General features: G+C 58.2%; 54 protein-coding genes, 2 tRNA genes and 1 pseudogene (2 of these 57 only partly in view). 40 read left to right on the top strand and 17 right to left on the bottom strand.

Features of this window, described 5'->3' with window-relative positions; genetic code table 11:
* Both purN and purM read right to left on the bottom strand, forming a co-directional pair.
* Positions 1 to 97: the 5' end (the start) of a phosphoribosylglycinamide formyltransferase gene (gene purN, locus RT21_RS05520; RefSeq protein WP_046161943.1), read on the bottom strand. The gene continues 554 nt to the left of window position 1, outside the view; only the first 97 of its 651 coding nucleotides appear in the window; it begins with the start codon at positions 95 to 97; the stop codon falls past the left edge of the window.
* Positions 97 to 1155 (bottom strand): phosphoribosylformylglycinamidine cyclo-ligase, encoded by a 1059-nt coding sequence (purM, locus tag RT21_RS05515; RefSeq protein ID WP_046161942.1) that lies wholly within the window; start codon positions 1153 to 1155, stop codon positions 97 to 99. Before purM ends, purN begins: the two co-directional genes overlap by 1 nt.
* Positions 1156 to 1482: 327 nt before the next feature.
* Here purM and RT21_RS05510 point away from each other — a divergent pair, with 327 nt between their 5' ends.
* The 3 genes from RT21_RS05510 to hda all read left to right on the top strand — a co-directional run bounded on the left by RT21_RS05510 (position 1483) and on the right by hda (position 4533).
* Positions 1483 to 2619, top strand: coding sequence for a DUF2066 domain-containing protein (locus RT21_RS05510; RefSeq protein WP_046161941.1), 1137 nt, complete (start codon positions 1483 to 1485; stop codon positions 2617 to 2619).
* Between the two features lie 124 nt (positions 2620 to 2743).
* A complete protein-coding gene (locus RT21_RS05505) occupies positions 2744 to 3832 on the top strand; it encodes an AI-2E family transporter (RefSeq protein WP_046161940.1) in 1089 nt (362 codons plus the stop codon).
* On the top strand, positions 3829 to 4533 hold the full coding sequence (gene hda, locus RT21_RS05500; RefSeq protein ID WP_046161939.1) for a DnaA regulatory inactivator Hda: 705 nt from the start codon (positions 3829 to 3831) through the stop codon (positions 4531 to 4533). The genes RT21_RS05505 and hda overlap by 4 nt, the downstream gene beginning before the upstream one ends.
* A 192-nt stretch (positions 4534 to 4725) precedes the next feature.
* Here the strand turns inward: hda and RT21_RS05495 are convergent, their stop codons facing one another.
* From RT21_RS05495 to arsC, 3 genes are read right to left on the bottom strand one after another with little or no spacing between them, the layout of a single operon-like run.
* Positions 4726 to 5136, bottom strand: coding sequence for a DUF2069 domain-containing protein (locus tag RT21_RS05495; protein ID WP_046161938.1), 411 nt, complete (start codon positions 5134 to 5136; stop codon positions 4726 to 4728).
* On the bottom strand, positions 5129 to 5734 hold the full coding sequence (gene wrbA / locus RT21_RS05490; RefSeq protein ID WP_046161937.1) for an NAD(P)H:quinone oxidoreductase: 606 nt from the start codon (positions 5732 to 5734) through the stop codon (positions 5129 to 5131). Before wrbA ends, RT21_RS05495 begins: the two co-directional genes overlap by 8 nt.
* Positions 5731 to 6084: an arsenate reductase (glutaredoxin) gene (gene arsC / locus RT21_RS05485; protein ID WP_046161936.1), complete on the bottom strand. Its 354-nt coding sequence runs from the start codon at positions 6082 to 6084 to the stop codon at positions 5731 to 5733. The genes wrbA and arsC overlap by 4 nt, the downstream gene beginning before the upstream one ends.
* Positions 6085 to 6245: 161 nt before the next feature.
* Here arsC and RT21_RS05480 point away from each other — a divergent pair, with 161 nt between their 5' ends.
* The gene (locus RT21_RS05480) at positions 6246 to 7466 is read left to right on the top strand and encodes a virulence factor BrkB family protein (protein WP_045428756.1); all 1221 of its coding nucleotides are present in this window, start codon (positions 6246 to 6248) and stop codon (positions 7464 to 7466) included.
* Positions 7467 to 7501: 35 nt separating this feature from the next.
* Complete coding sequence (locus RT21_RS05475) at positions 7502 to 7963, top strand: TlpA family protein disulfide reductase (protein ID WP_046161935.1); 462 nt, start codon at positions 7502 to 7504, stop codon at positions 7961 to 7963.
* A gap of 27 nt (positions 7964 to 7990) precedes the next feature.
* Here RT21_RS05475 and RT21_RS05470 read toward each other — a convergent pair whose 3' ends face one another.
* The 4 genes and pseudogenes from RT21_RS05470 to RT21_RS05455 all read right to left on the bottom strand — a co-directional run bounded on the left by RT21_RS05470 (position 7991) and on the right by RT21_RS05455 (position 12696).
* Positions 7991 to 8563, bottom strand: a complete 573-nt coding sequence (locus RT21_RS05470; RefSeq protein ID WP_045428751.1) for a lytic transglycosylase domain-containing protein — start codon at positions 8561 to 8563, stop codon at positions 7991 to 7993.
* 8 nt (positions 8564 to 8571) lie between these two features.
* On the bottom strand, positions 8572 to 9519 hold the full coding sequence (locus RT21_RS05465; protein ID WP_046161934.1) for a hypothetical protein: 948 nt from the start codon (positions 9517 to 9519) through the stop codon (positions 8572 to 8574).
* Positions 9520 to 9527: 8 nt separating this feature from the next.
* On the bottom strand, positions 9528 to 11243 hold the full coding sequence (locus RT21_RS05460) for a proline--tRNA ligase (RefSeq protein ID WP_046161933.1): 1716 nt from the start codon (positions 11241 to 11243) through the stop codon (positions 9528 to 9530).
* A gap of 164 nt (positions 11244 to 11407) precedes the next feature.
* A pseudogene (locus RT21_RS05455) lies at positions 11408 to 12696 on the bottom strand (OprD family porin).
* A gap of 458 nt (positions 12697 to 13154) precedes the next feature.
* Here RT21_RS05455 and RT21_RS05450 point away from each other — a divergent pair.
* The gene (locus tag RT21_RS05450) at positions 13155 to 13583 is read left to right on the top strand and encodes an HIT family protein (RefSeq protein WP_046161932.1); all 429 of its coding nucleotides are present in this window, start codon (positions 13155 to 13157) and stop codon (positions 13581 to 13583) included.
* Positions 13583 to 13789, top strand: a complete 207-nt coding sequence (locus tag RT21_RS05445; RefSeq protein WP_045428743.1) for a SlyX family protein — start codon at positions 13583 to 13585, stop codon at positions 13787 to 13789. The genes RT21_RS05450 and RT21_RS05445 overlap by 1 nt, the downstream gene beginning before the upstream one ends.
* 52 nt (positions 13790 to 13841) lie before the next feature.
* Here RT21_RS05445 and RT21_RS24285 read toward each other — a convergent pair whose 3' ends face one another.
* Together RT21_RS24285 and RT21_RS05435 are read right to left on the bottom strand one after the other, a co-directional pair.
* A complete protein-coding gene (locus RT21_RS24285; protein WP_046161931.1) occupies positions 13842 to 14480 on the bottom strand; it encodes a cold-shock protein in 639 nt (212 codons plus the stop codon).
* Between the two features lie 289 nt (positions 14481 to 14769).
* Positions 14770 to 15240 carry a Dps family protein gene (locus RT21_RS05435; protein WP_045428739.1) on the bottom strand — a complete coding sequence of 157 codons (471 nt, stop codon included), beginning with the start codon at positions 15238 to 15240 and terminating at the stop codon, positions 14770 to 14772.
* A 371-nt stretch (positions 15241 to 15611) separates the two neighbouring features.
* Here RT21_RS05435 and aspS point away from each other — a divergent pair, with 371 nt between their 5' ends.
* From aspS to nadA, 17 genes are all read left to right on the top strand, one after another.
* Positions 15612 to 17387 carry an aspartate--tRNA ligase gene (gene aspS, locus RT21_RS05430; protein ID WP_046162122.1) on the top strand — a complete coding sequence of 592 codons (1776 nt, stop codon included), beginning with the start codon at positions 15612 to 15614 and terminating at the stop codon, positions 17385 to 17387.
* 75 nt (positions 17388 to 17462) lie between these two features.
* Positions 17463 to 18209: a YebC/PmpR family DNA-binding transcriptional regulator gene (locus RT21_RS05425; RefSeq protein WP_045428737.1), complete on the top strand. Its 747-nt coding sequence runs from the start codon at positions 17463 to 17465 to the stop codon at positions 18207 to 18209.
* Between the two features lie 147 nt (positions 18210 to 18356).
* A complete protein-coding gene (gene ruvC, locus RT21_RS05420; RefSeq protein WP_045428734.1) occupies positions 18357 to 18881 on the top strand; it encodes a crossover junction endodeoxyribonuclease RuvC in 525 nt (174 codons plus the stop codon).
* A gap of 77 nt (positions 18882 to 18958) precedes the next feature.
* A complete protein-coding gene (gene ruvA, locus RT21_RS05415) occupies positions 18959 to 19564 on the top strand; it encodes a Holliday junction branch migration protein RuvA (RefSeq protein ID WP_046161930.1) in 606 nt (201 codons plus the stop codon).
* Positions 19565 to 19720: 156 nt separating this feature from the next.
* On the top strand, positions 19721 to 20773 hold the full coding sequence (gene ruvB / locus RT21_RS05410) for a Holliday junction branch migration DNA helicase RuvB (RefSeq protein ID WP_046161929.1): 1053 nt from the start codon (positions 19721 to 19723) through the stop codon (positions 20771 to 20773).
* Between the two features lie 51 nt (positions 20774 to 20824).
* Positions 20825 to 21268, top strand: a complete 444-nt coding sequence (ybgC, locus tag RT21_RS05405; protein ID WP_046161928.1) for a tol-pal system-associated acyl-CoA thioesterase — start codon at positions 20825 to 20827, stop codon at positions 21266 to 21268.
* 2 nt (positions 21269 to 21270) lie between these two features.
* Positions 21271 to 21963, top strand: coding sequence for a protein TolQ (gene tolQ / locus RT21_RS05400; RefSeq protein ID WP_046161927.1), 693 nt, complete (start codon positions 21271 to 21273; stop codon positions 21961 to 21963).
* 12 nt (positions 21964 to 21975) lie between these two features.
* Positions 21976 to 22428 carry a protein TolR gene (tolR, locus tag RT21_RS05395; RefSeq protein WP_045428725.1) on the top strand — a complete coding sequence of 151 codons (453 nt, stop codon included), beginning with the start codon at positions 21976 to 21978 and terminating at the stop codon, positions 22426 to 22428.
* Positions 22428 to 23432, top strand: a complete 1005-nt coding sequence (gene tolA / locus RT21_RS05390) for a cell envelope integrity protein TolA (RefSeq protein ID WP_046161926.1) — start codon at positions 22428 to 22430, stop codon at positions 23430 to 23432. The genes tolR and tolA overlap by 1 nt, the downstream gene beginning before the upstream one ends.
* A 20-nt stretch (positions 23433 to 23452) precedes the next feature.
* A complete protein-coding gene (gene tolB, locus RT21_RS05385; RefSeq protein ID WP_256203881.1) occupies positions 23453 to 24730 on the top strand; it encodes a Tol-Pal system beta propeller repeat protein TolB in 1278 nt (425 codons plus the stop codon).
* Between the two features lie 49 nt (positions 24731 to 24779).
* The gene (gene pal, locus RT21_RS05380) at positions 24780 to 25283 is read left to right on the top strand and encodes a peptidoglycan-associated lipoprotein Pal (RefSeq protein WP_045428720.1); all 504 of its coding nucleotides are present in this window, start codon (positions 24780 to 24782) and stop codon (positions 25281 to 25283) included.
* Between the two features lie 6 nt (positions 25284 to 25289).
* Positions 25290 to 26117, top strand: coding sequence for a tol-pal system protein YbgF (gene ybgF / locus RT21_RS05375; protein WP_046161924.1), 828 nt, complete (start codon positions 25290 to 25292; stop codon positions 26115 to 26117).
* 116 nt (positions 26118 to 26233) lie between these two features.
* Positions 26234 to 26881 carry a 7-carboxy-7-deazaguanine synthase QueE gene (queE, locus tag RT21_RS05370; protein WP_046162121.1) on the top strand — a complete coding sequence of 216 codons (648 nt, stop codon included), beginning with the start codon at positions 26234 to 26236 and terminating at the stop codon, positions 26879 to 26881.
* A gap of 32 nt (positions 26882 to 26913) precedes the next feature.
* The gene (gene queC / locus RT21_RS05365) at positions 26914 to 27588 is read left to right on the top strand and encodes a 7-cyano-7-deazaguanine synthase QueC (RefSeq protein ID WP_046161923.1); all 675 of its coding nucleotides are present in this window, start codon (positions 26914 to 26916) and stop codon (positions 27586 to 27588) included.
* A gap of 52 nt (positions 27589 to 27640) precedes the next feature.
* A tRNA-Lys gene (locus tag RT21_RS05360) sits at positions 27641 to 27716 on the top strand.
* Between the two features lie 195 nt (positions 27717 to 27911).
* Positions 27912 to 29408 carry an acetyl-CoA hydrolase/transferase family protein gene (locus RT21_RS05355; RefSeq protein ID WP_046161922.1) on the top strand — a complete coding sequence of 499 codons (1497 nt, stop codon included), beginning with the start codon at positions 27912 to 27914 and terminating at the stop codon, positions 29406 to 29408.
* Between the two features lie 240 nt (positions 29409 to 29648).
* A complete protein-coding gene (nadA, locus tag RT21_RS05350; protein WP_046161921.1) occupies positions 29649 to 30707 on the top strand; it encodes a quinolinate synthase NadA in 1059 nt (352 codons plus the stop codon).
* A 60-nt stretch (positions 30708 to 30767) separates the two neighbouring features.
* On the opposite strand, the gene RT21_RS05345 is transcribed toward nadA, so the two are convergent.
* Positions 30768 to 32198 carry a M48 family metalloprotease gene (locus RT21_RS05345; RefSeq protein ID WP_045428710.1) on the bottom strand — a complete coding sequence of 477 codons (1431 nt, stop codon included), beginning with the start codon at positions 32196 to 32198 and terminating at the stop codon, positions 30768 to 30770.
* 106 nt (positions 32199 to 32304) lie between these two features.
* Here RT21_RS05345 and RT21_RS05340 point away from each other — a divergent pair, with 106 nt between their 5' ends.
* Both RT21_RS05340 and RT21_RS05335 read left to right on the top strand, forming a co-directional pair.
* Positions 32305 to 32556 (top strand): sulfurtransferase TusA family protein, encoded by a 252-nt coding sequence (locus tag RT21_RS05340; protein ID WP_045428708.1) that lies wholly within the window; start codon positions 32305 to 32307, stop codon positions 32554 to 32556.
* 19 nt (positions 32557 to 32575) lie between these two features.
* Positions 32576 to 33655: an AI-2E family transporter gene (locus tag RT21_RS05335; RefSeq protein ID WP_046161920.1), complete on the top strand. Its 1080-nt coding sequence runs from the start codon at positions 32576 to 32578 to the stop codon at positions 33653 to 33655.
* A gap of 124 nt (positions 33656 to 33779) precedes the next feature.
* Here RT21_RS05335 and RT21_RS05330 read toward each other — a convergent pair whose 3' ends face one another.
* Positions 33780 to 34253 carry a peroxiredoxin gene (locus tag RT21_RS05330; protein WP_046161919.1) on the bottom strand — a complete coding sequence of 158 codons (474 nt, stop codon included), beginning with the start codon at positions 34251 to 34253 and terminating at the stop codon, positions 33780 to 33782.
* Positions 34254 to 34269: 16 nt separating this feature from the next.
* The gene (locus tag RT21_RS05325; RefSeq protein ID WP_045428702.1) at positions 34270 to 34830 is read right to left on the bottom strand and encodes a glycine cleavage system transcriptional repressor; all 561 of its coding nucleotides are present in this window, start codon (positions 34828 to 34830) and stop codon (positions 34270 to 34272) included.
* Between the two features lie 217 nt (positions 34831 to 35047).
* Between RT21_RS05325 and dapA the strand changes: the two genes are divergently transcribed.
* From dapA to RT21_RS05305, 4 genes are all read left to right on the top strand, one after another.
* On the top strand, positions 35048 to 35926 hold the full coding sequence (dapA, locus tag RT21_RS05320; protein ID WP_045428700.1) for a 4-hydroxy-tetrahydrodipicolinate synthase: 879 nt from the start codon (positions 35048 to 35050) through the stop codon (positions 35924 to 35926).
* A gap of 39 nt (positions 35927 to 35965) precedes the next feature.
* Complete coding sequence (gene bamC, locus RT21_RS05315) at positions 35966 to 37066, top strand: outer membrane protein assembly factor BamC (RefSeq protein WP_046161918.1); 1101 nt, start codon at positions 35966 to 35968, stop codon at positions 37064 to 37066.
* 135 nt (positions 37067 to 37201) lie between these two features.
* Positions 37202 to 38071: a phosphoribosylaminoimidazolesuccinocarboxamide synthase gene (locus RT21_RS05310; RefSeq protein ID WP_046161917.1), complete on the top strand. Its 870-nt coding sequence runs from the start codon at positions 37202 to 37204 to the stop codon at positions 38069 to 38071.
* Between the two features lie 122 nt (positions 38072 to 38193).
* Positions 38194 to 38283 (top strand) — tRNA-Ser (locus RT21_RS05305).
* A gap of 471 nt (positions 38284 to 38754) precedes the next feature.
* Here RT21_RS05305 and RT21_RS05300 read toward each other — a convergent pair.
* Entirely contained in the window at positions 38755 to 39894 is a 1140-nt protein-coding gene (locus RT21_RS05300) for a tetratricopeptide repeat protein (RefSeq protein ID WP_046161916.1), read from the bottom strand.
* A gap of 238 nt (positions 39895 to 40132) precedes the next feature.
* On the opposite strand from RT21_RS05300, the gene RT21_RS22990 reads away from it, so the two are divergent.
* A complete protein-coding gene (locus tag RT21_RS22990) occupies positions 40133 to 41065 on the top strand; it encodes a YadA-like family protein (protein WP_052724723.1) in 933 nt (310 codons plus the stop codon).
* Positions 41066 to 41167: 102 nt separating this feature from the next.
* A complete protein-coding gene (locus RT21_RS24280; RefSeq protein WP_046161915.1) occupies positions 41168 to 46411 on the top strand; it encodes a VCBS domain-containing protein in 5244 nt (1747 codons plus the stop codon).
* 113 nt (positions 46412 to 46524) lie between these two features.
* On the opposite strand, the gene RT21_RS05285 is transcribed toward RT21_RS24280, so the two are convergent.
* Entirely contained in the window at positions 46525 to 46710 is a 186-nt protein-coding gene (locus RT21_RS05285) for an Arc family DNA-binding protein (protein ID WP_052724722.1), read from the bottom strand.
* A gap of 643 nt (positions 46711 to 47353) precedes the next feature.
* Between RT21_RS05285 and RT21_RS05280 the strand changes: the two genes are divergently transcribed.
* The 5 genes from RT21_RS05280 to RT21_RS05260 all read left to right on the top strand — a co-directional run bounded on the left by RT21_RS05280 (position 47354) and on the right by RT21_RS05260 (position 53508).
* Complete coding sequence (locus RT21_RS05280; RefSeq protein ID WP_046161914.1) at positions 47354 to 49060, top strand: type I secretion system permease/ATPase; 1707 nt, start codon at positions 47354 to 47356, stop codon at positions 49058 to 49060.
* A gap of 9 nt (positions 49061 to 49069) precedes the next feature.
* Complete coding sequence (locus tag RT21_RS05275) at positions 49070 to 50398, top strand: HlyD family type I secretion periplasmic adaptor subunit (protein ID WP_046161913.1); 1329 nt, start codon at positions 49070 to 49072, stop codon at positions 50396 to 50398.
* 2 nt (positions 50399 to 50400) lie between these two features.
* Positions 50401 to 51807 (top strand): TolC family outer membrane protein, encoded by a 1407-nt coding sequence (locus tag RT21_RS05270; RefSeq protein WP_082082114.1) that lies wholly within the window; start codon positions 50401 to 50403, stop codon positions 51805 to 51807.
* A gap of 497 nt (positions 51808 to 52304) precedes the next feature.
* A complete protein-coding gene (locus tag RT21_RS05265; protein WP_046161911.1) occupies positions 52305 to 52736 on the top strand; it encodes an OsmC family protein in 432 nt (143 codons plus the stop codon).
* Positions 52737 to 52962: 226 nt separating this feature from the next.
* Positions 52963 to 53508: a Tll0287-like domain-containing protein gene (locus tag RT21_RS05260; RefSeq protein WP_046161910.1), complete on the top strand. Its 546-nt coding sequence runs from the start codon at positions 52963 to 52965 to the stop codon at positions 53506 to 53508.
* A 239-nt stretch (positions 53509 to 53747) separates the two neighbouring features.
* Here RT21_RS05260 and RT21_RS05255 read toward each other — a convergent pair whose 3' ends face one another.
* A complete protein-coding gene (locus tag RT21_RS05255) occupies positions 53748 to 54008 on the bottom strand; it encodes a hypothetical protein (protein ID WP_046161909.1) in 261 nt (86 codons plus the stop codon).
* A gap of 170 nt (positions 54009 to 54178) precedes the next feature.
* Here RT21_RS05255 and RT21_RS05250 point away from each other — a divergent pair, with 170 nt between their 5' ends.
* From RT21_RS05250 to RT21_RS05240, 3 genes are all read left to right on the top strand, one after another.
* Positions 54179 to 54826: a hypothetical protein gene (locus RT21_RS05250; RefSeq protein ID WP_045428673.1), complete on the top strand. Its 648-nt coding sequence runs from the start codon at positions 54179 to 54181 to the stop codon at positions 54824 to 54826.
* Between the two features lie 196 nt (positions 54827 to 55022).
* On the top strand, positions 55023 to 56474 hold the full coding sequence (locus RT21_RS05245) for a GMC oxidoreductase (protein WP_046161908.1): 1452 nt from the start codon (positions 55023 to 55025) through the stop codon (positions 56472 to 56474).
* A gap of 9 nt (positions 56475 to 56483) precedes the next feature.
* On the top strand, positions 56484 to 56782 hold the 5' portion of the coding sequence (locus tag RT21_RS05240; RefSeq protein WP_045428669.1) for a hypothetical protein. It continues 121 nt past the right edge of the window; only the first 299 of its 420 coding nucleotides appear in the window; its start codon is at positions 56484 to 56486; its stop codon lies beyond the right edge, outside the window.

The following is a 56782-nucleotide window of genomic DNA, read 5'->3' as shown; positions in this document are numbered from 1 at the left end:
GCGCGGGGCTGTTGTCTTCGTCGAGGCTGTCGATCAGAGCCTGGAGATTGCTGCCAGACCCAGAGATCAGCACGACGACATTACAAGGTGCGTGCATTACTGGGTTTTCAGGTTGTTCAGCAGGACGCGTTCAGCACCTTCGTCAGCTGTTCCAATTTCGCCGATGACCCAGGGGTTTTCGCCGGAGGTGCGTAGATTGGCGAGCACGGCTTCGACCTGATCCTGGGCGACACAGATCACCATGCCGACGCCACAGTTCAGCACGCGATGCATTTCATGCTCATCGACATTACCTTGCTGCTGCAGCCAATTGAAAACAGCCGGACGCTGCCAGCTGGCGACATCTATTACCGCCTGGCTGCCTTCGGGCAGAACGCGTGGGATGTTGTCCAGCAGACCGCCACCGGTGATGTGCGCCATCGCTTTCACCGCACCGGTTTCCTTGATCAGCTTGAGTAGTGGCTTCACGTAGATACGTGTCGGCGCCATCAACAATTCGGTGAGCGGCTTGCCGTCGAGTTGTGTGGTTTCGATATCGGTGCCGGCTACCTCGATGATCTTGCGGATCAGCGAATAGCCGTTGGAATGGGGGCCGGACGACGGAAGGGCAATCAGAGCATCGCCGGCGGCTACTTGTGAGCCGTCGATAATTTCGCTTTTTTCCACGACGCCGACACAAAAACCGGCCAGGTCGTAATCTTCGCCTTCGTACATGCCGGGCATCTCGGCGGTTTCGCCGCCCACCAGCGAGCAACCGGCCAGTTCGCAGCCTGCCCCGATACCCGTTACAACCGTTGCGGCGATGTCGACGTTGAGCTTGCCGGTAGCGTAATAGTCAAGAAAGAACAATGGCTCGGCACCGCAGACCACCAGGTCGTTGACGCACATGGCGACCAGATCCTGGCCAATGCTGTCGTGCTGGTTGAGGTTCAATGCCAAGCGCAGCTTGGTGCCGACGCCGTCGGTGCCCGAAACCAGAACGGGCTGCTTGTAACCGGCCGGAATTTCACAGAGCGCGCCAAAGCCGCCCAGGCCACCCATGACCTCAGGACGGGCGGTGCGCTTGGCCACGCCTTTGATGCGTTCGACCAGCGCTTCGCCTGCATCGATGTCGACACCGGCGTCCTTGTAGCTGATGGAGGGTTGCTTGCTCATAAGAATCCGGACCTGTGAAGGGAAGTGCGGGGGCGACCGGGTCAGAATCAGGTTTCTGTCGCGACGCTGCGAGGGCGCCGGACCGGTCTGCGGAAAGCGCGCGATTTTATCAGGCTTGCCGCACAGCGACCATCCCGTGATCGGTGATGTCGATTAGGTTTGCCAGGGACACGCGAGATTTTCCGCGGCGCGATACGCAGGCTGTCACTGCTGCGGTTGCCCCGAGTTAGGTGCCTGTTTAAGGTATAACGCTTGATCATTCCGAACCCGGTCGCCGCAAGGGGCCGGCAGGCCCTCATGACTGGTTAGCCAGCGAGTTTCTAAAATATGCGCGTAACTTCCCGTCTTCTCGCACTGTGCTGCGCAGTTGTGTCCGCACATGGCATGGCGGCACCCGTCAGCGATCTCTACAAAGTGCGTGAGCCGGTTGCCAGCCAACAACCAGCCGAGCGCGAAGAGGCGCTACGAAACGCCTTCGATACGCTGGTGCTGCGTCTGACCGGCGACACCAGCACTGATCAAAACTCCGTTGCGCAATTGCGCAACGATCCGCAGCAATTGGTGAGCCGCTATGCCTATGAGGGCGACGCAGTCATCGTTAACTTCGATCCGGTGACTACCGAGCGTGCGCTGCGGTCAGCGGGGCTTTCATTATGGGGCGCTGAGCGCCCGAGCATCCTGACCTGGTGGCTGGGCGAGTCGGCTAACGGCTCGCAGCTCGTTGGCGATGCGCAGGAGGGCTCATCCGACTTACGGGCGGCCGCCCAGCATCGTGGCCTGCCGTTGCGTTTGCCGTTGGCCGATCTGAGTGAGCAGCTCGTGGCCACCCCCGAGACCGTCACAACGAAGGATCCACAGGCGCTTCGCGATGTGTCGGAGCGGTACGATGCAGATGGGCTGCTAACCGTCATGGCTAATCAGTCCGGCGAAACCTGGCAAGCCAACTGGCGTCTCTGGGTTGGCGACAAACAGACGCAGGGCAAGGCGAGTGGCGACACCCGATCCGCGCTGGCCGATGAGGTCATGCTTGCCGTAAGCACATTCCTGGCGCCGCAGTACCGCGTTAAGCCCGGCGACAGAACGGAGATCACGCTAGAGGTGCTTGGGGCTGACGTGGAGCGTTTCGCCGAGCTAGATCGCCTGCTTGAACCCTTCGGCGCACGCTTGCAGCGGGTCGAAAGCGATCGGCTGGTGTATCGCCTCAGCGCTAGTCCAGAGCAACTGCGGGCTCAGCTAGCCTTGGCGCGGCTGCAGGAAGTCGCTCCCGATGAAATTGGCATGCAAGCGATAGACGCCGCTGGCGCCGATGCTGACGTCGAGCCTATCGGCGACAGTAACGTGTCGGCCGGCGACGCTGAAGCGCAGCCAAGCAATGCCCAATCTCCTCTCGACGAGCCGGGCGCACCGGCAAGCGAGCAATCCGAGCCGGCAGATCAGGGTACGTTGCTGCGCTACCGTTGGTAGCGTTTATCCGCCCGACAGTAAGTCGGAGTGGGCTTTGCGACCCATGGCATTCATCGATTCACGGTTTCCCCTTTCGCCTGCTGTAGCCAGCGGCCTCTGATCACCCAAACAAGACGTTTAGAACATGACCATCACCCACAACAACCGCTGGCTATGGCTGGTGGCGCTGTTTTTGATTGGCTGGTTGATCTATCAGCTATCACCCATCCTTTCGCCTTTTCTGGTCGGCATCCTGCTGGCTTATCTGGGCGACCCACTGGTAGACCGGCTGGAGCGTTGGAAGCTGTCCCGAACCTGGGGTGTGATTCTGGTTTTCTCACTGTTCACACTGCTGTGTCTGTTGCTGCTGCTGGTGTTGGTTCCGATGCTCGGCAAGCAGCTGATGCATCTCTACGAGCTTGCACCGCTGGGCCTGGACTGGCTGCAGCTGACGGCGCTGCCCTGGGTGCAAGCGCGGTTTGGCCTCGACGACGATTTCTGGCGCGTCGATCAGCTCAAGAGCGCGTTTTCCGCCAATCTCGGCAGCACCAAGGACGTGGTAGCGATCATCCTCAGTCAGGCTACGGCGTCGAGCATCGCCTTGCTGGCCTGGTTGGCGAATCTCCTGCTGGTGCCGGTGGTGTGTTTCTATTTACTGCGGGATTGGGACCTGATCATGGCCAAACTGCGCACGCTTCTACCGCGGCGGCGCGAGGATACTGTCATGGCGCTGATGCGCGAATGCCACGAGGTCATCGGCGCGTTTCTGCGTGGTCAGCTGCTGGTTATGTTGGCGCTGGCTGTCGTCTATTCCGCTGGTCTCATGTTGGTCGGTGTCGAATTGGGGCTGTTGATCGGAGTCTTGGCTGGCCTCGCCAGCATCGTGCCGTACATGGGGTTCGTGGTGGGCATAGGCGCAGCAGTGATTGCCGTGCTGTTCCAGTTTGGTCTGGAGCTCTATCCCCTGCTGGGCGTCGCGGCGGTGTTCACAGTAGGGCAGATGATGGAAGGCATGCTGCTAACCCCGCTGTTGGTGGGTGACCGTATCGGCCTACACCCCGTTGCGGTGATCTTCGCGGTGCTGGCTGGGGGGCAACTGTTTGGTTTTACCGGCGTGCTCCTGGCATTGCCAGTTGCGGCGGTGATCATGGTCCTGCTGCGCCATGTGCATGATCTCTATAAACTCTCGGATCTTTATGCAGAGCCGCCGGCCGACCCACCCCGCCAACCATGAAACCCATTCAGCTACCCCTGGGCATTCGTCTTCGTGACGATGCCACCTTTGCCAACTTCTACCCGGGCGCCAATGCGGCCGCGCTTGGCTATGTCGAGCGAGTCTGTTCGCCTGCGGCTGGTTGGTCCGATGAATTGATCTATCTGTGGGGCGGTACTGGCGTCGGGCGCAGTCATTTGCTTCAGGCCGCCTGCTTGCGCGTCGAGCAACGTGGTGAACTGGCCGTGTATCTGCCGTTGGCGGAAGTGGCGGAATACGGCCCGGCGCTTCTGGATGATCTGGAACAGAGCGAGCTGGTCTGTCTGGATGATCTGGATGCCATAGCGGGCGATCCGGTCTGGGAAGAAGCCTTGTTCCATCTGTTCAATCGGCTTCGCGACAGTGGTCGACGCCTGTTGCTCGCCGCCGATGCCTCTCCGCGAGAAATCGCTGTACGGCTTCCAGACCTCAAGTCCCGTTTGAGTCTATCGCTGGTGTTTCAACTTCAGGAACTCTCGGATGAGGACAAGCTGCGCGCCTTGCAGCTTCGAGCATCGCGCCGCGGTCTGAACCTGCCGGACGATGTAGGCCGCTTCATCCTCACTCGCGGTGCCCGCAGCATGAGCGCATTGTTCGAGTTGCTCGACCGGCTCGATCAGGCCTCCCTCCAGGCGCAACGCAAACTGACCATCCCGTTTCTCAAGGAAACGCTTGGCTGGTAGGAACGCTGGCAGCAGGCTGTTGAGTTCGGCCCGGCTTTGCAGGTCAGCACGGCCAAGCTGAACCGAAACGTCGTCATGCGGCTCACCCGAGAGTAGGTTGAACTGCTGGAGTAGGGTGGGCTTCAGCCCACCGACGCTGTCCAACGTTACCTGAGAACCTGGCACCTCGCCTCGCTGTGCCTCCTGCTCGTCTCAGCTTTCGCCAGCCGCTTTGCGACCGTACTGATAAGCCCAACGGGTATAGAGCAGGGCGCTTATGAAGAGCGTCAGGCTGATGATTGCTTCCAGCCAGCCGTAAACCATCCGGGTCGGGTTGATCGCGGCAAGCACGCCTTGAATGAAGTAGAGGTTGACGATAAAACAGGTCCAGGCATGGGCGCGCGGGCTTCCGGAGATCATGCCAGGGGCCACCAGAAGGAGTGGAATCAGCTGAATGCTGACCACCACCCAGGTGCGCGCGCCGTGCAGGTCGGCAAATGCCAGATTCCAGACGACCAATAGCACGGCCAGTCCAATGAAACTGGCCAGGCTGATCGCACGGCTGAGTTTTACCCGTGGCGTCAGCCATTCGAGCGACGGCAGGGGTTTCGGCTTTCTAGCCACGGTTATTCTCCAGACGCTTGGCGGTTTCCGCGAGGCGTTGGCCTAGTGCGCGGCAAAGACTGATTTCATGCTCATCTAATGCACGCTTGCCATCTGCTCCGGCATGGTGACTGGGGCCGTAGGGGGTGCCGCCGCCACGAGTTTCAAGCAAGGCGTTTTGGCTGTACGGCAGGCCGAGCAGCAACATGCCGTGGTGCAGTAGGGGTAACAGCATGGACAGCAACGTGGTCTCCTGACCGCCATGCAAGCTGGAGGTCGAGGTGAACACGCCAGCAGGTTTACCGACCAGTTCGCCGGTCAGCCAGAGTCCGCTGGTGCCGTCGAGGAAGTATTTCAGCGGGGCGGCCATGTTGCCAAAGCGGGTCGGGCTACCGAGAGCGAGGCCGGAGCAATGCTTCAGGTCATCCAGCGTTGCGTAAATGGCGCCATGCTCGGGAATCGCAGGCGCAACCGTCTCGCATTCGGCGGACACGGCCGGTACGGTGCGCAATCGTGCCTCATGCCCTGCCTGTTCGACGCCTCGGGCAATTTGCCGGGCCATTTCCGCAGTGGCGCCGTGACGGCTGTAATACAGCACAAGGACGTACGGTGCACTCATGGCAGGATCTCCAGTACCTTTTCCGGCTGTCGACCAATCACCGCCACATCACCGGCTACCAGTATCGGCCGTTCGATAAGTTTCGGGTGAGCGACCATGGCGTCGATGATCTGCCCATCAGTGAGCGTCGGGTCGGCGAGGTTCAGGGTTTTGTACTCTTCCTCGCCGCTGCGCAGCAGCTGGCGTGGGCTGATGCCCAGCCTGGCAAGTATCTGCTGGAGCTCAGAAGCCGACGGAGGCGTTTCGAGATACCGGATGACGGAAGGGGAGAGGCCGCGTTGTACGAGCAGTTCCAGGGCACTTCGTGATTTCGAACAGCGTGGGTTGTGGTAAAGGATCAATTCGGTCATTTGGGTTGCTTCGCGCCAATTTAGTTGGCCATTCTAACCCTCAAAGCTGTGGCGCTTGAAACGGTGGTCGCGGAGGGCTGTCTGCCAAGGTAGGCTTTTACTTGCTACAGGCCCGCGGGTAACCGGGTTTCGGCGATCGCGACTGACACCGAGGGGATTGAATGCAACAGCGGATCAAGGATTTTGTGGAGTTCGGTCGTTTCTTGGTGCAGCGCTTCCTCGCGGATCGCGGCCCACACAGCGCAGCCGCATTGACCTATACCACCCTGTTCGCGGTGGTGCCGATGATGACGGTGACATTCGCCATGCTTTCCGCCATTCCTGCGTTTCAGGGGATCGGTGAGCAAATCCAGATATATATCTTCAGCAACTTCATTCCTTCCACGGGCGCTACCATTCAGGACTATCTGGTCGCCTTCACTGATCAGGCGAGGCAGCTGACCTGGTTCGGCGTTGGGTTTCTGATGGCAACCGCGCTGATGATGCTTTTGACCATCGAAAAGGCGTTCAACGTGATCTGGCGGGTGCGCCAACCGCGCCGCGGGATCTCAAGCTTTCTGCTGTACTGGGCGATCCTTAGCCTCGGCCCGTTGCTGCTGGGTGCGGGGTTTGCCATGAGCACCTATATCACCTCGTTGTCGCTGATATCGGGCCCGCATGCGCTGATTGGCGCGCGCACCGTTTTAAAAGCGATGCCCCTGTTGCTCAGTGTCGCGGCTTTCACATTGATCTATGCAGCTGTGCCGAACACTCGAGTGCCGCTGCGGCATGCATTGGTAGGTGGGACGTTTACCGCTGTGCTTTTCGAAACGGCGAAGCAATTGTTCGGCTTGTATGTCAGCTATTTCCCCAGCTATCAGCTGATCTACGGGGCGTTTGCCGCAGTGCCGCTGTTTCTGTTGTGGGTCTATCTATCCTGGATGATCGTATTGTTCGGGGCGGAACTGGTCTGCGGGTTGTCATCGTCACAGCAATGGCGACGCCGCTCGGTACCGCGGCTGCTGGTCATGCTCGGGTTGTTGCGCGTGCTTTACGAAAGTCAGCAGGCCGGGCGAGAGGTGCGTTTACGCGATGCTCACCGAAGCGGCTGGAAGCTGCCGGAGGACGAGTGGGATGAGATCCTCGAGTTCTTCGAGCGGGAGCAGCTTGTTTGTCGGACCGGCTCTTCCGGTTGGGTGCTCTGTCGCGATCTCAACAGCTACAGCTTCGATCAGCTGTTGCGTTCCAACCCGTGGCCTCTCTCGGGTAAGCAGGCGCTACCGGAGCATCTGGATGAGCCCTGGTACCCAACGCTGCGTCAATCCATGGAGCTGCTTCAGCGCGAGCAGGCCAGCCTGTTTGGTGGTAGCGTCGCGGATTGGCTGCAGTCGCAGCGCGTCTGAACGAGCCGATACTCAGCAGCGCAAGGAAAACGAACATGAACAGAGGACTCAGCGGATTGCTTGGTGCCTTCGCCTGCTTGATGCTGGTGGGCTGTGGTGAGGATTGGGGGGCGGACCAGCACGGCGCTAATGTCACTGCGCAGCAGCTCGACGGGCAGTGGCTGCTGATCAATTACTGGGCCGAATGGTGCGGCCCTTGCCGAACCGAAATTCCCGAACTGAACGCATTGGACCAGTCGCGGGACGACATCACGGTACTGGGCGTGAATTTCGACGGGCTGCAAGGCGACGAGCTGTTCGCTGCGGCCAAGCAGTTGAACATCAAATTCAGAGTGCTCAGCGTCGATCCGGCGGAGCGGTTGGGCCTGCCACGCAGTGCAGTGCTGCCGGTCACCTATATTGTCGACGCGGGCGGGGAAGTTCGCGAGAGTCTGGTGGGTGAGCAAACGGCGGAAGGGCTGCTCGCCAGGCTGGATAAACTACGGAACGAGGGGTAGTGGCTATTCGGGCGCTGGCGCCCGTCGTCAAGGCTTGACGTACCAGAAATCCTGCCAGAAGCCGATGACCTTCGCTGGATAGTGATGCTTGCCAAGGCTTCCGTTATAGCGTGCCAGCGCTCGGTTGATGTCACCATTTTCTTTCTTCAGGTAATAGCTGAGGATGGTGCAGCCGTAGCGGAGGTTGGTGGCGTTGTCGGTCAGATTGTCTTGCGGTCGTCCTAGCTCGGCTTTCCAGAAGGGCATCACCTGCATCATGCCCTGCGCGCCGACGCTGGAAATGGCGAAACGGTCGAAGTGGCTTTCAGCATGGATCAGTGCCAGAACGATATCTGGTTTGAGCCCCGCCTTGCTGGCCTCCTGATGCACCAACCGAAGCAAAGTCAGACGCTCCTGCGGATCACGAACGTAGCGCTTCAGGCGAGTCGACATATCGAGCAGCCAGACTTCCGCATCAAAACGATCCTGAAAGCTCTCAGCTTCTGCCACGGTGCGCTGCATCAGTTCGCGAAGCTCCGGTTCGGGTGCCTGGCGAACAGTCGCAGAGACTGGCCAGGCAACCACCAGCATTAACAGCCACAGGAGTCGGAGCGGCTTCATGACGCGACCTAGTCGCCTTCGCCTGGATCGTGTGCCTGGCGACCAGCATCCTGCATCAGGCTCCGGAGAAACTCCTGCTGCAAATCTGGATCGTTGCGGGTCAGCTCAATCAAGCTCTGTTCAAGCTCGCTGGCTTCCTCCTCGAGACCAAGCTCTGAAAGCCGCTTGACGCGATGCACCCATTGATTGACATCGTCACCTTCGAGGTCGTCGAAGATCAGATCGTGCGCTTCGAGAAGCTTGCCACGCAGGGCGCGACTGACAAGAAGCGTGGCGTCAGCTCGGGTACCGTCCTGCGGGTCTTCGACCCGTAGCTGAAGCTTGCCTACCTGGCTGATGTCCTGATCGGCGAAGGGGCCATCAAGTAGATTCAGGCGCAGCACGCCGTTGCGATCAGTGCTCAGTTCGTGTGTCTCGTTGGCCGCAACGACCTCCACCGGGCGCTCAGCCCAAGGCAGGCTGGAGTACTCGAGCCGGGCGTCGCGTCGCTGCTCGTCAAGGCTTGCAAGGTTCTGCTGCGAACGGCCGTTGGACTCAACATTGACGAACGGATTGAGGCCCGCAAAACCGTAGCTGATCCAGTCGCGAGTGGCGCTTTCCGGTAGGTTGCCGAGCAACACGACGTTGAGCACATTGGCGCCAATACCTGCGACCACCGCAACAGCGCCAAGCGGAATCTCGTATAGCTCGCGCCAGGGTTGATAAGGTGTATAGCGATCATAGCGGCGTGTCACCTCGAAGTCGGTGACTTCGAAGGTCTTCTGGTCGAGTATGCGGATACGTCGCTGTGGCAGCTCGAGCAATGGCGCGCCCACCTCAATGCGCAGACTGTGGTCGAGCAGTCTGCGTTCGGTACGGGCTTCTTGTTCGCTACGTTGAGGCAGCTGATTGGCGCAGCCACCCACAAAAAGCGCCATGCAGAGCAGGGCGCAAGTTGAAGCACTTCGGTTGAGCATGATTTCCGTCAGCGGCTGGCGCGGGAATTGATGAATTCGAGGATGTCGGCAGTAGGGATGGCCTGGCTTTCGGCATCGCGGCGATGCTTGTATTCCAGAGTGCCATCGGCAAGCCCGCGGTCGCCTACAACGATGCGATGCGGTATTCCCACCAACTCCATATCGGCAAATTTGACGCCTGGACTGGTCTTTTTGTCACGGTCGTCGAGGAGAACGTCGTAGCCAGCAGCGGTGAGTTCCGCGTAGAGCTTATCGGTTGCTTCGCGGACGGCCTGGTTTTCGTACTTCATCGGGACCAGCGCGATCTGGAACGGGGCGAGGGCCTCGGGCCAGATAATGCCGCGCTCATCGTAGTTCTGCTCGATGGCGGCCGCGACGACACGAGACACGCCGATGCCATAGCAGCCCATGGTCAAGATAACAGGCTTGCCGTTTTCACCCATCACGCTGCAATTCATCGCCTGGCTGTACTTGGTACCCAGCTGGAAGATGTGCCCGACTTCGATGCCGCGCTTGATGATAAGCGTGCCGACGCCATCGGGGCTTGGGTCGCCGGCGACTACGTTGCGCAGGTCCGCCACCTCAGGTAGCGGCAGGTCACGCTCCCAATTGACGCCGAAGTAGTGCTTTTCCTCCTGGTTGGCTCCCGCCACGAAATCGCTCATCAGCGCCACAGAACGATCAATGACGCAGCTGATCGGCAAGTTCAACGGGCCTAGCGAGCCAGGACCGGCACCCATGGTGGCGCGGATTTCCGCTTCGGTCGCGAATACCAGCGGTTGTGCGACCTGAGGCAGATTCGCCGCCTTGATCTCGTTCAATTCATGGTCGCCACGAACGATCAGTGCAACCAGCTGGTCCTTCTCGATGCTCCGTACAAGCAGGGTTTTGATCGTTTTTTCAATAGGCAGTTGGAACTGCTCTACCAGTGCAGCGATCGTCTTGCAGTTTGGGGTATCTACCAGGCGGAGCTCTTCAATTGCAGAGCCGCGCTCAGTCTCGCGAGGGATCGCCTCGGCCTTCTCGATGTTGGCTGCGTAATCGGAGCTGTCGCTGAATGCGATATCGTCTTCGCCGGACTCGGCCAGAACATGAAACTCATGCGAGCCCGTGCCGCCAATAGAGCCGGTATCCGCCTGGACAGGACGGAAATTCAATCCCAGGCGCGTGAAAATCTTGCAGTACGCCTCATGCATCCGGTCATACGTTTCCTGCAGTGACTGTTGGTCAGCGTGGAACGAATAGGCGTCCTTCATGATGAATTCGCGCCCGCGCATCAGGCCGAAGCGAGGACGGATTTCATCGCGAAACTTGGTCTGTATTTGGTAGAAGTTGATCGGCAGTTGCTTGTAGCTGTTCAGCTCGTTGCGCGCCAAGTCGGTGATGATCTCTTCATGAGTCGGGCCAACACAGAATTCGCGGTCATGACGGTCTTTCAGACGCAGCAGCTCAGGGCCGTACTGCTCCCAACGCCCGGACTCTTGCCACAGCTCGGCAGGTTGGATGGCGGGCATCAGTACTTCCAGCGCGCCGGCCTTGTTCATCTCGTCGCGAACGATGGCTTCGGCCTTGCGCAATGCACGCAACCCCATCGGCATCCAGGTATAGAGCCCCGAGGCCAGCTTACGAATCATGCCGGCACGCAGCATCAGCTGATGGCTGATAACAACCGCGTCGGAAGGGGTTTCTTTAAGGGTCGAGAGCAGGAACTGACTGGTGCGCATGTGGGCCGTTGTGTCCTTGCAGAGCGGAGAATTTGGCTCGGCATTGTACGGTGGCGATACTCTGGCGTACAGAATCGTTCCGATGGCGTGCGTCTGCAAGAATGAAGAAGCCCGGCGAGTGCCGGGCTTCTTGTTTAGTTCGAGTTACAGCTGATGGGCCTGTATTACAGGATGCTCAGCGGGTACTCGACGATCAGACGCAGGTCGGTCAGGTCTGTGCCGTTATAGGCGCGTAGTCGCTGTCGGACCAGTACTTGGCGTGACGCAAGCGCAGCGAAAGGTCTTTCGCTGCACCATCCTGTACAACGTACTTGGCTTCTACGTCCCACTCGCGCTCCTTGCCTTCGCCAGTAGCTGTGGAGATGTCCCAGCCTTGCGCGTAACGGGTCATGAAGCTCAGGCCCGGGACACCATAACTAGCCATGTTCAGGTCGTAGCGAGCTTGCCAGGATTTCTCGTCTTCGCCGTTGAAGTCGGAATACTGAATCGAGTTAGCCAGCCAGACGGTACCGCCGCCGTCATCGCCATAGATGTAGCCGACACCGTCAACACCGCCATGCGACTGCTGGTATGCAACGGTTAACTTATGCGCATCGAACGCATAGGTCCCAGCAAGGCTCCAGATAGTGTTGTCTTCGTCATTGGCAGTGCCGACGTACTCCGACTCGTACTCGCTTTGGTAAATATTAAAATCGAAGGCCAGCGACTGTTCGCCGCCCAGATCCATGTTGTAGTTGACGTTGCCGTAGTATTTCTCGAAAGCGTCTTGCAGGTCGGAGTAATACAGCGAAGTGCTTAGGTTGTCGCCGAACGCGTAAGTACCACCGACGAAGATGATCTCGTCTAGTCCCAGTGCGTCATGGCTGGATTCGCGCTGAGCGCTCAGCGCGGTGAAGCGACCTGCATTCAGCTCCAAACCTTCGATTTCACTGCTGGAAATGAGGCCGCCCTCGGCTGTTTCAGGAAGCAGGCGGCTGTCGTCTGTCGAGAAAACAGGCACGGCGACAAACTGCGTGCCGTATTTCAGTACGGTATTGGATACGCGGAATTTCACGGCCGCGCCAGCTTGGGAATAGTCATCGGCAACGTGCTCGTCGCCTTGTACTGCTGGGAATATGCCGTTGCCCTGACGGCCACGGCCGGTGTCCAGTTTAACGCCGAGCAGACCGATCGCATCGACACCTACACCTACGGTGCCTTGGGTGAAGCCGGATTCGAAGGTGCCGATGAAGCCGTGGCCCCACTCTTCGCGATAGCTCTGACCATTGACTGCAGGAGTACCACCGGCACCGTTGTCACGGAAGTCACGGTTCATATACAGGTTGCGGTTCAGGATGGTCAGACTGCTGCCTTCCACAAAACCTTCCGATTCGGACTGGCTGGACGCCAGCGCCATTTGCGACGTGCCGGCCGCAACGGCCATAGCGATAACGCTCCACTTCATCACTTTCATCGTGATTGCTCCTTTGGTTTCAAATTGGTGCTTGCTTTCCTGCGTGCGCCGGAAAGAGGCATCTTTATTTTCGGTATACAAGCTCAATTGAGTCCTTCGTTTGCCTAGCTGGTCGTGACCTGCAGCAAGTCTGGAATGTATTTCCGAGAATTACTGTGTAGCTGGGTAAACTGGCGCGAGCAAGCTTAACTCAGCTATCCGCGTTTTTCTTCCCCCGTTCAAGCAGCTTTTTTGTTCAAAGCAATAACCGTGCACAAAATTCATTCACTGATTTTTGGCGCCGATTCGAGCCGAGGCATGTTGCCGCTTGCGCTAAAGCAGGGCTGGTTTCTGACCTGATTGCACCTCGCTGGGGCGTGTTGCCTTGCTGATCGCTTTCGAGCGCTGGAGTATCCTGCCGCAAACGACCAGACAAAGCTTAGCTGGCGCCGACATCTAATTAGGCAAAGGAGACCGTTATGTTCGTTCTCGATGAACGCTTGCAGCAGGACTCGGTGACGCTGGGTGATTTTCCGTTATGCAGGTTGCTGTTAATGAATGATGCCAGTTATCCATGGTTCATCCTGGTGCCCCGTCGGGAGGAGGTTAGTGAGCTGTTCCAGCTGGATCCGGCCGATCAGCAACTGTTGTGGCGAGAGGCGACGGCCCTGGCGGAAATAGTCAAAGACACCTTTGGCGCGGACAAGATGAATGTGGCAACACTGGGCAATGTCGTGAGCCAGTTGCATGTGCATGTGATCGCTCGGCGTCGGGGCGACACGGCCTGGCCGGCTCCGGTCTGGGGCTTTCAGGCCGCCAAGCCTTACAGCGAAGCGCAGCTAGCCGCAATCAAGCAGAAGTTGAAGCTCGTGCTCACCGATGGCTTCCAGTTCGAGGGGGGTAACTAATGGACCTGGAGCAACGCATCACCGATTTGGAAGCGCGCCTGGCTTTTCAGGACGACACTATCCAGACTCTCAATGATGTGCTTGTCGCACAACAGCGCACAGTCGACAGACTGCAGGCGCAGCTAGGTATGCTCGCAAGGCGGCAGGAAGATCTGCAAAGCAGGATGGAAGGCGAGGGAGATGAGGCGCCCCCGCCGCATTATTGATAAGGCGGCGGGGTGTAATGACGGCAGGGTGGCTTAGCACCCTGCGCTGGGATCAGTGGCTGAGCGGGTCGGCGACTACGTCTTCGGCCTGGAGGCCTTTATCACGCATCATGATCGTAAATTCGACGCGTTGGCCTTCAGCCAGCACCCGATGACCTTCCCCTCGAATCGCCCGGAAGTGGACAAATACATCGTCGCCACTGTCACGGGAAATGAAGCCGAAACCCTTTGAGGTGTTGAACCACTTGACGGTGCCAGTTTCGCGTCCGGCGGTTGGAGCCGCAGTGTGATTGGGTTGGACCTTACGGGCCTTGCTAGCGCCACGGTGGGCGCCGGCGCTTGTGCTTTTCGTTTGGCTTGTTGCCAGTTGCAGCAGTACGGCAATGAAAGCGAGCATGAGACTGGCAAGGGTCGCCGGCTGGCCAGCGAAGCTGGCGACAGGAATCAACACAATGGCCGCCTGGACGGCGACTGCGGCGATCAGCAGCGCGGACGCGCCGAATAGAATCGGGCGACCGTGACCGTGGGTGTTCAGTTGGGTGGAGGCGGCGAACTGCACGTTCAGCAGTCCTAGGAGCAGCAGACATAAGGCTGCAGGCTGGACCAGCAGAGGCATGGCGCCGGTTAGGCTGGGTACGAACGACAATATCAGGGCAGCTACGCCCGTTAGCACATGAAGGATCTTAAGCATTCTTATGACTCACAGTTAAATAGCACGACAGAATGCGGCAGGCTGTAGGGCAAATGGAGACGCTGAGTGTGGGTGAAGCGATCACTCGTATTTGATGGTGCCTTGCCTGCGGCGCGCGCGAATTTAACAGCAAAGCGTGGCCTCGCTCAATTCGCTGCGGTTTAGGTGAGGGGCTGGGCGGGGTGAGGTTAGTCAGGTCTAGCTTGTCAGGGTCCAGTTTGCGCCGGATAGAACGACGGGATAGCCGCGAATACAGTTATCCCGTTCGTAAGCGAGGACGCTAGCGCGGTCAGGCAGCCAGCAGGCTGCGCAGCATCCAAGCGGTCTTCTCATGGATCTGCATGCGCTGAGTCAACAGGTCAGCTGTGGGCTCATCGCTGACTTTTTCCAGCAGCGGGAAAATGCCACGTGCTGTACGGACTACGGCTTCCTGACCTTCGACCAGAAGTTTAATCATCTCTTCAGCGGCCGGAATTCCCTCCTGCTCCTTGATCGACGAAAGCTTGGAGTACGCCGCATAGGTACCTGGCGCCGGAAAGCCCAATGCGCGGATCCGCTCGGCAATGTCATCCACAGCCAGTGCCAGCTCGGTGTACTGAGTCTCGAACATCGTGTGGAGGGTATTGAACATCGGCCCTGTCACGTTCCAGTGGAAGTTGTGGGTCTTCAGGTACAGCGTGTAGGTGTCGGCCAGCAGGCGGGACAAACCCTCCGCAATAGCGGCGCGATCCTGTTCGGCAATACCAATGTCGATTTCCATGGTTTTCTCCCGTTTGGTGAATTCGCTGACATTTATGCCAGAAAAAGAGTGTCTTTGGTGAAGTGCTGCGATGGCAGCGGCGGTGTATGGGTTCGAAGGCTCAAAGACGGCTTCGGTTCAAATTGGATGGTTATTGGCATGATTGCTTGACCCTATCGGCAGCCGGCTGCGTTGAGATGATTATGCAGATATAATCCCGCGCTTGTGTCGGGCGGCTCGTTTTGCCGTGCGAGGAGGCGCTGCGGTGCTGGTGCTTGATCCTCCATTGCCGACAATTGATATTCCGGGCGGGGCGCCAGTAAGCAGCCGTCTGCACAGTCGCGATTCAAGCGACCCAACGAATTTCCAAGATGCGAGAAGCGAACCTCACCATGATGCGCAGCCACTATTGCGGCCAGTTGAACGAAAGCCTGGACGGCCAGGAAATCACTCTTTGCGGCTGGGTGCACCGTCGCCGTGACCACGGCGGGGTCATCTTCCTCGATGTGCGTGACCGTGAGGGCCTGGCTCAGGTCGTGTTCGATCCCGACCGTGCCGAAACTTTCGCCGCCGCAGACAAGGTGCGCAGCGAATACGTGATCAGGATTACCGGCAAGGTGCGCCTGCGCCCGGCCGGTGCGGTCAACCCGAACATGAAGTCCGGCGCCATCGAAGTACTGGGTTATGAGCTCGAAGTTCTGAACGAGGCGGAAACCCCGCCGTTCCCCCTCAATGAATACAGCGACGTCGGCGAGGAAACGCGCCTGCGCTATCGCTTCATCGACCTCCGTCGTCCGGAAATGGCCGAGAAGCTCAAGCTGCGCTCGAGAATCACCGCCAGCATCCGCCGCTATCTCGATGAGAATGGTTTTCTCGACGTTGAAACGCCTATTCTCGGGCGCCCGACACCTGAGGGTGCACGTGATTACCTGGTGCCTAGCCGTACCCATGCCGGTAACTTCTTCGCGCTGCCCCAGTCGCCACAGCTCTTCAAGCAGCTGTTGATGGTTGCGGGTTTTGACCGTTACTACCAGATCGCCAAGTGTTTCCGTGACGAGGACCTTCGCGCCGATCGTCAGCCGGAATTCACCCAGATCGACATTGAAACCAGCTTCCTCGATGAGTCCGACATCATCGGAATCACCGAGGGAATGGTGCGCAAACTGTTCAAGGAAATACTGGACGTCGAGTTCGGTGAGTTCCCGCATATGTCGTTCGAAGAAGCCATGCGTCGTTATGGCTCCGACAAGCCGGACTTGCGTATTCCGCTGGAACTGGTCGACGTTGCCGATCAGCTGCAGCAGGTCGAATTCAAGGTATTCAGCGGGCCGGCGAACGATCCTAAGTGCCGTGTTGCCGCGCTGCGGGTCCCGGGCGGTGCAAGCATGCCGCGCAAGCAGATCGACGACTACACCAAGTTCGTCGGCATCTACGGTGCCAAGGGGCTGGCGTACATTAAGGTTAATGAGCGCGCTAAAGGCGTTGAGGGATTGCAGTCTCCGATCGTGAAGAACATTCCGGAAGACAAGCTAAACGTGATCCTTGATCGCGTTGGTGCCGTTGACGGGGACATCGTCTTCTTTGGTGCGGATAAGGCCAAGATCGTATCCGAGGCGCTGGGTGCACTGCGCATCAAGCTTGGCCATGACCTGAAGCTGTTGACCTGTGAATGGGCGCCGATGTGGGTCGTCGACTTCCCGATGTTCGAGGAGAACGATGACGGCTCGCTCAGCGCGCTGCATCATCCGTTCACCGCACCCAAGTGCACGCCGCAGGAGCTAGAAGCCAACCCGGCGGGTGCGCTGTCGCGCGCGTATGACATGGTTCTTAACGGAACCGAGTTGGGTGGTGGTTCGATCCGTATTCACCGCAAGGAAATGCAGCAGACCGTGTTCCGCATTCTGGGTATCGACGAGGCAGAGCAGGACGAAAAGTTTGGCTTCCTGCTCGATGCGCTCAAATTCGGCGCGCCGCCGCATGGCGGCCTGGCGTTCGGCCTCGATCGCCTGGTGATGCTGATGACCGGTGCGCAGTCGATTCGTGAAGTCATAGCTTTCCCGAAAACACAGAGCGCCGCAGACGTTATGACCCAGGCACCGGGTGCGGTGGATGGCAAGGCGTTGCGTGAGTTGCACATTCGCCTGCGTGAGCAGCCGAAAGCCGAATGACGGCACAAGAGCCCAGGGAAACCTGGGCTCTTGGTTTCAGCAAGATGAAAAGTTGATCGGAAAGGGAGGCAGTTAATGGCTGGTCATTCCAAATGGGCCAACATCAAGCACCGCAAGGGGCGTCAGGACGCCAAGCGCGGCAAGATCTTCACCAAGCTTATTCGCGAGCTGACGGTTGCCGCAAAGAGCGGGCCTATTCCTGCAGACAATCCACGCCTGCGTTTGGCAGTGGATAAAGCCTTGGTGGCGAATATGTCGCGGGACGTCATCGACCGTGCCATTGCGCGCGGCGCTGGCAACAACGAGGCCGACAACGTCGTCGAGTTGACCTATGAAGGCTATGCGCCTAGCGGGGTCGCCATCATTGTCGAGGCCATGACTGATAACCGTAACCGTACAGCTGCAGAAGTGCGTCATGCCTTCAGCAAGCATGGCGGCAATCTCGGTACGGATGGCTCGGTCGCCTACATGTTCGACCGCAAAGGGCAAATCAGCTTTGCGGCGGGTATAGAGGAGGATGCTCTGATGGAGGCCGCACTCGAAGCCGGCGCCGATGACGTGGAAATGGGCGACGACGGCTCAGCTCTAGTATCAACCAGTTTCACGGATTTTCATGCCGTCAATGAGGCACTGGGTGCCGCCGGCTTCAAGGGTGAGGAGGCGGATATTGCGATGATCCCCTCGATCTCCGCGCCGCTCACTGACCTGGAGACCGCTCAGAAGGTGCTGCGCCTGATCGATGCGCTGGAGGATCTCGATGACGTGCAGAACGTCTACCATAACGCCGAAATTCCAGATGAAATCATGGAACAGCTGGACTGATCCGTTGCGTTGAGCAGAGAGCCGGAAGTCACTGAGTGCTTCCGGCTTTTTTGTTGGTGCCGAGCCTGGCGTCCCGTTATGTCGCTGGTCGCCGCGACGGGGCGTCCTTATACTGGTGGCTGGATAAATAGACAGTATGGCGACTGCATGACGCTTATTCTGGGGATTGACCCCGGTTCACGGATCACCGGCTACGGCGTAGTGCGGGATAACGGTCGCAGCTGCGAATATGTAGCGTCGGGCTGCATTCGGACCGGCAGCGGTGAGCTTTCGGCGCGTTTGCAGGCGGTATTCTGCGGCGTCAGCGAAGTCATTAGGCTCCATGGTCCTGTGACGATGGGCATCGAGCAGGTGTTCATGGCGCGCAACGCCGACTCCGCATTGAAGCTGGGGCAGGCGCGAGGGGCTGCAATCGTAGCGGCCGCTGAGCAGGGGCTAGAGATATCGGAGTACACCGCCACGCAGGTTAAACAGGCAATTGCAGGAACTGGCGGGGCGGATAAGCAGCAGGTGCAGATGATGGTGATGCATCTGCTGAAATTGACGCAGAAGCCGCAAATCGACGCCTCTGACGCTCTGGCCATTGCTTTGTGTCATGCACATCATCGTCAGAGCCTGATTCCACACGGTCTTGCCGGCGCTAAGCGAAGAGGCGGACGCCTGCGGCTGTAGCTGAGTTCACCGGTGTTGTTTGAAGTTGTATGAGCAATCCGATCGGCTAAAGATCGATCGAACGAGGATGTATCAACGTGATTGGACGCTTGCGCGGTACCTTGGCGGAAAAGCAGCCGCCTCATCTGATTCTCGATGTCAACGGCATCGGCTACGAGCTCGAAGTGCCCATGACTACACTGTATCGCCTGCCTTCGGTGGGTGAGCCAGTCACGCTTCACACCCATCTGGTGGTGCGTGAAGATGCGCATCTGCTCTACGGTTTTGCCGAAAAGCGCGATCGCGAACTGTTTCGGGAGCTGATTCGGCTGAATGGTGTCGGGCCTAAGCTTGCCTTGGCCCTTATGTCCGGCCTTGAGGTGGATGAGCTGGTGCGTTGTGTCCAGGCGCAGGACACCTCGGTGCTGGTCAAAATCCCCGGTGTTGGCAAGAAGACCGCCGAGCGGCTGTTGGTCGAGCTGAAGGATCGCTTCAAGGCCTGGGAGACCATGCCGTCCATCGCTACCTTGGTGGCGGAACCTCGGGGGGCTGTGGCAGTCTCAAGCGCCGAGAGTGATGCCGTCAGCGCGCTCATCTCCCTTGGCTTCAAGCCCCAAGAGGCGAGCCGTGCCGTAGCCGCCGTACAGGAAGACGATTTGAGCAGTGAAGACCTAATCCGCCGTGCACTGAAGGGAATGGTCTAACGTGGTTGCTCGAGCTTTTTTTGCTGGGTTGCTCGCCACGTTGGGGGCGCAGCGTTATTCGCTTCCCTGCGACCGCGGCGATTTGCCCGTGTGGTGTCTGATCTCGCAATCCATCTGCGCTCTGCCTGATTCGGAGTGCAGCAAGGGTGAGCGGTTATGATCGAAGCTGATCGTCTGATAACTGCGACCGGTCGGGACCGCGAGGAGCAGTTCGACCGCGCCATCCGCCCGCTGAGTCTTGCTGAATATATTGGTCAGCCGGTGGTGCGTGAGCAGATGGATCTCTTCATCCGTGCGGCGCGTGGGCGCAAAGAATCGCTGGATCACACGCTGATCTTTGGTCCGCCAGGGCTGGGTAAGACCACGCTGGCCAACATCATCGCCCAGGAAATGGGTGTCTCGATCAAAAGCACCTCAGGCCCTGTGCTTGAGCGGCCGGGTGATCTTGCGGCGTTGCTGACGAACCTGGAAGAGGGTGATGTCCTGTTCGTCGACGAGATTCATCGACTGTCGCCGATCGTGGAGGAAGTGCTTTATCCCGCGATGGAGGATTTTCAGCTCGATATCATGATCGGTGAGGGCCCCGCGGCACGCTCGATCAAACTCGATTTACCACCGTTCACCCTGGTTGGCGCGACAACGCGGGCCGGCATGCTCACCAATCCTCTACGCGATCGTTTCGGTATCGTCCAACGTCTCGAGTTCTACTCGACGGCTGACCTGGCAACGATCGTAACTCGATCAGCCGGAATCCTCGGTCTAATTATCGAGGCGGAAGGGGCTGTTGAAATCGCCCGTCGCGCCCGTGGTACGCCGCGTATTGCCAATCGCCTGCTCCGTCGGGTGCGTGACTTCGCCGAAGTGCGTGGTAATGGCGAAATCAGCCGCAGTACTGCAGACCTCGCGCTGAACATGCTCGATGTCGATGAGCGCGGTCTGGATCACCAGGATCGCCGTTTGCTGCTGACGCTGATCGAGAAGTTCGATGGCGGTCCGGTTGGCATCGACAGCCTTGCAGCTGCTATCAGCGAGGAACGTCACACCATCGAGGATGTGCTTGAGCCCTATCTGATCCAGCAGGGTTACATCATGCGCACCCCGAGGGGGCGCGTCGTCACGCGTCACGCCTATCTGCATTTTGGTTTGAATTTGCCAAAACGCTTGGGCGATACACCGACTCCCGACCTTTTCAGTGGCGACACAGAGTGACGAAAATTTCTTTGTTTTACCCGATTGGCAATTGCAGGGCCTGGCACTAGTATGCGCGCGGAATCACAAGCTCAATTGTTCTCCCATCGGTGTCGCGTGTATTACGAAGATACCGATGCGGGTGGCATCGTTTACTACGTCAATTACCTAAAGTTCATGGAGCGGGCCCGTACCGAGCGGTTGCGTAGCCTGGGTTTTGCCCAGTCGCAGCTGGTTGGTGAAGACCTGCTTTTCGTCGTGCATTCGAGTGAAGCGCGTTACCACGCTCCGGCGCGTCTGGACGATGAGTTGCTGGTAACAGCCGAAGTGGTCGAGGTGAAGCGTGCAAGCCTGCGTTTTAAGCAGCAGGTGCGGCGAGCTGAAGATGATGTACTGCTCTGTGAAGGGCAGTTCGTGGTGGCCTGTGTGCGCACCGAGAGTTTGAAACCCCGTCCCATTCCCGAGCTGCTTCGTGTCGCTTTCGTCGGGTCGGGTCTACCCCCAGCAGGAGAGTAAGCGTGGAATCCAACGTCGATCATATGTCCATGTGGAGCCTGATCAGCAACGCCAGCTTTGTGGTTCAGCTGGTCATGCTGATCCTGGTAGGCGCCTCGGTGACTTCATGGATCTTGATTTTTCAGCGCGGCAATATGATCCGAGCTGCCAAGCGTGCGCTGGACGCTTTTGAGGAGCGTTTCTGGTCGGGTATCGACCTGTCCAAGCTCTACCGGCAGGCCGGAAGCAATCCGGACCCGGACTCGGGCGTCGAACAGATTTTTCGGGCAGGTTTCAAAGAGTTTTCCCGCCTGCGTCAGCAGCAGGGCGTCGATCCGGACGCGGTTATGGATGGTGTGAATCGTGCGATGCGAGTGGCCATCTCTCGCGAAGAAGAAAAGCTCGACCAGGGCCTGCCGTTCCTCGCAACCGTTGGTTCGACCAGCCCTTATATCGGCCTGTTCGGTACCGTGTGGGGCATCATGAACTCCTTCCGCGGGCTGGCGCAGGTTCAGCAAGCTACCCTAGCCACCGTTGCGCCAGGTATCGCCGAAGCATTGATTGCCACGGCAATCGGGCTTTTTGCGGCAATTCCAGCGGTCATCGCTTACAACCGCTTCGCGGCGCGTAGCGAGATGCTTATCGGTCGTTACTACACCTTTGCCGACGAGTTCCAGGCGATCCTCCATCGCAAAGTTCATACCTCCGAAGATTGAGGCCCGCTGGCCATGGCAAGAATTCGCAACAGACGCAAACCCGTCGCCGAGATGAACGTAGTGCCGTACATCGACGTGATGTTGGTACTGCTAGTGATCTTTATGGTGACTGCCCCGATGCTCAATCAGGGTGTGAAGGTGGACCTGCCAAAGGTCAGCAGCGAAGTGCTGCCTCAGGATAACGATGCGCAGGTCCTGACAATCTCGATCAAAGCCGACAAGACCTATTACTGGAACATTGGCAGCGAGGTCGACACCGATACCGTTCAGGACAAGGCGTTGACGCTCGAGGAAATGACCAAGGCGGTCACCGCGATCATGAACCAGAACCGCAGTCAGGGTAAGCAGATCCAGGTCTTCGTGCGAGGCGATAAAGCCGTGGATTACGGTTCGGTAATGGCGGCGATGGGCGGGCTGCAGGAAGCGGGCGTGGGTAACGTCGGCCTGATTACCGAGGCGCCTTGATGCAACAGCCGGATCGTTCGCGCTCTGAGAGTCTCTACTGGCCCACCATTTTGGCGGTGGGCCTGCATGTCATTATTTTTGGGATGCTCTTCGTTAGCTTCGCCATGACGCCGGAGCTTCCGCCGTCCAAGCCTATCGTCCAGGCCACCCTGTATCAGCTCAAATCCCAGAGCCAGGCCAAAGTACAAACGAACCAGAAAATTGCGGGCGAAGCGCAGAAGACCGCTGCTAAGCAGTATGAAGCCGAGCAGCTGGAGCAGCGTAAGGTCGAACAGCAAAAGCAGGCGGCCGCAAAAGCTGCGGAACAAAAAAAGGCTGATGAGGCTCGAAAGGCCGAGGCAGGCAAGGCTGATGCAGTGAAGAAAGCCGCCGAAGCCAAGAAAGCAGATGAAGCAAAAAAAGCCGAGCAGCTGAAGCAGGCGGAGATAGCCAAGAAAAAAGCGGCTGAAGAAGCGCAGAAGAAAAAAGCCGCCGAGGAAGCGAAAAAGAAGGCCGCTGCCGAAGCGGCGAAAAAGAAAGCTGCAGAAGAGGCGAAGAAAAAAGCGGCTGCTGAGGCAGCAAAGAAGAAGGCCGCCGAGGAGGCGAAGAAAAAAGCCGCAGCCGACGCTGCCCGTAAGGCTGCTGAAGACAAAAAGGCACAAGCATTGGCCGAGCTGCTTTCGGATGATACGGAACGGCAGCAGGCGATGGCTGATACACAGGGCGACCAGACCGCGGGCAATTTTGATGATCTGATTCGCATGCGGGCTGCTGAAAACTGGACTCGGCCACCGTCGGCGCGAAATAACATGTCGGTAACGCTACGAGTCAACATGCTGCCGGACGGCACCATCACCGCTGCGACTGTTTCACGTTCCAGTGGCGATGCACCGTTCGACAGCTCCGCAGTAGCGGCAGTAAAGAATATCGGTCGGCTGACCGAGATGCAGGGGCTCTCTGCTCAGGATTTTCAGCCGTATCGTTCGTTCACGATGACGTTTACGCCTGAGGATCTTGCGTTGTGATCAATTACCTTCGAGGTTTCATCGTTCTTCTCTTGTTTGTGCTGGGTAATGCCACAGCCCAGGAGAAGAACATCGTTGTTACCAGCGGCGCGGACCGGGCGATCCCGATCGCGGTGGTGCCGTTCGGCTGGCAGGGTGGCACTGTCCTGCCTGAAGACATGGCCGAGATAATCGGCAATGACATGCGCAATTCCGGAATATTCCAGCCGATTCCCAAGCAGAACATGATCAGTCTGCCCTCTCGTGGCACTGAGATCATCTTTCGTGACTGGAAGGCGCTCGGCGCGCAGTACGTCATGGTCGGTAGTATCACTCCGGCTGCCGGCAAGCTGCAGATCCGCTACGAGGTGTACAACGTAGCCACCGAACAGCAGATCCTGACTGGCACTGTGGGTGGTTCCCAAGACCAACTGCGGGACATGGCGCACTACGCGTCCGATCAGGCTTTCGAAAAGCTCACGGGCATCAAAGGCGCATTCTCGACCCGTCTGCTGTATGTCACAGTCGAGCGTCTTGGTGGGGCCAATACTCGCTATACCCTGCAACGCTCCGACTACGACGGTGCTCGGGCGGTGACCTTGCTGCAATCCCGAGAGCCCATCCTTTCCCCGCGTTATTCGCCGGACGGACGCCGTATCGCCTACGTTTCATTTGAGCAGAAGCGTCCGCGCATCTTCATGCAGCACATCGATACCGGTCGTCGCGAACAGATCACCAATTTCGAGGGGCTCAACGGTGCTCCGGCATTCTCGCCGGACGGCAATCGCCTGGCATTCGTGTTGTCCAAGGACGGCAATCCAGAGATCTATGTGATGGACCTCGGCTCGCGTCAGTTGCAGCGTCTCACTGACCATTATGCGATCGACACGGAGCCATTCTGGGGTGCTGATGGCAAAACCATCTATTTCACCTCAGACCGCGCCGGCAAGCCGCAGATCTACAAGCAGCGTCTTGGCACCAATAACGCAGAGCGCGTTACCTTTGTGGGTAACTACAACGCTAACCCTAAGTTGTCGGCCGATGAGAAGACGCTGGTCATGATCCATCGTCAGGAGGGTTACACGAATTTCAAGGTCGCGGCGCAAGACCTGCAGCGTGGCAATCTGCGCATCCTCTCCGAGACAAGTTTAGATGAGTCGCCCACTGTTGCGCCTAATGGCACCATGCTAATCTACGCGACCCGCCAGCAGGGCCGGGGAGTCTTGATGCTCGTATCAATCAATGGTCGAGTTAGGCTCCCGCTTCCTACTGCTCAAGGCGAAGTCCGTGAGCCATCGTGGTCCCCTTACCTGAACTGATGCGGTATCAACGCTTTATCTAACCAAAACACACCTGGGGTTGTTACACATGGAAATGCTGAAATTCGGTAAGTTCGCTGCGCTGGCTCTGGCTATGGCCGTAGCTGTTGGTTGTTCGTCCAAGGGCGGCGACGATTCTGGCGAAGGTTCCTCTGCCATTGATCCGAACGCTGGTTATGGTGCCGATAGTGGTGCCGTTGACGGCAGCATGAGCGAAGAAGCTGCTCTGCGCGCTATCACTACTTTCTATTTCGAATACGACAGCTCGGACCTGAAGCCGGAAGCCATGCGCGCTCTGGACGTTCATGCCAAGGATCTGAAGTCCGCTGGCAACCGCGTGGTTCTGGAAGGCCACACTGACGAGCGTGGTACTCGTGAGTACAACATGGCTCTGGGCGAGCGTCGCTCCAAGGCTGTTCAGCGTTACCTGGTTCTGCAGGGCGTATCGCCTGCACAGCTGGAACTGGTTTCCTACGGTGAGGAGCGTCCGGTTGCCATGGGCAACGACGAGCAGTCCTGGGCTCAGAACCGTCGCGTTGAACTGCGTAAGTAATAAGCCATGCTCAAGCACCGTTATGCTCTGACGCTTTTTGCACTTGGACTGCCGCTGTTTGCGGCGGCCCAGGTTCCGGTAGTGGACTACGACTCGCAAAACCAAAGTGGTGCGGCTGGGTCGGGTTATTCAACCGGGGCGGATACTGGCGGTGCCTATGTCGGGGGCGGAGCGTCAGCTCCGTCTTCGGCGCAGGGCATGCTCTTCGTGCAGTTGCAACAAATGCAGGAAGAGATCGCGCAATTGCGCGGTATGCTCGAAGTGCAGCAGAACGAGATCCAGCGCCTGAAGCAGGAAGGGCTGGAGCGTTATCAAGATTTAGACCGTCGCTTGTCGGCTGCCTCTTCGGGTGGATCGACCAGCCAGAATTCTTCGACCGCTGGCGCAATTGACGCTAGCGGGGCCGCGCAGGCGCCCACAGGCACCTCATCAGCGCAAACGGCGAGCAGCCAGTCAGCTGATCCTGAAAAGGAAAAGCTTTATTACGACGCTGCATTCGATCTGATCAAAGCAAAGGATTTCGACAAAGCCAGTCAGGCATTTGCCGCTTTCCTGCGCAAGTATCCCAGCAGTCCCTACGCGGGTAATGCCCAATATTGGTTGGGTGAAGTGAATCTCGCCAAAGGTGATCTGCAAGGTGCCGGACAGGCATTCGCCAGCGTCAGCCAGGCGTATCCTCAGCACAACAAGGTGCCCGATTCGTTGTACAAGCTTGCGGATGTCGAGTTGCGTATGGGGAACCGTGACAAGGCCAACGGGATTCTTCGGCAGGTCATTGCCGATTATCCAAACAGCTCAGCTGCGCAGTTGGCTCAGCGTCAGCTGAATCGATAGGCCATCCCTTGCTTCTGCTTCAAACCCGCCCCTCCGGCGGGTTTTTTCGTTAGAATCGCGGCCCCTTCCCGCAACGGAGGCGGATGGCCTGTTTAGCCGTTACGCCCGTGGCTGATATGCACCATACCTTGCGAATTACCGAGATCTTCCATTCGCTGCAGGGCGAGACGCGCTCCACTGGCCTGCCCACTGTGTTCGTCCGCCTGACCGGCTGCCCGCTGCGCTGTCAGTACTGCGATACTCCCTATGCCTTCGGTGGCGGCGAGGTCATGTCGCTCGATACTGTTTTGGCACGCGTCGCCGCGTATCGACCGCGGTACGTTTGCGTCACGGGTGGTGAGCCACTGGCCCAGCCGAACTGCATACCATTGCTTAGGCATTTATGTGACGCCGGCTACGAAGTTTCTCTGGAAACCAGTGGCGCTTTGGATATCTCGGCGACTGACGTGCGGGTAAGTCGGGTGGTAGACCTGAAAACGCCAGGCTCGGCAGAAGTGGCACGCAACCGCTACGAGAACATCGGTCATCTAACGCGCAATGACCAAGTCAAGTTCGTGATCTGCTCGCGTGAAGACTACGATTGGGCAGTGACCAAGCTGATTGAGTACAGGCTAGAAGCGCGGGCGGGTGAAGTGCTTTTTTCACCCAGCCATGGGCAGGTAGGGGCGCGGGCGCTGGCCGACTGGATTGTCGCCGACAACCTTCCGGTGCGACTGCAGTTGCAGCTGCACAAAATTCTCTGGAACGATGCGCCTGGGCATTGACTGGTCGCAGAGGTTTTCGACGGGCTTTAATTATGACTTCCAAGAAAGCTGTAATCCTCTTGTCCGGAGGGCTCGATTCGGCGACCGTGGTCGCGATGGCCAAAGCTGACGGTTATGCCTGCTACAGCATGAGCTTCGATTATGGTCAGCGTCATCGCGCAGAGCTGCAGGCTGCGGAGCGGGTGGCTCAGCACTTGGGCGTAGTTGAGCACAAGGTGATTGGTATGAGTCTTAACGGGATCGGCGGATCGGCTTTGACCGATAGCAGTATCGCCGTGCCTGAAGAGCTAGGAGAAGGAATACCTGTCACCTACGTGCCGGCACGCAACACCCTGTTTCTTTCGCTGGCATTGGGTTGGGCTGAGGTGCTGGGCGCCCGGGACATTTTCATTGGTGTGAATGCAGTCGACTACTCAGGCTATCCAGATTGTCGTCCGGAGTTTGTCGAGGCTTTTGAGCGGCTGGCCAATCTCGCCACCAAGGCGGGTGTAGAAGGGCGCGGGTTTTCCATTCATGCCCCGCTGCAGGACCTAAGCAAAGGGGAGATCATCCAAGCTGGCGAGCGTTTAGGTGTCGACTACAGTATGACCGTTTCCTGCTATCAGGCAGACGAAGATGGGCGCGCGTGTGGCAAGTGCGACAGCTGCCGATTACGTGCGGCCGGCTTCAGCGAAGCTGGTGTCCCTGACCCTACACGCTACAAGTGATTCAAAAAAAACTTGATTTACTCAATCAAATCAGTATCATGCGCTCCGCATCGGGTCGTTAGCTCAGTTGGTAGAGCAGTTGGCTTTTAACCAATTGGTCGTAGGTTCGAATCCCACACGACCCACCAAATTCCCTAGGGAACGAAAAAGCCGGAGGCCGAAAGGTCATCCGGCTTTTTTATATCCGCAGTTTATAAAGCTATAAGAACGAGCGTGCGACACGGTTATTAAGGTCAATTCCTCTACGACCTTGGTATGTGACCCGAGCGTCTTTAAACGTACTAGACTGCCATCTTCCGATTTCTCAGTGGTTCGAGGCTCAAATGTATTCTGATCGCATCCGCTTGTCCTCCCTGCATAGCAAGGTCATGAGCGCCGACGAGGCCGCTACTCATGTGCTCGACGGTATGACTGTCGGCATGAGCGGTTTTACCCGTGCCGGTGAAGCCAAGGCCGTTCCCATGGCGCTGATCAAGCGCGCCAAGGAAAACCCGCTGAAAATCAGCCTGATCACCGGTGCCAGCCTCGGCAACGACCTGGACGGCCTGATGGCTGAGGCCGGTCTGCTGGCTCGTCGTATGCCGTTCCAGGCAGACGCAGCGCTGCGCAAGGCGATCAACGCCGGCGAGGTCATGTTCATCGATCAGCACCTGTCGCATACCGTCGAGCAGATGCGTAACCACCAGATCAAGAAACCCGATCTCGCGATCATCGAGGCCGTTGCTATTACAGAAGATGGTCACATCGTGCCGACCACGTCGGTGGGTAACTCCGCCAACCTGGCTCTGTTTGCCGACAAGGTGATCATCGAGCTGAACATGGCGCACAACCCCAACCTAGAAGGTCTGCACGACATCTACATCCCGGGTGAGCGCCCGAATCGCCAGCCGATTCCACTGCTGAAAGTTGATGATCGCATCGGCACTGGCGCCATCCCGATCGACCCGGCCAAGATCGCCGCTATCGTTGTCACGAACCAGCCTGATTCCTATTCCACTGTCACGCCGCCGGACGACGAGACTCAGGCCATCGCCAACCACCTGATCCACTTCTTCAAGAACGAAGTCGATGCAGGTCGTCTGAGCAACAGTCTCGGCCCGCTGCAGGCCGGTATCGGCAACATTGCCAATGCCGTGATGTGCGGCCTGATCGATTCGCCGTTCGAAAATCTGGTGATGTACTCCGAGGTGCTGCAGGACTCCACCTTTGATCTGATCGACGCGGGCAAGATGGTCTTTGCTTCCGGTTGTTCGATCACCCTGTCTGAGCGCTGCAACAACCGCGTATTCGGCAACCTGGAAAAGTACAAGGACAAGCTAGTTCTGCGTCCGCAGGAGATTTCCAACCATCCGGAGCTAGTGCGTCGCATCGGCATCATCGGCATCAACACCGCGCTCGAATTCGATATCTACGGCAACGTCAACTCAACCCACGTTGGCGGTACCAAGATGATGAACGGCATCGGCGGTTCGGGTGACTTCGCCCGTAATGCTCATATGGCCATCTTCGTCACCAAGTCGATCGCCAAGGGCGGCAATATCTCCAGCGTGGTTCCGATGGTCGCGCACGTCGACCATACCGAGCACGATGTCAGCATCCTGGTAACCGAACAGGGCCTGGCTGACCTGCGTGGCTTGGCGCCTCGTGAGCGTGCGCGTGCGATCATCGACAACTGCGTGCATCCGTCCTACCGCGATGCGTTGAATGCTTACTTCGATGCGGCGTGCAAGAAGGGTGGGCAGACGCCGCACCTGCTGCACGAAGCGATGGATTGGCATACCAATCTCGAAGAACGTGGACACATGCTCAAGGGCAAGTGATGCAGAGCCCGCCGACGAAAGTCGGCGGGCTTTTCAGTTCAGGCTGATCTTTTGTTGTTTCCCCATCCGCTTTCACTTTTCTGAAAGCTTCGGCTAGTATTCCGCCCCCTTGGTAACGGCAGGGGTGAAAGGCTCGGCCAGTCCTCGCTTCATCTCTTCCTTCGCTACGTCCGTATTCTCGGCCTCGATGGCTATAATCGGCGGCTCGTACAACCGCCGTGCTTGCAGGAACCAGCGAACATGACGCATATCCCCGAACGTATTCTTGTGCAGGCTCATCTGGCGGCCAAGCAGCCCAAGCCGCTGACGCCTGAGCAGGAGGCGCAGTTGCGCAGCGATATCGCCGCCGAGCTGAAGCGGCAGAATGCGGTGCTGGTTGCCCACTATTACACCGACCCGGTGATCCAGGCGTTAGCCGAGGAGACCGGCGGCTGCGTTTCGGATTCGCTGGAGATGGCAAGATTCGGCAATGAACATAGCGCGCAGACCGTGGTTGTCGCAGGCGTCAAGTTCATGGGTGAAACTGCAAAAATTCTTAATCCCGAGAAGCGCGTCCTGATGCCGACGCTGGAGGCCACCTGTTCGTTGGATCTGGGTTGCCCGGTCGAGGAGTTCTCGGCGTTTTGCGACCAGCATCCAGAGCGTACCGTCGTTGTTTACGCCAATACGTCGGCTGCGGTGAAGGCGCGTGCCGATTGGGTCGTCACCTCCAGTTGCGCGCTTGAAATCGTTGAGAGCCTGATGGACAACGGCGAAAAGATCATTTGGGCTCCCGACAAGCACCTCGGAAACTATGTCCAGCGTGAAACCGGTGCCGACATGCTGTTGTGGGACGGCGCTTGTATCGTTCACGAGGAGTTCAAGTCGAAACAGTTGGAGGACATGAAAGCGTTGTACCCCGATGCGGCTGTACTGGTTCATCCCGAGTCGCCCGAATCGGTGATCGCCCTTGCCGACGCTGTAGGGTCGACGAGTCAACTGATCAAGGCTGCTCAGACCCTATCCAACCCGATGTTCATCGTCGCTACGGACCGGGGGATCTTCTACAAGATGCAGCAGCTTTGCCCGGACAAGCAGTTCATCGAGGCGCCGACGGCTGGCAGTGGCGCCACCTGCCGGAGTTGCGCTCATTGCCCTTGGATGGCGATGAATACACTTGAGCGCACGCTTGAGTGCCTGCGCACTGGCAGCAACGAGATACGGGTCGATCCTTCTTTGATTCCGCGAGCGGTCAAGCCGCTCAAGCGCATGCTCGAATTCACTCAGGCCGCTCGCATCAGGCAGGCTGGCAACGCCTGACGCAAGAGCTTGGACGGGTTGTGAACCTGAGTCCTGCGGCAGCCTGAGGCTGCTGCAGACTCAACGCAACATGTCCTCCACCATACGTTTTTCTTCGATCAGCTGTTTCTGCCGGGCATCAATTCGTGCCGCGCTCTGGAAGTTGTTCGAGCGACGTTTGGCGAAGTCCAACTGCTCGATTGCCTGATCATAATCCCCAACAAGTGCGAAATATTCCGCGCGGGCCTGATGCAGGCCGATGATGTTACCGGTGAGGCCACGGATTTCTGCAACCTGATACCAGATGTCCGGGTCCTGTGGCCGGGCGTCCACCAGAGCGTCAAGCTCCTGCTCGGCATCCTGCAGTTTGTTTTCCTTGATCAACAGATCAATGTTCGCCTGGCGAACCGGATAATTTCCTGGGTAAAGGTCAAGCAAGCTCTGCATCCGCGCGCGCGCGGCGGCAAGGCGGTTGGCTGTGATGTCCAGCTCGATCTGGGCAAGGTTGTAGGTGGCATCGTCCGGTTCCTTTGCCAGCAATGGCTCAAGGTTCAACGCGGCTTCCTTCAGTTGGCCACTTTTCATCTGCGCCAGCGCCAGCCCGTAGCGAGCCGCGTCGAGGTTCGGATCGTCCGCTAGCATCGCGCGGAAGCGCTTGGCGCTGACCCCGGGCGTGCTTTCGAATTTCAGGTCCATGCGGGCGCGTAGCAACTGATACTTCAGACTGTCTTCGACGCCTGTATCGGGGTATTGCTCGGCGCGGTTCTTGGTGTCGGCAATACGTGATTCGGTGACCGGGTGGGTGAGAAGGAATTCCGGTGGCTTCTGGTCGTAACGATACTGGCGCATCAGGCGGCCGAACATCTCAGGCATGGCGCGCGGGTCGTAGCCGGCTCGTTCGAGGTTGATGATGCCAATCCGGTCGGCTTCTTGCTCGTTCTGTCTCGAGAAGCGACGCTGAGACTGAATTGCAGCCGCTTGGGTCGAAATAATGGCTGCGATGCCGGCATCGCCTGCACCAGCCGCAGCGGCGACGACACCGGCGAGCATGGCCGCCATCAGCGGTAGCTGCATACGTTTTTGCGCTTCCAGCCCGCGAGCGAAATGGCGTTGCGACAGGTGGGCCAGTTCGTGCGCGAGTACCGAGGCGTACTCAGCCTCAGTCTGCGCATGAAGGAACAATCCGCCATTGACCCCAATGATGCCGCCGGGCGCGGCAAAGGCGTTCAGCTGTGGACTGTCGAGCAGCACGAATTCCAGGCGACGATCCTGTAGCTGGCTGGTTTCGGCCAGGCGATAAACGCTGCGCTCCAGATAGTCCTTCAGCAGCGGATCGGACAGCTGAGGGACCTGGCCACGCAACAGGCTGAGCCAGGCTCTGCCCAGCTGATGCTCCTGCTCTGGCGAGACGATGCCGGAGCTGGAGTCGCCGAGCGAGGGAAGGTCGTTGGCTAGTACCGGCTGGCCGATCAGGCAGGCAAGTGTCAGCAGGGTAGGGCGCAGCAATTTCATCCAGACTGGCTCTTGAAGGCGGGAGCGCTACTGTAGCCTTGTGCTCGGGTCGCTGGCCAGAGCCGGGCGCAGCTCGGTATCCTGCAGCCCTTTCGAGGAGATGAACATGATTCAACAGGGTGCCCCCGGCATGGCCTGTGACGCCGAGCTGGATGCGGTCGGGCTGGCCTGCCCGATGCCGCTGCTAAAGGCCAAGCTGGAACTCAATCGACTGGCCAGCGGGCAAGTGTTGAAGGTCACCGCGACCGACCCGGGATCGCAACGCGACTTTCGCAGTTTCGCCAATCTGGCCGGCCATACGCTGCTGCACGAAGATGCGAACGAAGGGCTTTACCGTTACTGGCTGCGCAAGGCCTGACGGCTGTTAAGGAAGGCATATGCTCAACGTGTTACGGAGTTGGATACATCGCTATTTCTCGGATGAGGAGGCGGTGGTCCTTGGGGTTCTGCTGGTAGTCGCCTTTGCGACAGTGTTGACCCTCGGTCACATGCTGGCCCCGGTCATCGCCGGCTTGGTGCTGGCGTATCTGATGCAGGGGTTGGTCGGTGCGCTGGAGCGAATCAAGCTGCCGCATCTGATAGCGGTTTGGCTGGTGTTTTTGATGTTCATCGGTCTGCTGACCGTCTGCATACTGTTCTTGGCGCCGTTGATGTGGCAGCAGGTGCTGACGCTGTTCAACGAGCTCCCGCGAATGCTAGTGGAATGGCAGTCGCTGCTGCTTCTTCTGCCCGAGCGCTACCCCCAATTGCTCACTGAAGTACAGGTGCTGCGGGGTATCGATTTCATCCGCGGCGAGGTCGGTCGTTATGGCCAACTCATGCTCACATCTTCGTTGTCGAGCCTGCCGCTGCTGCTGAGCTTGATGATCTATCTGATCCTGGTGCCGATCCTGGTGTTCTTTTTTCTCAAAGATCGCCAACAGATTAACGATTGGCTCAGTGGTTACCTGCCGCACGAGCGAGGGCTGATCACCCAGGTCGCGCAGGAAATGAATGTGCAGATCGCTAACTACATACGCGGCAAAGCGATCGAGATTCTGATCTGTGGTGTGGTCTCGTATGCAGTGTTCGCCGCCCTTGAGCTGAACTATGCGGCGTTACTGGCGATGCTCGTCGGGATTTCGGTGGTGGTGCCCTATATCGGGGCCACTGTCGTTACCATTCCGATCGCATTGATCGGGCTCTTTCAGTGGGGGCTGGGCGACCAGTTCATCTACTTGATGGTGGCCTACGCCATTATCCAGGCGTTGGATGGCAACGTTTTGGTGCCGCTGTTGTTTTCCGAGGCGGTGAATCTGCACCCTGTTGCGATTATCTGCGCCGTGCTGCTATTCGGTGGCTTGTGGGGTTTCTGGGGCGTGTTCTTCGCGATTCCCTTGGCGACCCTGTTCAAGGCCGTGCTTTACGCTTGGCCGCGCCGGCCGCCCACCCTGCCGGTGGTGGAACACGTCGGATAGTTCCAAAGACGGACGCCGGAAGGGTGAATCGGCGGGGAGCGCAGCAGACGAGGCCACGGCAAACTACAAGCCGTAGTCTCAGCATTCCCGGTTTGCTGCGATGGAGCTTGGTAGGTCGCTCGGATCAGCCCTGGTGCAATGCTTGGGCGGCCTGCAGTACGGCGTCTACATGCCCTGGCACCTTCACCCCGCGCCATTCCTGCCGCAGCACGCCGTCAGCGTCGATGAGGAAGGTGCTTCGGTCTATGCCCAGATACTCCTTGCCGTAAAGCTTTTTCAGCTTGATCACGTCGAATAGCTGGCAAAGCTGCTCGTCTTTGTCGCAGATCAGCTCGAAGGGAAAGCCCTGCTTGGTCTTGAAGTTCTCATGGGTCTTCAGGCTGTCCCGCGACACGCCGAAAACGACCGTGTCGGCCGCAATGAAGGCGTCGTGCTGGTCGCGAAAGTCCTGGCCTTGCGTCGTGCAGCCCGGAGTATTGTCCTTTGGGTAGAAGTACAGGACCACCTGCTTGCCCTTCAACTCATCGAGGCTGACCTGCGTGTTGCTGGTCGCCTGTGCCTGGAAGGCCAGCACGGGTTGGTCAACGGCTACGGACATGGTGGTCTTTCCTAAATTAAGGGTTCTGAGGGCGCCAGGGTTCGATCAACGCATCCAGGTTCAGTGCATCGGCGAAATCGAGGAACTGGTCCCGCAGCCAGCTGATCTGTGTGCCAGCCGGCAATGTGACGGTCATCGTCGCGTTGAGCATGGTGCCGCCAGTTTGCGGTGCCTCATAGGTATCGCATGTAAGGGCTTCGAGCTCGACACGATGGTCGATAAAGAACTGGCACAACTCGTTGAGGATGTCTGGACGATAGGCCGAGCTGACATACGCCACATAGGGCAGCGCCTGCGGTCGAGTCTCCAGTGCTTCGCTGCGCACCACATTAGTGGTGAACTCGTGCTTCTTGGCCAGGCCGGGCAGGGCCGTCTCCATTCGAGCAAGCGCGTCCCAGCTTCCGGTGATCTCCAGAACCAGGGCACAACATTCGCCGTGTCGGGTCAGGCGCGTACTGACTACGGCGCAGCGATTCTCGTTGCTGGCTCGGCAAAGCACATTGGTGAGCGCCATCGGGCTCCGGCCCATGGCGCTGATGACGAGAAACTGTTCTCGGGGTACTGGGGGGGTGGACATGCAGATTCCTGGCGGTGATGAATCGGTCGGCCAGCCAAGCCGAAAATGGCTAAGGGTAGCGAAAAGCGTCGTCAGAGGGAATGCGTCGGCCGAGTAAGCCAGTTGACTGTCGCGCCGGTGCTCAGTCGTTCCGGCGGTTGATGCCTCCAGCGTACTCGCAAAGCGCTCGGGAGCCTTGTACCATTACGCCTCTCTTTTTCCGGCAGGAGTGGGTTGCATGATTGCGGGCAGTATGGTGGCGTTGGTCACTCCCATGGACGCGCAGGGTGGTCTTGATTGGGATAGCCTGAGCAAGCTGGTCGACTTCCATCTCCAGGAAGGCACCCATGCAATCGTTGCGGTCGGTACTACTGGCGAAGCGTCTACCCTCGAAGTGGCTGAGCATATCGAGGTGATCCGTCGAGTAGTCGACCAGGTCAATGGTCGAATCCCAGTGATCGCCGGTACCGGGGCCAACTCAACGCGTGAAGCCGTCGAGCTGACTGAAAACGCCAAGCAGGCCGGCGCTGACGCCTGTCTCCTGGTGACGCCGTACTACAACAAGCCGACGCAGGAAGGTATGTATCTTCACTTCCGTCACATCGCCGAAGCTGTAGCGATTCCCCAGATTCTTTACAACGTCCCCGGTCGCACTGCCTGCGACATGCTGCCAGAAACCATCGAACGCTTGGCCAAGGTGCCGAATATCATCGGCGTCAAAGAAGCAACCGGTGATCTCAAGCGCGGGCAGGAGGTGCTTGATCGCGTCGCCAAGGACTTCCTCGTCTATTCCGGCGATGACGCCACTGCCGTGGAACTCATGCTGATGGGTGGCAAGGGCAACATCTCCGTTACCGCGAACGTTGCGCCGCGCGCGATGAGCGAGCTGTGTACCGCTGCTATCGCTGGCGATGCCGACAAGGCGCGTGCCATCAATGCGCTGTTGATGCCGCTGCACCAGACACTGTTCCTTGAGGCCAATCCGATTCCGGTAAAATGGGCTCTGCACGAGATGGGTCTTATACCGGACGGCATTCGCCTGCCGCTCACCTGGCTTAGCCAGCGTTGCCACGAGCCGCTTCGCGACGCGATGCGTCAGTCCGGTGTGCTGGCCTGATAGTCTCAGGCGTACTGGTTTAATAATGAAGGAACATGCATGAAGCGATTGGCCGGCCTCTCGACCCTAGCCTTGATCATCTCTGGAACCAGCGGTTGTGGCTGGTTGTGGGGTGAAGACGGATACTTCCGCGACCGTGGCAGCGACTACCTGCAGGCACAGCAGGTGCCGCCGATGCAGGTGCCTGGCGATGTCGAGCTGCGCCCGATCGAACCCCTACTGCCAATCCCCCAGCAAGTAGCCGACAGCCGTGCGACAGGCGAGTACGAAGTGCCCCGTCCACAGCGTCTTGTTGCCGCCGAAGAGGCGAGCGAATACACCCTGCAGACATCTGAAGATGCGCGCTGGCTTGTTGCTATGCGTGCCCCTTCGCAAGTGTGGGCAGCTGCCCGTCAGTTCTTCACCGATAACGGCTTCCAGATTGCTGAAGAGCGGCCTCAAACCGGTGAGTTCGTAACCGCCTGGCAGACCCGCGATCAGCTCTCGCCAGCATTGGTGCGCAACCTTGGTCTGGGTGAAGGCGAAACCCGTGTAAGGGTTCGCGTCGAGCCCGGTGTGCAGCGTGATACCAGCGAGATCTTCTTGGTCAGCGTTCAGCGCCCCGCAGACAGCAGCGCCGATGTTGCCTGGCCCGACACACCGGCGAATGCGGAGCGTGATCGTGTACTGCTCGATGAGCTGCAGGCGGGGCTGAACAACAGCACCGCACAAGGTGGATCCGCCTCGCTGCTGGCTGAGCGCGAGTTCGACGCGCCAAGCCGTGTCACACTCAGTGAAGCCGGCAGCGGCGAGCCAGTGTTGCAGCTTGATACCGATTTCAACCGTGGTTGGTCGAGCGTCGGTCGTGCTCTAGCTGCGAGCGATATCCTCGTCGAGGATTTGGATAGAAGCCTTGGCGTTTACTACGTCAATCTGGCGGAAGGCGCGGCTAATCCAGACGAGAAGCCAGGTTTCTTCTCGCGCTTGTTCGGCGGAACCCCTGACCGCGAAGAAATCGAAGCCCGCGCCGAACGTTATCAGGTACGCGTGACCGCCGTGGGAGACAAGGTACAGGTCACCCTCGACAAGGATCTCGACACCGTTGCTCCGGCTGAAACCTCGCGACGCGTGCTGAATATGCTCAAGGACAACCTGGACTGATTCTGCAAAACAGTCCGCTTCGATCAAGTCAGGCGAAACCTTTCGGTTTCGCCTGTTTCGTTTGATGACTGATCCAATCGTTGCGGCTGCGCTGTTGCGCAAGCCGGCGTAGGTTCGGCAACCGCGAGAATCGCCATGACCACTCCCAATTCCCTCAGCCTGAAGAAAATCTATTCCGGCAAGGTGCGTGATCTGTACGAGATCGACGACAAGCGCATGCTGATGGTCGCCACCGACCGGCTTTCCGCGTTTGATGTGATCCTAGCCGAACCGATCCCGGAGAAAGGCAAGATCCTGACCGCCATTTCAAACTTCTGGTTCGACAAGCTTGCGCAGCTGGTCCCTAACCATTTCACCGGCGACAAGGTCGAGGACGTTGTATCTGCCGCGGAGCTGCCTCTGGTAGAGGGGCGGGCAGTTGTGGCTAAGCGTCTGAAGCCTGTGGCAGTCGAGGCCATCGTGCGGGGCTATATCGTTGGCTCAGGCTGGAAGGAGTACCAGCAAAACGGAACCGTCTGCGGCATCAAGCTGCCAGCCGGCCTGAAAGAGGCGGCCAAGCTGCCGCAGCCGATCTTTACGCCGTCGACCAAGGCGGCCGTGGGCGATCACGACGAGAACATCTCCTTCGAGCAGTGCGAAGCCATTATCGGTAAAGAGCTTGCGGCGAAGGTGCGCGATACCTCGATCGCGCTGTACAGCGCAGCAGTCGCGTACGCAGCAACGCGGGGCATCATCATCGCCGATACCAAATTCGAGTTCGGCCTTGACGAAAACGGCGAGCTGACACTGATGGATGAAGTGCTTACGCCCGACTCCAGCCGCTTCTGGCCTGCAGACAGTTACGCTGAAGGGAGCAACCCGCCGAGCTTCGACAAACAGTTTGTCCGCGACTGGCTAGAATCCACCGGCTGGAACAAGGAGCCGCCAGCCCCGCCTGTTCCAGCTGATGTGGCCCAGAAGACTGCCGACAAATACCGTGAAGCGCTGACGCGCCTGACCAGCTAATTGGAGGCGACCGGGCGGGGCTGATCACTGCAGCCAGCCTGGCTGTCGCGATATGGCGCCGTTAAAAAATCTGAGCAGTTGGGTTAGACAAAACATACCGAGCTGTTATGATGCGCGCCGCTGGAGAGATGCCGGAGTGGCCGAACGGGACGGATTCGAAATCCGTTGAACTGGCAACAGTTCCTAGGGTTCAAATCCCTATCTCTCCGCCACTACATATAGCCTAAGCCCCCGAAACTCCTAAAGTTTCGGGGGCTTTTGCGTTTCTGCGGTTTGTTTCCGTCACCGCCTTCACTTTGCACCCACGCCTGGGCGATCGCTTGCCCCGATAGGCGCCCCGCACCGACGATGTCACTTTGGGCCGCATTCGATAGGGGCGGCAACTAGTGAGGGCGTATAAAAACCCCTGTTGGCATTTGCACGGCGGATCTCAGGGCGCAGGCATGCTGCCAGCGTTAACGGGTCCGCAGTGATAGGGGCCGCTTGCAGCATCAAGTGCTAATACCGTTCTAGGCGAAGGTGTGATGGTTGCCCCATTGGAGTGTTGTCGGGCGATGAACCATTGCGCGGCGAATGGTGCGTTCGCCCCTTGTTTTATCGGAATGCAGGTTAATTCCGCGATACCGGCTGGTGGTCATCCAGGTGCCGCAGACCGGGCTGGGTCCTGTTGTGTGCTGATCAGCTTATTGTTTAATCGCTGCGGCTTGAATGATGCGTCCATACAGTTGCTCGAGGTTTTGCCAGGCAGTGGCCGTTTGAGCGCTCTGTGGCCCGGTGAGACTGTGTGTGACCGCCGCCGAGTGGCGAAGCAAGGCGAGCGCTTCGTTCAAGCGGCCTCTTTGCATCAGAAAAATGCCTAGATTGGTGCAGCTCTCCGCGACGAGCAGATGGTTTGTTCCCAGCGTGTTTTCACGCATGGTCAGCGCCTTGCGTAGCTCGCTCTCTGCAATCTCCAGATCGCCGGTTCGGCTGTAAAGCACGCCTAGACGGTTGTGTACATCCGCAACCCCTGGCGACTGCGACCCTTGCAGCTTTTGCCTGATTTCCAGCAGCCGGAGCAGTAGCTTTCTCGCCGCTGCATATTGCTGTTTCTCGGTGAGGGCGGTCGCCAAATTGAGCAGCGGGCCAGCCAATCGGACCTTGTCGTTAGGTGCGGTGCGCTCAAGCATCGATATGGCACTGCGGTAGTAACTTTCTGCCTGATCGGGTTGGCCGTTGCGCTGGCGCAAAATCCCCAGATTGTTGTAGGCGATAGCCGTTGCCGCTGACCCCGCCGGGTAGAGCCGCTCAAGTATGGCGATCTCTTCGCGGAACGAGCTTTCAGCTTTCGCTGCGTCCATCTGTGTATAGAGCATGCCCAGCGCGTGATGAGCCTGTGCCGTGGCTTCGGAATGGGGCCCCAGACTGCTTTGTCGTAGCTTCAGTGCTCGCAGCAGCAGCGGCTCCGCTTCAACAAGCTTGTTCTGGAGTTTCAACGAATCGGCAAGCTGATGCAGCGAAATGGCTTGCAGATGATGATCGCGCCCAAACGCCTTTTCGCGCGCCATCAGGCTTGCTCTGTACTGCGCCTCGGCCTCTGCGTACTGCCGCCGAAGCATGTACAAGCTGCCCAGGTTGTCATGCGCGCGTGCCAATGCTTCCAACTCTGCCCTTTGGCCACCCTTGGCCGCCTTCTGCTGGGCGCTTAACGCTGCGCTACATACCGACGGCGCCTGGGCGAGGTCCCGCTTGCGCAGTAGCGACTGGCACTCCGCGCTCGTCGCGAATGCCGAGCTGCCGGTCAGGCCCGCGAGTGCTGCGAGTAGAGCAGTCGCCAGGCTCATGCGGAACGACCTCGGCCTTTTATCTTCGCTGACCGGCCAGGAAACCTTGGAGCCAGCAGCGTTAGCACTTGTTTGTGAAGGAGAAAATCGCCGCATCGAGCCGAAACCTAGCATTTTGATATCTTTATGAGATTAGAGTGATGTCTTTGAGTCATCAGAAGGATGTTGAAATGATGACTTTATGATGCCATATTGATGGCTTAAGCCATCATCTTTTCTGTAGTCAAGGGACCCCTTCATGCAAAAGCGTGCTCGTAAGTGCAATCTGGAATGCATCTCTCATGTGACCCTCAGCCGCAAATCGCTGCTGGCTTGTACGCTGCTGGGGATGCTGGCTGGTAATCAGGCGATGGCTGAGACGTTTACTGATGTCGGTGGCACACCGATAGACCAGCCTGACGTTACTAGCATTTTTATCAATGACACCGTCGGCGGCGTCCCTGATATTGGGAATGAAATTAGCCTTGATGCCGCGGAAGGTTCTATTCTTATTCTCGATGGTACTAGTGGTAATACCACCTCCCTTGGCGGCGCCCAGAGCAGTTTCGGCGGTAATGTAGAAGTAATCAACGGAGGCTCACTTTCTGTCGAGGGGAATACCTCGGTCGCCACGTTAAAAGCCACCGATATCACAGCTGACAGTGTTACCGCCGCTGCAATAAACGGTACTACTGTTAGCAGTGCAACAATCGCCAATACTGGCTCTATTACTTCGGGCACTATCAACGCAACCACCATCACTGGCGGAACTATTACCGGCTCACTGGATGCTGCCGGCGAGAAGATTACCAATGTTGCAGCGGGTACAGCTGGTTCAGATGCAGTCAATTACGATCAGTTGCGCGCTGTGCAGAATAGCTACAACAACCAGTATGACGAGTTGGCTAGCCAAACAAATGCTCGCTTCAATGCTGTAGACCGCCGAATCGACAAAGTCGAAGAAGTGGCCAACGCGGGTGTTGCGTCGGTTGCTGCGCTGGCTGCCATTCCTGCACCGGCTTATGGCAAACGCTTCAGCGTAGGCGCCGGTCTGGGTAACTACAGCAGCGAAAGTGCTGTAGCCGTTGGCTTCCGTGCAGCCATCACCGAGTCCACCTCGGTTACAGCGGGTGTGAGCCGTAACACTGCTTCCAAGACCGCCGCTAACCTTGGCGTTGGTTATAGCTGGTAAAGCACGTTTCAGTTAGGCGGTCAGGCGTTGTCTGGCTGCCATCAAACTCAAACCTTATGAATCTTGTTGCCCTTTCCAGTGACGGAGAGGGTGGAGAATGACATGACTGTGACCCTAAGCAATATCAATGCTTTTACCGGTGCCACTGAAGATCAGCATTACGCTATCAGTTACTCTTTGCTGAAAATCCGTGCAAATGAGTCGTCTAATACTGATGGTTTCCTGCTCTCCGATGGCGCAGGCGGCTCTCTGTGGTACAAAGATACGGCGGGTGAGCTTACTGCAGTGAACTTCACCGCAGGCGATGTGGTGCTTCGTAGTGCCGGCTTGTACATTAACAATGTGTTGGTGACTGGCCCCGATGCCCGGCTTTACTGGCTAAACGATGAGGCCGTGCAAGGTGGCAATGTCGTTGATGCGTTCGGCGTCGAGGCGGTGGCTACTGTCAGCGGTACTTGGGGTGGCAGTACTGCGCCTACCTATGAGAGCAGCGGCACTCCCGTGTCCGTAAAGTTCAGCAACATCACGCCTAACAATGATGCCCCTGTAACCGCTCCGGTTACCCTGGCAGCCATCGCTGAAGACAGCGGTGCCCGGCTGATCACCCAGGCCGATCTCCTTGCTCAGGCGAGTGATCCTGAAGGCAACCCGCTCACTGTGACTGGCCTGGCTATCACCGCCGGCAATGGCAGCCTGGTCGATAACGACAACGGCACGTGGACTTACACTCCGGCTCAGGACGACGATACTCAAGTCAGCTTCGCTTACGTCATCTCCGACGGCGCGCTGACCACTGCTGGTACTGCCGCGCTTGACATTACCCCGGTCGATGAGAACGCCACCAATCAGCCCCCGGTAGTTGCTACCCTGCTGAATGCAAGCGCAAACGAAGGCCAAGCCTCGTTCTCTCTCAACCTGCTCGACGGCGCTAGCGATGCGAACGACGACCTCCTGTTTGTTACCAATCTAAGTTTTACGATCAACGGCGAGCCAAGTGATTTGTTGCCGCCGGGCTTCAGCCTGCAAGGCGATACGCTTAGTGCAGACCCTGCAAGCGAAGCTTTTGACAATCTAGCCGCAGATGAAAGCCTCACCGTCGTGGTGAACTACACCATTGACGATGCCAACGACGGCACTGTTGCGCAGACTGCAACGGTGACCATTACTGGCACCAACGATGCTGCTGTCCTGTCCTCAGCTTTGGTTGAGCTGGTCGAAACCGACGCGATCCTGAGCACCGGTGGCACGCTGACCATCTCTGATGTCGACAACGCCGAAACCTTCCTTGCCCAGACCAACGTTGCAGGCGACTACGGTGTGTTCAACATCGACGCCGGCGGCGTGTGGACCTACGTGGCCAATGAAGCCTTCGACGATCTGAACGTTCTCGACGTCCTCACTGATACCTTCACCGTTACCGCAGCTGACGGCACGACCACTACTGTGGAAGTGACTATCACTGGCACCAACGATGCTGCTGTCCTGTCCTCGGCCTTGGTTGAGCTGGTCGAAACTGATGCGATCCTGAGCACCGGCGGCACGCTGACCATCTCTGATGTCGACAACGCCGAAACCTTCCTTGCCCAGACCAACGTTGCAGGCGACTACGGTGTGTTCAACATCGACGCCGGCGGCGTGTGGACCTACGTGGCCAATGAAGCCTTCAACGGTCTGAACGTTGAAGACACGCTTACCGATACTTTCACTGTTGCAGCTGCTGACGGCACGACCACTACTGTGGAAGTGACTATCACTGGCACCAACGATGCTGCTGTCCTGTCCTCGGCCTTGGTTGAGCTGGTCGAAACTGATGCGATCCTGAGCACCGGCGGCACGCTGACCATCTCTGATGTCGACAACGCCGAAACCTTCCTTGCCCAGACCAACGTTGCAGGCGACTACGGTGTGTTCAACATCGACGCCGGCGGCGTGTGGACCTACGTGGCCAATGAAGCCTTCGACGATCTGAACGTTCTCGACGTCCTCACTGATACCTTCACCGTTGCAGCTGCCGACGGCACGACCACTACTGTGGAAGTGACTATCACTGGCACTAACGATGCTGCAGTCCTGTCCTCGGCCTTGGTTGAGCTGGTCGAAACTGATGCGATCCTGAGCACTGGCGGCACGCTGACCATCTCTGATGTCGACAACGCCGAAACCTTCGTAGCGCAAACCAACACCGCGGGCAACTACGGTGTGTTCAACATCGACGCCGGCGGCGTGTGGACCTACGTGGCCAATGAAGCCTTCGACGATCTGAACGTTCTCGACGTCCTCACTGATACCTTCACCGTTGCAGCTGCCGACGGCACGACCACTACTGTGGAAGTGACTATCACTGGCACTAACGATGCCGCCGAGATTGCTGGCGCTACAACCGGTGCTGTGACTGAAGACGCCACCTCACCCAACCTGACGACCAGTGGCACGCTCACCAGCGCTGACGTCGATGGCGTCAATAACGCCTTCCAAGCGGGGGTGGGCGTTGCAGTGGGCACTACCCTCGGCAGCCTGAGCATTGGTGCTAACGGCGAGTGGGTATACAGCGTGGCGAACAGCGCTGTGCAATATCTGCGTACTGACGCTACCAAGGTCGAGCAGTTCACGGTCAAGGCGGCTGACGGCACCGAGCAAGTGATCGCAGTGACCATCTATGGCACCAACGACGTGCCGACAGTTGGCGCGGCGCTGATTTCCTCCGACTTTGAAGGCAATGGCGTTTACACCCTTAACCTGCTACTTGGGGCGAGCGATGTCGACACCGGCGATACCCTAAGTGTCAGCAACGTCACTTACCTGGTCGGCGGGGCTGCAACGGGCAACGGTGGAACCACTGTCCCGGCCGGTTTAAGCCTGGCGAACGGTGTGCTAAGCATCAATCCGAGCTCGCCAGCCTTCGACTACCTGGCCAAAGGTCAGAGCTTGGTGATCGTAGCGACTTATTCGGTGACCGACGGCATTGCCAGCCCAGGCAAAACCGCAACCATCACCATCAACGGGACTAACGATCAGCCGACAGTGAGTGGCGCTATCACCAGCAGTGCATTCGAAGGCGATGCGGCCTACACAGTCAACCTGCTGAACGGTGCCAGCGATGTCGATACCGCTGACGTTCTAAGCGTTGGCGACGTGACCTACAAGCTAGGCGCCGGCACTGCCAGCAGCACCGTGCCGACGGGGTTCAGCCTGACAGGCTCGACGCTGGCCGTAGACCCTGCCAATGCTGCATTTAATGCTTTGGCCCACGGTGAGACACTCAGCGTAGTGGTGGCTTACACCATCAGTGACGGGCAAGGCGGCAGCGTGGCGCAAACTGCGACCATCACCCTGACCGGCACCAATGATGCGCCAGAGATCAGCGTCATCGGCACGCCGAGCATCAGCGCCGCCAGCGGTGACGTGGTGTTCAACGGCACGTTGCTGGTAGCCGATCTGGATGCCAACGAGCAACTGACGCTCAACCTAACGGCTGTTGGCGGCTCGCTCGACCTGAGCAATGGTTCCGGTGTCACCATCCTCGAAGGCAGCGACAGTGCCGGTGAGTTGTATCTGCAAATTAGCGGCACCGTGGCGCAAATCAATGCGGCGCTAAACGGCATGAAGTTGTCTGCAGACGGCTCTGGTGTAGATGCAGGCCTGTACGTTGAAGTTGTAGATGGCGGCGAGAATGGTGTAACGGGCGCGGCCCAATACATCGAAATCCCAGTTGCCAGCCCTGACGTTGTTCCGTCCAGCGTGAACTTCGCTGACGGTCAGCAGGCAACAGTGGCCAACTACGACCCGGCCACGGTGATTACCATCGCCGGGGTCTCGGCTGCATCGACCAGCGTTGTGGTCAACGGTGCCGGCACCACCATAAGCGGCGGCAATAGCGGTTCTCTGCTGCTGGGCGGCTACAGCGGTAACCTGGACGGAACCTCCATCCAGTTTGCCGATGGCAGTCTGTTGAAAACCGCGACAGCCAACGCGTCGTCCGGCTCAACCCTGGTGGGCAGTTCAATTGCCGGCGGCGACTTGCTGATTGGCAGTGCGTTCGCTGATGTGCTGCGCGGGCTGGCCGGTAACGACACGCTGCACGGCGGTGCGGGCAATGACACCCTTTATGGTGGTAGCGGTGCCGACATCATCAAAGGCGGTGCCGGTAACGACGTGCTGTACGGCGGTGACAACTCCGCAGACGATAACGCTCAAGACCTGTTTGTCTACGACACGGTGGGTGACCAGGGCACTGATATCATCGTTGGCTTCAAGAATGGCCAGGATAAGATCGCTTTCCAGGGCGCAATGCCGAGCAGCTATTTGCTCTCGAGCATCGGCACTACTGCGGTGGTCACGTTCGGCGACACCACTATCAAGTTACTGGGCATGGCGGGGTCGGTAGACGACAGCGACTTTGCCATCATCGGCACTGCCGGTACCGATCTCCTTTCCGGTAACGCTGCCGACAACACCATCTTCGGTCTTGCCGGTAATGACACCATCAACGGTGGCGCGGGTACTGATACCCTCTACGGCGGCGCTGGCGATGACACGATCATCGGCAGGGCTGGCGACTTCCTTTACGGCGATGCCGGCGACGACGTGTTCAGTTTTGATGAAGGCGCAACTGTTTTGGTGGCATCGGCTGCAGTCGTCAATGGTGGCGAAGGTAGCGACACCATCTTCGCCTGGAACGGTATTGGCGGCGGTAACGTGACCTTGTCCGATGCGGCGTTTGCCAATGTGAGCAACATGGAAGTACTGGAAATGGCTGCTGGTGGCACCGCTAGCGTGACGCTGGGGGCCAATGCTAACGCAGCGTTTGCCGATGGCATCACTGTGACCAATGGCAGCACTGGTGCACTGGTGGTTAACGGTGCAGCAGCGACGATCGCAATTACCGCAACTGGGGGTAGTGCCAGTGACACGCTGACTGGTGGCGCCGGTAACGATGTGATCACTGGCGGCCAGGGTGCTGATCAGCTCTATGGTGGTGCTGGCTCAGATACATTTATGTATCGAGTAACCGGTGATTCTACCGAGAGCCAGATGGACAGCATCTTGGACTTCGAAGCAGGTTCTGACGTCATTGACTTGCAAGGTTTGGTCGCCGGCCATAGCTACTCGGTGGTCAATGGCGGAACTTTCGCAAACTTCGATAACGTTAAGGCTGCGGCTCAGGTGCAACTAACAAGTGACCGTTGGCCATTCGTTGGCGGCGATGGAACGGACACCTGGGTGTTCTTCGATGACGGCCATAACAATAGTTTTGATGCTGGAGACACCGTGATAAAGCTAGTTGGCATCTCTGATGCTAGCTCTATCACTGCCGTCAACTTCGACTGGAGTCAAACCCCAGTTTAATCTGGCATCTGCACGCCCCCCTCGCAGCATGTAAGGGAGGTTGCTTCAACTAAACCCTGCCCTACGGTGCAGGGTTTTTTTATGGCTATTTATCGTGGCTGGAGGGAGGTCGCTTACTGAGAGTCTTCTTGCGTATCTTCTGATGGCTCTGCCAAGGCGTGCTCGAGAACGGAGATGATTTGGGAATTCATGCTGCGATGATTGGCCTGTGCCACCTCGGCAAGACGCTCTCTCATGGAGGCGGGCAGCCGGATGACCAGCTTTACAGCTGGTTCGCTGGACGCATTCGCATGTCTCATTTTTTACCTCTTTCAAATACAAGGGCGCCCATAGCGCTTACCGATGGCCGTTCCCTTAGCAATGCAACCTCTCGTGTCCTTACTCAATTCCATAGACTTGGCGCCGGAATACTGGCGAAGTCTACTGATTCTCGACCGAAAGTATAGTGCGTCTGCGCGATAGAGATTCTTGTTGCGGACGAAGGGTAAGCGTTTTTCTTGCTCTGGATTACATGCCAGAAAATGCTGTTTCACACCGCTCGGCCGGACGAAAAGGCACGGCAGGCCGAGGCGATATCGTAGCAGTTATTTATAAGATGCTTCTATCGCCATCCGTGTTTTGCGTGCAGATGTTGTCCTTATTCATGCAGATGGCGGCATATTCTGAGCGGTGTCCAGTTGCTCCCAATTGAACGAGGCGCCGAACGATAGCGTGGCGAGAGATATGGCTGGGCGTATGTCGAGCCGCTATCTGATGGCATTAAAAAGCGCTTTGGTGGCCGCGCTTGATTCTTTTGTTGTGAGCAAGAGCACATTATTTTTTTTCAGTCACACCCATTACGAGCGCTGCCTAACGCTCTGGGCGTCGGGATATTGGCATCATAATGATACTGTTATGATATTATTCTGGGATGTTTCTGCTATCACTCGGCGAGTCCCGCGCATGAAGTCCCCGTCCTTGTCAGATCTTAAGGCCGCCCTGCTTGTATGTAGAGGTGGCTTCTTTTCCGTTGGTTTTTTCAGTCTGTTCGTCAATTTCCTAATGCTCGTGCCCGCGTTCTATATGTTGCAGGTGTACGACAGGGTAATCGCCACCGGCAGCCATTCGACGCTGCTGATGCTGACGCTGATTCTCATTCTTTTGCTATTCACGATGGGTGCGCTGGAATGGGTGCGCTCCCGCATTATGGTGCGTCTGAGTACGCGGCTGGATCTGATCCTAGGCCCGCGTCTGTACGACGCCAGCTTTAAGCAGGCCCTCGCCTCGGGTGGGATGCAGGCCTCGGCTCAGCCGCTAAGCGATCTGACCGGGCTGCGTCAGTTTATTACCGGTAACGGTCTGTTCGCCTTCTTTGATGCACCCTGGCTGCCGATCTATCTGGCGGTGATGTTTATGTTCCATCCCTGGTTTGGCTGGTTTGCCGTGGGGTGTGCGCTGATATTGGTCGCTTTGGCCTACCTCAATGAGCGGCTGACCAACTCGGCTCTGCTGGAAGCCAACAAGCAGAACCTGGCGGCTACTGCCTTCACTCAAAAAAACCTGCGCAATGCAGAGGTAGTGGAGGCGATGGGCATGCTGGGCATGCTTCGTGAGCGCTGGCAGGCAATGAACCATCATGTGCTGGTATTGCAGGGCGTGGCCAGTGATCGCGGCGGCAGCGTTGCATCGTTTTCCAAGACGTTTCGTTTGTTGGTGCAATCGCTCATTCTGGGATTGGGCGCCTATCTGGCGATCGAGCAGGAAATCACGCCCGGATTGATGATTGCTGGTTCCATCCTGCTTGGCCGTGCGCTGGCGCCGATCGACCAGATGATTGGCGCCTGGAAGGGCTTTTCCGCGGCCCGCGGCCAGTACGCGCGGCTCGATGAGCTGCTAAAGCAGGTCGCAACCGAGCCCGAGCGTATGTCACTGCCTGAACCCCGTGGTGAGATAACCGCGGAAAACCTGGCAGTGGTGCCGCCCGGTGCGCAAAAGCCTGTGCTGGTGGGGTTGAATTTTCATGTTTCCGCCGGCGATGCGGTGGGCATCATCGGCCCGAGCGCTTCGGGCAAATCGACCCTGGCCCGCGCCCTGTTGGGCATCTGGCCGGCAGCGCAGGGCAAGGTACGCCTCGATGGGGCCGATGTGTTTGCCTGGAAGCGGGATGAGCTGGGCCAGCATGTCGGTTATCTGCCGCAGGATGTCGAGCTGTTCGAGGGATCGATCAGCGAGAACATTGCACGCTTTGGTCAGGTGGACCCGGCGGCGGTAGTCGAGGCTGCGCGCTTGGCCGGGGTGCATGAGTTGATTCTCAAGCTGCCCCAGGGCTATGACACGGTGATCGGGGCGTCGGGCGGTGGGTTGTCCGGCGGCCAACGTCAGCGTATCGGACTGGCGCGCGCAGTGTATCGGCGACCGCAGTTGATCGTTTTGGATGAGCCCAATTCCAACCTGGACGATATAGGCGAGCGCGCTTTGTCCGAGGCCATCGTCAAGCTCAAGCTGGCCGGTTGCACATTGTTCGTTATTACCCACCGCACCAGTGTGCTCAACGCCCTGGACAAGCTGATGGTGCTGCGTGATGGCGCCCTGGTTATGTTCGGTCCGCGCGGGCAGGTGCTGGCGGAATTGGCCAAGGCCCATAAGCCCGTAGCGCTCGCCCAGGCGTAACCCTTCAGGATGGAAAACGACGTGAGTAATTCTTCCGCGGCGGGCCTGTCCCCGTCGCTGCCAGTAAAAATCAATGATTTGGCAATCAGGCGTATCGGCTATGCCGTCCTGTTTGTAACGTTCGGCCTGTTCGGCTCATGGGCGGCATTTGCGCCCCTTGATAGTGCGGCTCTTGCGCCGGGTGTGGTTACGGTGAAGAGCTATCGCAAGACCGTGCAGCATCTGGAGGGCGGCATCGTCAGTGCCTTGCATGTCCACGATGGGGATCAGGTCCAGGCCGGGGATCTGCTCGTGGAGCTGGACGGCACTCAGGTACTTGCCGAGCTGGAAATGGTGCGCAGCCAACTGATCGCGGTTAGCGCGCTGGAGGCGCGGCTTGTGGCTGAGCGGGACGCTAATGAGGAAGTGGAGTTTGGCGTGCCCGCCGCTGATAGGCGTGTCGACGAAGCTCGCGAGAGCGAACTGCAGATTTTCAGGGCCAGGCGGTCGGCGCGGCTCGGTGAGATCAGTGTGCTGCAGAAGCGTGTGGTGCAGTTGAGCGAGCAGATCCGCGGTTTCCGCGCGGAGATCCAGGGTAAAAACCAGGAAATCTCTTTCTATGAGGAAGAGGTAACTGATCTCACCGCCTTGCTGCGCGAAGGCTTCGTCGACAAGCAGCGCCTTCGCGAACAGCAGCGCAATGTCGTGCGGCTGCGATCAGAAATAGCTGAAGTTCAGTCATCAATCGCTCGCGCTCTTTTGCAGATTGGGGAAACGGAGTTGCAAATCGTACAGCTGAACAAAGACTTCATTTCCGAGGTCGTGACCCAGCTTGCCGAGGTACAGACAACGATATTCGATCTGAACGAGCGCCTGGCTGCAGCTAATGATCGTGCGCAGCGTTTGCAGATCCGTGCCCCTGAGTCGGGCATGGTGCTGGGCATGCAGGTTCATACCGTTGGAGGGGTGATCAGCCCTGGCACGCCTTTGTTGGATCTTGTACCCGCAAGCGAGGATCTGGTGATGGATGTAGAGATCTCGCCGATGGACATCGACCGGGTCGGGCCTGGCAAGCTTGCAGACATCCGTTTCAGTGCGTTCAAGAATGCAACTACGCCGGTAATTAAAGGGGTTTTGACACGGGTTTCGGCTGATCGGCTGGTCAATGAACAAACCGGTATTCCCTATTACCTTGGTCGGGTAGAGCTGACGAAAAGCGGACGCAAACAGCTGGGAAATCTGGTTTTGGTCCCTGGCATGCCTGCGGAAGTATTGATCAATACAGGGGAGCGCACCTTGCTCGAATACCTGGTTCAGCCGGCATCCAATGCCTTTGCCCGTTCGCTGATCGAGGATTGAGAATGCGCTACTGGCCGGTTACGTTGTTATTGCTCAGCTCATTGGTTGCGGGGTTGTCTGCCGCAGACGACCACCCCTTCGAAAGTCCGTCACAAGTCGATCCAAAAGGCGGAGAGGATAGCAAGGCGTTAGTAGATCTGTGGCAGCTGTTCCAAGAGGCGGAATTGGAAGATCCGCGTATCCAGATCGCCCACGCGCAGAGCGAAGGTGGTCGATGGCGCGAGCGAGAGGCCTTAGGGCAGCTTTTGCCGCAACTCAACGCCAGTGGCGCCTTCAATCGGAGCCTGCAGGACAACGAGGTCACTCGCGATTTCTATAACGGCGAGCGATACGCGCTGACATTGAGCCAGACGCTGTACGATCCAGAGACGTGGCATAACTATCGGCGGTTTTCCGATTTGGCTCTGCAACGGAAGGCTGAATATGAGGTTGCTCAGGAGGAGGCCACGATAGACCTGGTTGAGCGCTACTTTTCATCGTTGGCCGCTGAGGACGAACTGGAGCTGGTGTCCGCTGAATTACGAGCCACCGAGCGCAACCTGGAACGGGTCCAGTCGCTATACGCCCGGCAGTTGGCGCTAATTACGGACGTGCTGGAAATATCTTCACGTGTCGATGCACTCCGGGCGGCCGAGATCAGGGCGCGCAGTGATATTGAAGTAAGCCGAGAGGCTCTCTCCGAACTGGTGGGGCGAACCATCAACGAGCGGTTGAAGCGTATCGGCGATCAAACCCCCTTTGTCCTGCCGACTCAAGGGCGCGAATACTGGGTTGAGCACGCAATGGGTTCAAGTCCCGTATTACAGGCTCGGCGAAGTGCTGTAGATGCCGCGCAAGCAGCTCTGAAAATGGCGCGCGGCGGCCATGCGCCGAAGGCATCGCTGAGTCTGAGCGGCCAGAGAAGTGATATCGGCTATGAGAACAGCAACCTGGCAAATCGTACCGATACATATGTAGCGAGCCTCGGGGTCCAGGTGCCAATTTTTAGCGGCGGATCGGTCAGTGCCCGTGTGGCAGCCGGTCATGCGGATTTGATGGCGGCCGAGCATGAATTCGAACAGGCGCGTCGGCAAGTCATACGCGAGGTACGTTCCGCTTACTATGCCGCGGAGGCTGGTGTTAGCAAAATCGCAGCCTCACGCAAGGCACTGTTGTCTTCGCAAAGGGCCAGAGAGGCTGCTGAGCGTGCCTTTGGCTACGGCGTGATGAATGCCATTGATGTGCTCAACGCTATCAAGGAAGAGTACATGGCTCGTCGCGATCTCTTGAAGGCGCAGTATGATTTCGTCATGAGCAACATGGTATTGCGTCGATGGAGCGGGACACTAATCAGAAGCGATGTCCATGAGGTTAATAAGTGGTTGGTTGCGCCAACCCTAGAGGGCTCGGTTTCGCGGGCCGGTCTTTAGGCGTGCCAGAGAGCGACTATGGTTCTGATGCGCCTTGCTTAATCGAGCGGGACATTCGCTCAATGCCGAAGTTTTGAATCTGATCGCCGATACTGCGACCGGCAAGATCGGTGATCAACACAGCCCTCACGCGATTATCTGAATTATCGTTATACCCCGCTGGCCACCCAGGTGCGGCTGCCACGCTTGACGGACAGATAGGCCCAGTAATCCCCCCTTCGAGACGAAGTCGATTCACTCGTCACAGTTACCGCGGCCAGTCGACGCATGTCGGCAGTTGAAGTAGAGCTTGCCGAGGCTGTTGGGCCGGTGCTCGTCCCATATCTCCGACTTCCAATCAGACCTTAGGCCTGCAGCAGAAAACATTCTTGAAACAATACATATAAACATATAATGTAATTCAAGAAATTGAATGGCGATACGACAGGGGCTAGCGGTTTAGGCTCGATGTCATCGGTGCGCATCGAAAGGATTTTTTCCTAAGGACACGACCACACATGAAGACCATCAGTGTTCAAGGCAGCATGGGTAACGGCTTCGCAATCGAAGTGGCTTGCGGCAATCACCGAGTACTCATCGATCAGCCGCGCGCCGCGTTCGGTACTGATACCGGACCGAGCCCTTTGGAGCTGGTCTTGGCGGCGCTTGCCGGTTGCTTCGGAACGATCGGTCGTTTCCTCGCCCACCAGCGCAAGGTGGAGCTGCGCGGCATGCGCTTCGAAGTCGAGGCGGACTACGATCCGGCCGGGTTGCTCGGGCGTGACACCAGCGTGCGGCCGGGCTTCGAGGAAGTGCGTCTTCGGGTGGATATCGATGCTGACATGACGCTGGAGCAAAAACAGGAATTCCTCGCCGAGGTCGAGCGCCGTTGTCCGTTGGCAGACAACCTGCTGCGTGGCACGCGTCTGCACAGCGAGTTGGCAGGCTGAGTACGAGCGCTAAAGCAAAGGGCAGGTGGACGCGAGAGCGGTGGAGTGTTTCCGCGAGGGGAGGCTGGACGGGTAAATGCGCATGCTCTTTCGGCGCCGGCGAAAGCAATGTGCGACACACAGCGAGTCTGCGACAGCTGCGCAAATGCCTGGTCGCATGGACCGCCGACCTTATAGGTTTTCGATTGAATACATCTCTTCGGCCAGTAGGCCCCAAGGAGTTTTTATGCGCTATCTGTTGCCCTTGAGCTGTTTGGCGTTGAGCTTGTCTGCCCAAGCGGAGCCACTGGATCCATTGATCAGTGAGGGGATGGCACTCATTCCTCCGTTTCAGCAGCAGCTGATGGCCACGGTGAAGTCCGCTGTGGAAAGTGGCGGACCGCAACAGGCGGTGCAGGCCTGCCAGCAAATGGCGCCGCAGATCACTGCCGAGCATAGCGAGGCGCCTTGGCGGGTGGGTCGCACGGCACTGAAGCTGCGCAACCAGGACAATGCCCCCGATCCCTGGGAGCGCGCCGTGCTGGAGCAGTTTCAGCAGCGCGCTGCGGAGGGGGAGCCGCTGCAAAACATGTCGCATGCCGAAATGGTGGGCGGTGAGTTTCGACTGATGAAGGCCATTCCCACTGGCGAGGCGTGTCTGGCCTGTCATGGTGGTTCGATCAAACCCGAGCTGGCGGCCCTTATTGACCAGTATTACCCCGAGGACGAGGCTCGAGGCTTCAAGCTTGGGGAGCTGCGGGGCGCTTTCACCCTTAGGCGCGCTGTCGACTAGCCGTCTGCTTCACTGACCTGCCCGTGGCCGCCCGGCTGCGGCGCACGGAGAATGTAATCGTGTATTTGGACAGCGCCTCCACATACAAGCTATAGCGTCCCGCCGCTTTGCTGATGCGCCGATGCGTCCTGCCACGCTGGCCAGTCCAGACGCCGGGTGTAACAAGGCTGATGCCGTCCACAGTCGCAGACGGCAACTCAGGTCGTCCGATCGCGTTGGCTAGCGCGATGGACAGCCAATCAACGTTTCTGAGAATCCTCTTCGTCATCTACGCGCTCGTCGTCTCCGTGAGCGTTTTCGATCGTGTCCTCGGTTAAACGTGGTTGCGGGTCTTCGCCGGTAGGGTTCTGGTAGCCATGTGCGCTTGCCTCGTTGTTGAGGTCCTGCTGGGCCTGGCTGTTGGTGTCGGCCGACTCAGGCTCGGTCGGCTCCTGATTGGCCGATGCAGCGGTTGCTAGCAAGGCTAGTAACACTGTTGACGCGATGCTCAAGCTCTTCATTTGATTTCCCTCGACTGTTTGCGGGCTCCATGTCTCGGACCTGCTGCGGATGGCGTTCGTTCGTGTCTGCTGCTGGATGGGCCGCGAGTGGAGCGGTGCTTCCCGACAGGGGTGGGGCACCCAGTCGTATTTGGACTGTCTCAGCTGGGAATCACTTACCGAGACGTTACATGATCGATTGGTTAATGAAGAACCAGCAGCTCGTTTCGTTGCTGATCTCCTTGAGCACGCTTTTGGTATGGATGTTCTATGCGCATTTGCTCTTGCGAAACTTCAGACGGCAGCGTCAGCCGAGCCTGCTTATCAATCGAGGCGCAGGCAAAGGACTCGGCTCGCTTTGCATCATCTCCAACATGAGTGCCGAGCCGATGTTCATCAATCAGCTCGTGGTCTCGGTGGTGACGTCACGTGGGCCCTTGGAAGTCGATATCACCGACATTCGCCAGAGCATGGAAGATGACGTGTCCCCCGACCTCGCCATCCACCAGACCACCCACCAGGGGCCGTTAAGCAGTGGTGATTTCATTCACGTCGGGACCTTTCAGGGTATGTTGCGGCGAGTTGCTGAACTCAATGGCATCGAGCTTCAAGGCCATCAGCCAGTGGGTGACTGGCAGTTCCACTGCATGGAAATCCGCGCGGTGGCGTTTTACGGGCCAGAGCGCCACCCGCTGGGTGTGTTGCGCCGCTTCAAGCTGGGCGACCTCACCGATCCGGAATGCCGTCTGGTGCCGGAGAGCCCGTTCACCCACCAGCTGACCTCCTGGCGTGACCGTCGCCGGGTAAGGCGATGGCTATCGGAAGGGCTGGATGACTAGCCCTTCGCACGCATGGGCTTAAGCAGGCTGGAACTCCGCTTCGTTTCAAAGGTCACGTAGAACTGGCTTCTCAGCGCGTGTCGTAGCGATACGCCGGGTTTAAGCCGTGACATGCGCTGCGCAGCAGGACATTGCTGACGTGTAAACGATTGGACAGCTTGGTTTCGGCGAGGCTACAGCACTAAGGGAATCGGTCGTGGAGATCAACCGGGTAAGCGCAAAGGACATCAACGAAGAGCACTATGAGTTGGTTGTAGTCGGGTCTGGTTTTGGTTCGAGCTTCTTTTTGACCGAAGCCTTGAAACACCTCACCGGGCGCGCATTGATCCTAGAGTGGGGTGACTTCCATCCCTGGGATTGGCAGATCCAGACCCAGAGCAGTTCTGCCATCAAGCCGGACTCCACCTACGACAACCGCGGCGAAAAGCCCTGGAATACCACCATCGCCTTGGGCGGTGGAATGAATTGCTGGTATTCGCAGACGCCTCGTTTGCATCCCAGCGATTTCGCCATTCGGACGCGCTACGGTGTCGGCAACGATTGGCCGCTGAGCTATGCCGAGCTCGAACCCTACTATTGCCAGGCCGAGCAGATCATGTCGATCGCGGGCGACCCAGACATGACCCGAGTGTTGCCTCGCAGCCAACCCTTCCCCCAGCCTCCGCATAAAGGCTCCTCCATTGACATGTTGATGAAGGAGGCCATGCCCGACCATCATTTCATCATGCCGACCGGGCGTGCTCGGGTCGCGACCGGCACCCGAGGCGTCTGCTGTGCCAATGCCACCTGCAATCTCTGCCCGATGAACGCCAAGTTCACCGCGCAGAATGGCTTGGCCGAGCTGTACAGCCATCCCAAGGTAGATGTGTGCCTGAAGACCGAAGTGCGCACACTCGAATACCAAGGCAACATCATTAAGGGCGTCACGATCCGCTCCGATGGGCAGGAGTTCAAAGTATTCGGTGATCTGTTCGTGCTGGGCGCCAATGCCATTCAGAGCCCGGCGATCCTGCTGCGTTCGGATATCGACTTTGGCGAAACCGGTATGGGCCTGCACGAGCAAGTGGGGGCCAACGTCGAGGTGTATCTCGATGGGCTGGGCAACTTCGATGGCAGCACGATTACCACCGGCCTTAATTACTCCCTATACGACGGTGATTTCCGTAAGGAACACTCGGCGTGCCTGGTCTACTTTGAAAATCGCTGGCCCTATGGGCTACGTCCAGAAATCGGACGCTGGAACCAGACGCTGCCGTTGATGCTGGTGAGCGAAGACCTGCCCAACGTCGAGAACCGGGTTGTCATCGACCCGCAGACAGGGCAGGCGATCATCGACTACCGCGGCGAGTCCGACTACGGCATGAAGGGGGTTCAGTACGGCCTCGACAGCTTGGAAAAATTGCTCGCGCCGCTGCCGGTTGAGTCGATCAACTTCAGGGAATGGCGTCTGACGGAATCGCACGTGCAGGGCACGTTGCGCATGGGGCAGGTGGATGACGGTTCGGTCGTCGATGGGCATATGGTGCATCACAAGATGCGCAATCTTGTTGTCGTCGGTACTGCGACTTACCCGAGCTGCTCGCCGGCGAATCCCAGCCTGACGGCTGCCGCCTTGTCCATCCGTGCTGCCGACCTGCTTTATAGCTAAGGATTGCCCATGAAACGTCGTACGTTGTTGATTTCGTCCGCCGCCACACTGGGTCTGGTGGCGATCGGATCTGGTGCCTGGGTCTACGAGGACCGTCAGGTCTTCATTCCGCAGCTGCTGCAACGGCTGGTGGGAAACTTCCAGATGGATCCTGACGATCAGCGCAAATTCGTCGATGCGATGGCTGACCATTACGGCTCGGAGAAGCTGACCGCATTGATGGGGCTCTACAAGATCCGCCAGCAAACCGGAGTGGGAACAGCCTACACTGATCTTCGGGTCGACAACTTCGAGCGCCGCTTGTTAAC

The sequence above is a fragment of the Pseudomonas sp. 10B238 genome, assembly GCF_000970615.1.
Taxonomy (GTDB): Bacteria; Pseudomonadota; Gammaproteobacteria; order Pseudomonadales; family Pseudomonadaceae; genus Stutzerimonas.
The sequence above is the reverse complement of the archived record's forward strand: the minus strand, read 5'-3'. Positions and strand labels throughout refer to the sequence as shown.

Coding starts and splice junctions, on each gene's coding strand:
- RT21_RS05250 (WP_045428673.1), top strand. CDS start 54,179: ATGATCGATTGGTTAATGAAGAACCAGCAGCTCGTTTCGTTGCTGATC.
- hda (WP_046161939.1), top strand. CDS start 3,829: ATGAAACCCATTCAGCTACCCCTGGGCATTCGTCTTCGTGACGATGCC.
- RT21_RS05425 (WP_045428737.1), top strand. CDS start 17,463: ATGGCTGGTCATTCCAAATGGGCCAACATCAAGCACCGCAAGGGGCGT.
- RT21_RS05475 (WP_046161935.1), top strand. CDS start 7,502: ATGAACAGAGGACTCAGCGGATTGCTTGGTGCCTTCGCCTGCTTGATG.
- RT21_RS05270 (WP_082082114.1), top strand. CDS start 50,401: ATGCGCTACTGGCCGGTTACGTTGTTATTGCTCAGCTCATTGGTTGCG.
- dapA (WP_045428700.1), top strand. CDS start 35,048: ATGATTGCGGGCAGTATGGTGGCGTTGGTCACTCCCATGGACGCGCAG.
- RT21_RS05325 (WP_045428702.1), bottom strand. CDS start 34,830: ATGTCCACCCCCCCAGTACCCCGAGAACAGTTTCTCGTCATCAGCGCC.
- wrbA (WP_046161937.1), bottom strand. CDS start 5,734: ATGAGTGCACCGTACGTCCTTGTGCTGTATTACAGCCGTCACGGCGCC.
- aspS (WP_046162122.1), top strand. CDS start 15,612: ATGATGCGCAGCCACTATTGCGGCCAGTTGAACGAAAGCCTGGACGGC.
- RT21_RS05340 (WP_045428708.1), top strand. CDS start 32,305: ATGATTCAACAGGGTGCCCCCGGCATGGCCTGTGACGCCGAGCTGGAT.
- RT21_RS05445 (WP_045428743.1), top strand. CDS start 13,583: ATGGACCTGGAGCAACGCATCACCGATTTGGAAGCGCGCCTGGCTTTT.
- RT21_RS05510 (WP_046161941.1), top strand. CDS start 1,483: ATGCGCGTAACTTCCCGTCTTCTCGCACTGTGCTGCGCAGTTGTGTCC.
- ybgF (WP_046161924.1), top strand. CDS start 25,290: ATGCTCAAGCACCGTTATGCTCTGACGCTTTTTGCACTTGGACTGCCG.
- RT21_RS05480 (WP_045428756.1), top strand. CDS start 6,246: ATGCAACAGCGGATCAAGGATTTTGTGGAGTTCGGTCGTTTCTTGGTG.
- RT21_RS05275 (WP_046161913.1), top strand. CDS start 49,070: ATGGAAAACGACGTGAGTAATTCTTCCGCGGCGGGCCTGTCCCCGTCG.
- RT21_RS05335 (WP_046161920.1), top strand. CDS start 32,576: ATGCTCAACGTGTTACGGAGTTGGATACATCGCTATTTCTCGGATGAG.
- tolR (WP_045428725.1), top strand. CDS start 21,976: ATGGCAAGAATTCGCAACAGACGCAAACCCGTCGCCGAGATGAACGTA.
- RT21_RS24285 (WP_046161931.1), bottom strand. CDS start 14,480: ATGCTTAAGATCCTTCATGTGCTAACGGGCGTAGCTGCCCTGATATTG.
- RT21_RS05355 (WP_046161922.1), top strand. CDS start 27,912: ATGTATTCTGATCGCATCCGCTTGTCCTCCCTGCATAGCAAGGTCATG.
- arsC (WP_046161936.1), bottom strand. CDS start 6,084: ATGACCGAATTGATCCTTTACCACAACCCACGCTGTTCGAAATCACGA.
- RT21_RS05260 (WP_046161910.1), top strand. CDS start 52,963: ATGCGCTATCTGTTGCCCTTGAGCTGTTTGGCGTTGAGCTTGTCTGCC.
- RT21_RS05460 (WP_046161933.1), bottom strand. CDS start 11,243: ATGCGCACCAGTCAGTTCCTGCTCTCGACCCTTAAAGAAACCCCTTCC.
- ruvB (WP_046161929.1), top strand. CDS start 19,721: ATGATCGAAGCTGATCGTCTGATAACTGCGACCGGTCGGGACCGCGAG.
- queE (WP_046162121.1), top strand. CDS start 26,234: ATGCACCATACCTTGCGAATTACCGAGATCTTCCATTCGCTGCAGGGC.
- queC (WP_046161923.1), top strand. CDS start 26,914: ATGACTTCCAAGAAAGCTGTAATCCTCTTGTCCGGAGGGCTCGATTCG.
- RT21_RS05435 (WP_045428739.1), bottom strand. CDS start 15,240: ATGGAAATCGACATTGGTATTGCCGAACAGGATCGCGCCGCTATTGCG.
- nadA (WP_046161921.1), top strand. CDS start 29,649: ATGACGCATATCCCCGAACGTATTCTTGTGCAGGCTCATCTGGCGGCC.
- RT21_RS05280 (WP_046161914.1), top strand. CDS start 47,354: ATGAAGTCCCCGTCCTTGTCAGATCTTAAGGCCGCCCTGCTTGTATGT.
- tolA (WP_046161926.1), top strand. CDS start 22,428: ATGCAACAGCCGGATCGTTCGCGCTCTGAGAGTCTCTACTGGCCCACC.
- purM (WP_046161942.1), bottom strand. CDS start 1,155: ATGAGCAAGCAACCCTCCATCAGCTACAAGGACGCCGGTGTCGACATC.
- RT21_RS05310 (WP_046161917.1), top strand. CDS start 37,202: ATGACCACTCCCAATTCCCTCAGCCTGAAGAAAATCTATTCCGGCAAG.
- pal (WP_045428720.1), top strand. CDS start 24,780: ATGGAAATGCTGAAATTCGGTAAGTTCGCTGCGCTGGCTCTGGCTATG.
- RT21_RS05345 (WP_045428710.1), bottom strand. CDS start 32,198: ATGAAATTGCTGCGCCCTACCCTGCTGACACTTGCCTGCCTGATCGGC.
- RT21_RS22990 (WP_052724723.1), top strand. CDS start 40,133: ATGCAAAAGCGTGCTCGTAAGTGCAATCTGGAATGCATCTCTCATGTG.
- RT21_RS05465 (WP_046161934.1), bottom strand. CDS start 9,519: ATGCTCAACCGAAGTGCTTCAACTTGCGCCCTGCTCTGCATGGCGCTT.
- ruvC (WP_045428734.1), top strand. CDS start 18,357: ATGACGCTTATTCTGGGGATTGACCCCGGTTCACGGATCACCGGCTAC.
- RT21_RS05300 (WP_046161916.1), bottom strand. CDS start 39,894: ATGAGCCTGGCGACTGCTCTACTCGCAGCACTCGCGGGCCTGACCGGC.
- RT21_RS05330 (WP_046161919.1), bottom strand. CDS start 34,253: ATGTCCGTAGCCGTTGACCAACCCGTGCTGGCCTTCCAGGCACAGGCG.
- ybgC (WP_046161928.1), top strand. CDS start 20,825: ATGCGCGCGGAATCACAAGCTCAATTGTTCTCCCATCGGTGTCGCGTG.
- RT21_RS05265 (WP_046161911.1), top strand. CDS start 52,305: ATGAAGACCATCAGTGTTCAAGGCAGCATGGGTAACGGCTTCGCAATC.
- RT21_RS05255 (WP_046161909.1), bottom strand. CDS start 54,008: ATGAAGAGCTTGAGCATCGCGTCAACAGTGTTACTAGCCTTGCTAGCA.
- RT21_RS05470 (WP_045428751.1), bottom strand. CDS start 8,563: ATGAAGCCGCTCCGACTCCTGTGGCTGTTAATGCTGGTGGTTGCCTGG.
- RT21_RS05450 (WP_046161932.1), top strand. CDS start 13,155: ATGTTCGTTCTCGATGAACGCTTGCAGCAGGACTCGGTGACGCTGGGT.
- RT21_RS05285 (WP_052724722.1), bottom strand. CDS start 46,710: ATGAGACATGCGAATGCGTCCAGCGAACCAGCTGTAAAGCTGGTCATC.
- RT21_RS24280 (WP_046161915.1), top strand. CDS start 41,168: ATGACTGTGACCCTAAGCAATATCAATGCTTTTACCGGTGCCACTGAA.
- RT21_RS05505 (WP_046161940.1), top strand. CDS start 2,744: ATGACCATCACCCACAACAACCGCTGGCTATGGCTGGTGGCGCTGTTT.
- bamC (WP_046161918.1), top strand. CDS start 35,966: ATGAAGCGATTGGCCGGCCTCTCGACCCTAGCCTTGATCATCTCTGGA.